The sequence below is a fragment of the Pararhizobium sp. PWRC1-1 genome, assembly GCF_049897905.1.
Classification (GTDB): Bacteria; Pseudomonadota; Alphaproteobacteria; order Rhizobiales; family Rhizobiaceae; genus Pararhizobium.
The window spans coordinates 1-56410 of sequence record NZ_JAFCXE010000025.1; the positions used below are offsets into that span (position 1 = coordinate 1).

The 56410-nt window shown below is 59.3% G+C and carries 50 protein-coding genes and 4 pseudogenes (1 of these 54 cut by a window edge); 24 read left to right on the plus strand and 30 right to left on the minus strand.

Translation table 11 applies throughout. The features are described from left to right. Nucleotides 1–85: 85 nt before the first annotated feature. The 5 genes and pseudogenes from ACP7E0_RS28445 to ACP7E0_RS28465 form a co-directional block, all read left to right on the plus strand. Nucleotides 86–598 (plus strand): annotated as a pseudogene (locus tag ACP7E0_RS28445) (helix-turn-helix domain-containing protein); the annotation flags it as partial. Between the two features lie 93 nt (nt 599–691). Then, a complete protein-coding gene (locus ACP7E0_RS28450; RefSeq protein WP_426129918.1) occupies nt 692–1771 on the plus strand; it encodes a nucleotidyltransferase family protein in 1080 nt (359 codons plus the stop codon). An 80-nt stretch (nt 1772–1851) separates the two neighbouring features. After that, a complete protein-coding gene (locus ACP7E0_RS28455) occupies nt 1852–2259 on the plus strand; it encodes a helix-turn-helix domain-containing protein (protein ID WP_426130053.1) in 408 nt (135 codons plus the stop codon). Between the two features lie 18 nt (nt 2260–2277). Then, complete coding sequence (locus tag ACP7E0_RS28460; RefSeq protein ID WP_426129920.1) at nt 2278–2529, plus strand: hypothetical protein; 252 nt, start codon at nt 2278–2280, stop codon at nt 2527–2529. A 230-nt stretch (nt 2530–2759) separates the two neighbouring features. Further along, nucleotides 2760–3668: an ABC transporter ATP-binding protein gene (locus tag ACP7E0_RS28465; RefSeq protein ID WP_426129921.1), complete on the plus strand. Its 909-nt coding sequence runs from the start codon at nt 2760–2762 to the stop codon at nt 3666–3668. Between the two features lie 701 nt (nt 3669–4369). Here ACP7E0_RS28465 and ACP7E0_RS28470 read toward each other — a convergent pair. After that, on the minus strand, nt 4370–5167 hold the full coding sequence (locus ACP7E0_RS28470; protein WP_426129922.1) for an SDR family NAD(P)-dependent oxidoreductase: 798 nt from the start codon (nt 5165–5167) through the stop codon (nt 4370–4372). 115 nt (nt 5168–5282) lie between these two features. On the opposite strand from ACP7E0_RS28470, the gene ACP7E0_RS28475 reads away from it, so the two are divergent. The 4 genes from ACP7E0_RS28475 to ACP7E0_RS28490 all read left to right on the plus strand — a co-directional run bounded on the left by ACP7E0_RS28475 (nt 5283) and on the right by ACP7E0_RS28490 (nt 9334). Next, nucleotides 5283–6230 (plus strand): GlxA family transcriptional regulator, encoded by a 948-nt coding sequence (locus ACP7E0_RS28475; protein ID WP_426130055.1) that lies wholly within the window; start codon nt 5283–5285, stop codon nt 6228–6230. A 263-nt stretch (nt 6231–6493) separates the two neighbouring features. After that, a complete protein-coding gene (locus tag ACP7E0_RS28480; protein WP_426129924.1) occupies nt 6494–6910 on the plus strand; it encodes a VOC family protein in 417 nt (138 codons plus the stop codon). 281 nt (nt 6911–7191) lie between these two features. Then, nucleotides 7192–7593, plus strand: coding sequence for a cupin domain-containing protein (locus tag ACP7E0_RS28485; RefSeq protein ID WP_426129926.1), 402 nt, complete (start codon nt 7192–7194; stop codon nt 7591–7593). A 439-nt stretch (nt 7594–8032) separates the two neighbouring features. Then, nucleotides 8033–9334 (plus strand): epoxide hydrolase family protein, encoded by a 1302-nt coding sequence (locus ACP7E0_RS28490; protein ID WP_426129928.1) that lies wholly within the window; start codon nt 8033–8035, stop codon nt 9332–9334. Nucleotides 9335–10217: 883 nt separating this feature from the next. On the opposite strand, the gene ACP7E0_RS28495 is transcribed toward ACP7E0_RS28490, so the two are convergent. Further along, nucleotides 10218–10934: an SMP-30/gluconolactonase/LRE family protein gene (locus ACP7E0_RS28495; protein WP_426129930.1), complete on the minus strand. Its 717-nt coding sequence runs from the start codon at nt 10932–10934 to the stop codon at nt 10218–10220. A 94-nt stretch (nt 10935–11028) separates the two neighbouring features. On the opposite strand from ACP7E0_RS28495, the gene ACP7E0_RS28500 reads away from it, so the two are divergent. Both ACP7E0_RS28500 and ACP7E0_RS28505 read left to right on the plus strand, forming a co-directional pair. Then, nucleotides 11029–11430: a cupin domain-containing protein gene (locus ACP7E0_RS28500; protein ID WP_426129932.1), complete on the plus strand. Its 402-nt coding sequence runs from the start codon at nt 11029–11031 to the stop codon at nt 11428–11430. A gap of 127 nt (nt 11431–11557) precedes the next feature. Further along, a complete protein-coding gene (locus ACP7E0_RS28505) occupies nt 11558–12784 on the plus strand; it encodes an epoxide hydrolase family protein (RefSeq protein ID WP_426130056.1) in 1227 nt (408 codons plus the stop codon). A gap of 328 nt (nt 12785–13112) precedes the next feature. On the opposite strand, the gene ACP7E0_RS28510 is transcribed toward ACP7E0_RS28505, so the two are convergent. Both ACP7E0_RS28510 and ACP7E0_RS28515 read right to left on the minus strand, forming a co-directional pair. Then, complete coding sequence (locus tag ACP7E0_RS28510; protein ID WP_426129934.1) at nt 13113–14180, minus strand: NAD(P)H-dependent flavin oxidoreductase; 1068 nt, start codon at nt 14178–14180, stop codon at nt 13113–13115. A 130-nt stretch (nt 14181–14310) separates the two neighbouring features. Beyond that, a complete protein-coding gene (locus tag ACP7E0_RS28515; protein WP_426129936.1) occupies nt 14311–14988 on the minus strand; it encodes a type 1 glutamine amidotransferase domain-containing protein in 678 nt (225 codons plus the stop codon). A gap of 343 nt (nt 14989–15331) precedes the next feature. On the opposite strand from ACP7E0_RS28515, the pseudogene ACP7E0_RS28520 reads away from it, so the two are divergent. Further along, nucleotides 15332–16293 (plus strand): annotated as a pseudogene (locus ACP7E0_RS28520) (enoyl-CoA hydratase/isomerase family protein). Nucleotides 16294–17300: 1007 nt separating this feature from the next. Here the strand turns inward: ACP7E0_RS28520 and ACP7E0_RS28525 are convergent. From ACP7E0_RS28525 to ACP7E0_RS28555, 7 genes are all read right to left on the minus strand, one after another. Beyond that, a complete protein-coding gene (locus tag ACP7E0_RS28525; RefSeq protein WP_426129937.1) occupies nt 17301–18353 on the minus strand; it encodes an alpha/beta fold hydrolase in 1053 nt (350 codons plus the stop codon). A gap of 724 nt (nt 18354–19077) precedes the next feature. Then, the gene (locus tag ACP7E0_RS28530; RefSeq protein WP_426129939.1) at nt 19078–20028 is read right to left on the minus strand and encodes an alpha/beta fold hydrolase; all 951 of its coding nucleotides are present in this window, start codon (nt 20026–20028) and stop codon (nt 19078–19080) included. Between the two features lie 30 nt (nt 20029–20058). Further along, nucleotides 20059–20238 (minus strand): DUF2798 domain-containing protein, encoded by a 180-nt coding sequence (locus tag ACP7E0_RS28535; RefSeq protein ID WP_426130057.1) that lies wholly within the window; start codon nt 20236–20238, stop codon nt 20059–20061. 267 nt (nt 20239–20505) lie between these two features. Beyond that, on the minus strand, nt 20506–20958 hold the full coding sequence (gene msrB / locus ACP7E0_RS28540; RefSeq protein ID WP_426129941.1) for a peptide-methionine (R)-S-oxide reductase MsrB: 453 nt from the start codon (nt 20956–20958) through the stop codon (nt 20506–20508). 541 nt (nt 20959–21499) lie between these two features. After that, a complete protein-coding gene (locus ACP7E0_RS28545) occupies nt 21500–21916 on the minus strand; it encodes an organic hydroperoxide resistance protein (protein WP_426129943.1) in 417 nt (138 codons plus the stop codon). Nucleotides 21917–22156: 240 nt separating this feature from the next. Next, entirely contained in the window at nt 22157–22894 is a 738-nt protein-coding gene (gene msrA, locus ACP7E0_RS28550) for a peptide-methionine (S)-S-oxide reductase MsrA (RefSeq protein WP_426129945.1), read from the minus strand. Nucleotides 22895–22903: 9 nt separating this feature from the next. Continuing rightward, complete coding sequence (locus tag ACP7E0_RS28555; protein ID WP_426130059.1) at nt 22904–24676, minus strand: cytochrome c biogenesis protein DipZ; 1773 nt, start codon at nt 24674–24676, stop codon at nt 22904–22906. Nucleotides 24677–25164: 488 nt separating this feature from the next. Here ACP7E0_RS28555 and ACP7E0_RS28560 point away from each other — a divergent pair, with 488 nt between their 5' ends. Together ACP7E0_RS28560 and ACP7E0_RS28565 are read left to right on the plus strand one after the other, a co-directional pair. Next, nucleotides 25165–25905 carry a response regulator gene (locus tag ACP7E0_RS28560; protein WP_426129946.1) on the plus strand — a complete coding sequence of 247 codons (741 nt, stop codon included), beginning with the start codon at nt 25165–25167 and terminating at the stop codon, nt 25903–25905. After that, nucleotides 25905–27215 carry an ATP-binding protein gene (locus tag ACP7E0_RS28565; protein WP_426129948.1) on the plus strand — a complete coding sequence of 437 codons (1311 nt, stop codon included), beginning with the start codon at nt 25905–25907 and terminating at the stop codon, nt 27213–27215. The genes ACP7E0_RS28560 and ACP7E0_RS28565 overlap by 1 nt, the downstream gene beginning before the upstream one ends. Here ACP7E0_RS28565 and ACP7E0_RS28570 read toward each other — a convergent pair. Both ACP7E0_RS28570 and ACP7E0_RS28575 read right to left on the minus strand, forming a co-directional pair. Continuing rightward, nucleotides 27160–27594 (minus strand): annotated as a pseudogene (locus ACP7E0_RS28570) (DUF3095 family protein); the annotation flags it as partial. The gene ACP7E0_RS28565 and the pseudogene ACP7E0_RS28570 sit on opposite strands and share 56 nt — an antisense overlap. Before the next feature lie 15 nt (nt 27595–27609). Then, nucleotides 27610–27909: a DUF3095 family protein gene (locus ACP7E0_RS28575; RefSeq protein ID WP_426129950.1), complete on the minus strand. Its 300-nt coding sequence runs from the start codon at nt 27907–27909 to the stop codon at nt 27610–27612. 328 nt (nt 27910–28237) lie between these two features. Between ACP7E0_RS28575 and ACP7E0_RS28580 the strand changes: the two genes are divergently transcribed. After that, nucleotides 28238–29341 carry a Fic family protein gene (locus ACP7E0_RS28580; protein ID WP_426129952.1) on the plus strand — a complete coding sequence of 368 codons (1104 nt, stop codon included), beginning with the start codon at nt 28238–28240 and terminating at the stop codon, nt 29339–29341. 263 nt (nt 29342–29604) lie between these two features. On the opposite strand, the pseudogene repC reads toward ACP7E0_RS28580, so the two are convergent. After that, nucleotides 29605–29872: pseudogene (gene repC, locus ACP7E0_RS28585) on the minus strand (replication initiation protein RepC); the annotation flags it as partial. Between the two features lie 141 nt (nt 29873–30013). Further along, nucleotides 30014–31051: an aldo/keto reductase gene (locus ACP7E0_RS28590; RefSeq protein WP_426130061.1), complete on the minus strand. Its 1038-nt coding sequence runs from the start codon at nt 31049–31051 to the stop codon at nt 30014–30016. A gap of 130 nt (nt 31052–31181) precedes the next feature. Here ACP7E0_RS28590 and ACP7E0_RS28595 point away from each other — a divergent pair, with 130 nt between their 5' ends. Further along, nucleotides 31182–31736 (plus strand): TetR/AcrR family transcriptional regulator, encoded by a 555-nt coding sequence (locus ACP7E0_RS28595; RefSeq protein WP_426129954.1) that lies wholly within the window; start codon nt 31182–31184, stop codon nt 31734–31736. 98 nt (nt 31737–31834) lie between these two features. Further along, entirely contained in the window at nt 31835–32068 is a 234-nt protein-coding gene (locus tag ACP7E0_RS28600; protein ID WP_426130063.1) for a hypothetical protein, read from the plus strand. 294 nt (nt 32069–32362) lie between these two features. Here the strand turns inward: ACP7E0_RS28600 and ACP7E0_RS28605 are convergent, their stop codons facing one another. From ACP7E0_RS28605 to ACP7E0_RS28650, 10 genes are all read right to left on the minus strand, one after another. Further along, nucleotides 32363–33133, minus strand: a complete 771-nt coding sequence (locus ACP7E0_RS28605; protein ID WP_426129956.1) for an enoyl-CoA hydratase — start codon at nt 33131–33133, stop codon at nt 32363–32365. Between the two features lie 34 nt (nt 33134–33167). Further along, nucleotides 33168–34058, minus strand: a complete 891-nt coding sequence (gene mmsB / locus ACP7E0_RS28610; protein ID WP_426129958.1) for a 3-hydroxyisobutyrate dehydrogenase — start codon at nt 34056–34058, stop codon at nt 33168–33170. Next, complete coding sequence (locus ACP7E0_RS28615; RefSeq protein WP_426129959.1) at nt 34055–35158, minus strand: enoyl-CoA hydratase/isomerase family protein; 1104 nt, start codon at nt 35156–35158, stop codon at nt 34055–34057. Before ACP7E0_RS28615 ends, mmsB begins: the two co-directional genes overlap by 4 nt. After that, nucleotides 35142–36533, minus strand: a complete 1392-nt coding sequence (gene lpdA / locus ACP7E0_RS28620; protein ID WP_426129961.1) for a dihydrolipoyl dehydrogenase — start codon at nt 36531–36533, stop codon at nt 35142–35144. The genes ACP7E0_RS28615 and lpdA overlap by 17 nt, the downstream gene beginning before the upstream one ends. Nucleotides 36534–36537: 4 nt before the next feature. After that, nucleotides 36538–37809: a dihydrolipoamide acetyltransferase family protein gene (locus ACP7E0_RS28625; RefSeq protein ID WP_426129963.1), complete on the minus strand. Its 1272-nt coding sequence runs from the start codon at nt 37807–37809 to the stop codon at nt 36538–36540. A gap of 2 nt (nt 37810–37811) precedes the next feature. Then, a complete protein-coding gene (locus ACP7E0_RS28630) occupies nt 37812–38825 on the minus strand; it encodes an alpha-ketoacid dehydrogenase subunit beta (protein WP_426129965.1) in 1014 nt (337 codons plus the stop codon). A 1-nt stretch (nt 38826) separates the two neighbouring features. Further along, complete coding sequence (locus ACP7E0_RS28635) at nt 38827–40059, minus strand: thiamine pyrophosphate-dependent enzyme (protein WP_426129967.1); 1233 nt, start codon at nt 40057–40059, stop codon at nt 38827–38829. A gap of 65 nt (nt 40060–40124) precedes the next feature. Continuing rightward, the gene (locus tag ACP7E0_RS28640) at nt 40125–41252 is read right to left on the minus strand and encodes an acyl-CoA dehydrogenase family protein (RefSeq protein WP_426129969.1); all 1128 of its coding nucleotides are present in this window, start codon (nt 41250–41252) and stop codon (nt 40125–40127) included. A gap of 24 nt (nt 41253–41276) precedes the next feature. Further along, nucleotides 41277–42464, minus strand: a complete 1188-nt coding sequence (locus ACP7E0_RS28645; protein WP_426129971.1) for an acetyl-CoA C-acyltransferase — start codon at nt 42462–42464, stop codon at nt 41277–41279. 21 nt (nt 42465–42485) lie between these two features. After that, nucleotides 42486–43253 (minus strand): 3-hydroxyacyl-CoA dehydrogenase, encoded by a 768-nt coding sequence (locus ACP7E0_RS28650; protein ID WP_426129973.1) that lies wholly within the window; start codon nt 43251–43253, stop codon nt 42486–42488. Nucleotides 43254–43448: 195 nt separating this feature from the next. Here ACP7E0_RS28650 and ACP7E0_RS28655 point away from each other — a divergent pair, with 195 nt between their 5' ends. Next, nucleotides 43449–44483, plus strand: coding sequence for an AraC family transcriptional regulator (locus ACP7E0_RS28655; RefSeq protein ID WP_426129974.1), 1035 nt, complete (start codon nt 43449–43451; stop codon nt 44481–44483). Between the two features lie 19 nt (nt 44484–44502). On the opposite strand, the gene ACP7E0_RS28660 is transcribed toward ACP7E0_RS28655, so the two are convergent. Continuing rightward, nucleotides 44503–45189 (minus strand): GntR family transcriptional regulator, encoded by a 687-nt coding sequence (locus ACP7E0_RS28660; RefSeq protein ID WP_426129976.1) that lies wholly within the window; start codon nt 45187–45189, stop codon nt 44503–44505. A gap of 180 nt (nt 45190–45369) precedes the next feature. Between ACP7E0_RS28660 and ACP7E0_RS28665 the strand changes: the two genes are divergently transcribed. From ACP7E0_RS28665 to ACP7E0_RS28690, 6 genes are all read left to right on the plus strand, one after another. Further along, the gene (locus ACP7E0_RS28665) at nt 45370–46404 is read left to right on the plus strand and encodes a 4-hydroxythreonine-4-phosphate dehydrogenase PdxA (RefSeq protein WP_426129978.1); all 1035 of its coding nucleotides are present in this window, start codon (nt 45370–45372) and stop codon (nt 46402–46404) included. 69 nt (nt 46405–46473) lie between these two features. Continuing rightward, the gene (locus ACP7E0_RS28670; protein WP_426129980.1) at nt 46474–47463 is read left to right on the plus strand and encodes a Bug family tripartite tricarboxylate transporter substrate binding protein; all 990 of its coding nucleotides are present in this window, start codon (nt 46474–46476) and stop codon (nt 47461–47463) included. 63 nt (nt 47464–47526) lie between these two features. Next, nucleotides 47527–48027, plus strand: a complete 501-nt coding sequence (locus tag ACP7E0_RS28675; protein ID WP_426129981.1) for a tripartite tricarboxylate transporter TctB family protein — start codon at nt 47527–47529, stop codon at nt 48025–48027. Nucleotides 48028–48060: 33 nt separating this feature from the next. After that, entirely contained in the window at nt 48061–49599 is a 1539-nt protein-coding gene (locus tag ACP7E0_RS28680; protein WP_426129983.1) for a tripartite tricarboxylate transporter permease, read from the plus strand. Between the two features lie 39 nt (nt 49600–49638). Next, nucleotides 49639–50592, plus strand: a complete 954-nt coding sequence (locus tag ACP7E0_RS28685) for a sugar phosphate isomerase/epimerase family protein (protein WP_426129985.1) — start codon at nt 49639–49641, stop codon at nt 50590–50592. Beyond that, nucleotides 50589–52307 carry a dihydroxyacetone kinase family protein gene (locus tag ACP7E0_RS28690; protein WP_426129987.1) on the plus strand — a complete coding sequence of 573 codons (1719 nt, stop codon included), beginning with the start codon at nt 50589–50591 and terminating at the stop codon, nt 52305–52307. Before ACP7E0_RS28685 ends, ACP7E0_RS28690 begins: the two co-directional genes overlap by 4 nt. Before the next feature lie 72 nt (nt 52308–52379). Here ACP7E0_RS28690 and ACP7E0_RS28695 read toward each other — a convergent pair whose 3' ends face one another. The 4 genes in view from ACP7E0_RS28695 to ACP7E0_RS28710 are tightly spaced (at most 59 nt apart) and all read right to left on the minus strand, a layout consistent with a single transcriptional unit that may run on beyond the window. Then, entirely contained in the window at nt 52380–52931 is a 552-nt protein-coding gene (locus ACP7E0_RS28695) for a glutathione peroxidase (protein ID WP_426129988.1), read from the minus strand. A gap of 59 nt (nt 52932–52990) precedes the next feature. After that, nucleotides 52991–55162: a tetratricopeptide repeat protein gene (locus ACP7E0_RS28700; protein WP_426129990.1), complete on the minus strand. Its 2172-nt coding sequence runs from the start codon at nt 55160–55162 to the stop codon at nt 52991–52993. Next, nucleotides 55159–56208 carry a glycosyl hydrolase family 8 gene (locus tag ACP7E0_RS28705; RefSeq protein WP_426130065.1) on the minus strand — a complete coding sequence of 350 codons (1050 nt, stop codon included), beginning with the start codon at nt 56206–56208 and terminating at the stop codon, nt 55159–55161. The genes ACP7E0_RS28700 and ACP7E0_RS28705 overlap by 4 nt, the downstream gene beginning before the upstream one ends. Next, on the minus strand, nt 56208–56410 hold the end of the coding sequence (locus tag ACP7E0_RS28710; RefSeq protein WP_426129991.1) for a cellulose biosynthesis cyclic di-GMP-binding regulatory protein BcsB. Its footprint extends 2146 nt past the window's final position; 203 of the gene's 2349 nt are visible here — the last part of the coding sequence; the start codon falls outside the window, past its right edge; its stop codon occupies nt 56208–56210. Before ACP7E0_RS28710 ends, ACP7E0_RS28705 begins: the two co-directional genes overlap by 1 nt.

Below are 56410 nucleotides of genomic sequence, written 5' to 3' on the forward strand. Positions count from 1 at the left end.
TGTAGCCGCAAAGTTAGAATGTCCTAATTCGGCAAAGTTAGAATGTCACACTCCCCGGGTCTGATTGACGTCTGGGAGATTGCAGATGGGATTGATTGCGATGAGCGAGCGTGATCTGCAGCGGATCGAAGTTCTGTCGAAGGTTGTTGATGGTCATATGACGCTGGTGACGGCGGCGCATGTTCTGGCCTTGAGCACGCGCCAAGTTAAGCGGCTGCTGGAGCGAATACGAACATCCGGTGCGGCGTCGATCCGCCACAAGGCGATTGGGCGGCCGTCGAACAACCGGATCAGTTCCGGGGTTCGGGATTATGCAGTAGCATTGGTACGTGAGTGCTACGCAGATTTCGGTCCGACGCTGGCGCGTGAGAAGCTGATCGAGCTGCACCGGATCTCTGTTGCCAAGGAGACGCTGCGACAATGGATGACCGAGGCTGGTATCTGGGTTTCACGCAGAGAACGCAAGAAACAGGTTTTCCAGCCACGCGGCCGACGTGATTGCTTTGGCGAACTGGTGCAGATCGATGGCTCGCATCACTGGTGGTTCGAGAACCGTGGGCCCAAATGCGCCCTGCTCGTCTATATCGATGACGCGACGCTTCTCGCTCGGTGCATTTCTCAAGCGGTTGCGAAAAGCAAGCGCGAGCGTTATAAGGAATTGACAAATCCCTTATAACGGAGCCTTGAAGCCATGAGACAGATCGACCTGGCATATCGGACCATGTTCGCAGAACTGGCGCAGCGGTCTTTCGACGCGCAGTTTCAGGCTGACTTTTCGTTTGATGGTCGGTTCGTCAACGTCCCCGTCAAGGGAAAGGGCTACTGGTATTTCGAATATCCGACACCCGAGGGCGACAAGCGGCGATATGTAGGACCGGAGGCCGACGAAGAAATCACGGTCCGGGTTAAGGCGCATCGGGAAATCAAAGATGATCTCCGTGAACGTCGGCGGCTTGTCGCGGCGCTCCTTCGCAGCGGCGGCATGGCCTCCCCTGACCGGTTCGCGGGTGACGTGACCAAAGCTCTGGCGGATGCGGGGCTCTTCCGCCTGCGGGCTGTCTTGATCGGCTCCGTGGCCTTCAGCTGCTATTCGGGCCTCCTCGGTGTTCGGCTTCCGAATGCCTCCCTGCAAACCGGGGATGCCGATTTCGCGCAGGACTACGCGATCTCGGCCGAGGTCGGGGATAGCCTCCCGCCCATTATGGAGGTTCTTCAATCGGTCGATCCGACATTCCGGGCGGTACCGCACCAGTCGGATAAAGCGAGGGTGGTCGCCTTTGTGAATTCCGCCAAATATCGCGTGGAATTCCTGACGGGAAATCGGGGATCGGATGATTACGCTGGCAAGCCGTCCCTTATGCCTGCCCTTGGCGGTGCCTCGGCGGAAAACCTACGGTTCCTGGATTACTTGATCTACGAGCCTGTGAGGACCGTGCTTTTGCACCGGGAAGGCGTGAACGTGCTTGTCCCGGCTCCCGAACGGTATGCCGTCCATAAGCTCATCGTGGCCTCCAGACGGCTTACTGACGCGCCGGGGCGGGCAAAGCGGGACAAAGACCTATTCCAAGCCTCGCTGCTCGCTGAGGCTCTGAATGAGACGCGACAGAGCGATGTTCTGGCCGATGCCTACCGTGAGGCATGGGAGCGCGGGCCATCGTGGCAAGAGGCGCTCATATCGGGGTTGTGGATGATGCCTGGCAACGGGAAGGCAGCACTGGCGGCCGCCGTGGGCGTATCGGTGAATGAACTCGGCAAGGGAACAGCACAATGATCGAGGGTCGAAGCTTGCGTTCAACATCTATATGTATCATTTATAAGACGTAACTAGCGGTTACGTTTCAGTTGAGCGACATGGGCGATGCAAAAATCAAAATGGCTAGAGGTGGCGTAGTTTATCCCACGGTCGATCGTGCCATGAAGAAGATTGGCGAAGACATCTCCCTTGCCCGCCGCGTCAGAAGGATTGCGGCCGACGACTTCGCAAGGCGTATCGGCATCTCTCGCGCTACCCTGCATCGACTGGAAAGCGGAGACCCAGGCATCGGGCTCAATACTCTGGCGATGGCACTACACGCGCTCGGCCGATTGGATGCCTTTACAAACATCGCGGACCCGGTGCACGATCATGTGACAATGATGCAGATGAGGGACCAAGCCCCCAAGCGGATCAGTAAGCCGCGCGGTGTGCGGGACAGCGAGATGTTAGAAGGCACGGTGCAAGAACCTCTCGAGGCCAAAAGCAAGTTCGTTGGATTTTGATGAAAAATGAATGCGCTGATGATCGTCCCGAATGAATACCCCAGTCTTGCGACCTTGTGCTGGAACAGAAACCCCGAGCAGGCTATCGATCGCGAAATCGCGTGGCTGCTCTACCGCGCCAAATGGCGGTTCATCTACCAAGACGTTCTAACGACCAACGAAATCGCCCTGATCGAAAGCCTGACGGCCGAATTTGGCAATGGTGAAATCTTGCTCGGAGCGGACGGCCCGCCGCCGCCATTCGCTGGTGGTCCCTCCGTTTCTAGTTGACTACCGATCCGCTGCCTACACTCGCATGCCCGGACATCTCGAGAAGCTTTTTGGGAAGCTTCTGGGAATAAGGAATACAATCCGACCCTACCGTAAAGGAAGTGCGACCGGACATATTGAGGGCTTTAGCTGGCGAACCGTTGGCCTTCGGCTGACATCCCCCTGAGCTTGTCCCAAATGGGATTCCGCATATTATGCGGCGCTTTCTTGGCAAAAGGAGCCCGTCCGTCGTGCGCGAGATCAATCTTGAGTTGCGGTCTGGCGAAGTGGTTGCACTCGTTGGCGAATCCGGCAGCGGCAAGTCGACGATCGCCCGAGCGATCAGCGGCCGCTTGCCGCCCCGCGCCGGCCTGATCAGCCTTGCGGGCGGCTTGCTCGCCCCGACACTGAGGAGCCGCTCGGTCGAACAGTTGCGGCAGATCCAGTATATTTTTCAGAATCCCGACGCCTCGCTCAATCCTCGCCGATGCATCCGGGCTATTCTCGCGCGCCCACTCGATCATTTCGGTATAGAAACGGATGAAAGGGCCCTCGAAGGCGTGTTGGAGAAAGTCGGCCTGCATGCGGGTTATCTAGACCGGTTCCCGGAACAGCTTTCCGGCGGCGAGCGCCAGCGGATCTGCGATGAGATCCTGTCGGCGCTCGATGTCTCGGTGCAGGCGCGGATCGTCGAACTGCTGCGGTCCCTCAAAGAAAAACACGCTGTCGCGATGCTGTTCATCTCGCATGACCTCGCCGTCGTGCAACAGCTCGCCGACCGGGTGGCGGTGCTTTACCGCGGCGAACTGATGCAATTTTTCGATACTGACGCGCTGCTGACCGCCCCTCTCCACCCCTATACCGAAATGCTGGTGGAGGCCGCACCCGGTCTCAGTAAGGACCACTATGTTTCCCGCCCGCCGGCCATGCCGGCGTCGAAGGCAGTGCCCGGAATCGGCTGCCCGCTCGCCGGCCGCTGTCCCCGCCAGCTTGGCAGCATCTGCGCCGAGACGCGGCCGCCCGTACAGCAAACGGGCAGCGGATTTGTCCGCTGTCACGTTCCCGCAGAGAGGCTCCCGATCCGGAAAATACCGATTGCCGCTGACCCACGCGAATCAATCTATGCTGTGGGACCGTCGCCCTCTTGTCGTGGAAAATAGAGATCCTGGCTGCCAGGAACACGAAATCGAACTGCGCCAAAGCTCCAGTGGCCATCCGCAGCCTTCAGTGGGCAGAAACCTGCGACAAGGTCCTTACGATCGGATTTCAGCTCTTAGCAAAGCTAGCGAACTTCGGTGAACTCCTTGAGATCTGAACAAAGACCGCCAAACCCGAGAGCCAATGTATGTGCGTCCGCCGATTACCGTGGCAGCTTATCACTCCGACCAGATACGCACGATAATGCAGAGTAGGGTGCATATCTTCCAACTTGCTTGGGTTCGTTATCAAGCCGCTGAGCGCCTACGGTTCAATACTGCGATCAAGCGGATCCTCTGACACCGTCGGGCGAAGACACCCAACTGCGCCGGTGATTGTGAAAAGAGTGGCGCCATCGCGTTGACCGGCGACGAGAGGGCAGCCATGGCGTAGCGTGACGCGGGATTTAGGAACTTTTATAGCTGGGATCTGCACGCGTCTGCCGACTATTGTGAGCGGCGACGCGCGCCTGCCCGTGCGAATGGTCAGATTGAGCGCGAGCACGGCAGATGCAACGCTAGCGGCGTGTATACCTCTTGGCGATTGAAGGGGTCCCGCGTCTTGTTTGCGCGGACCGATCCCATAGGAAAAATCGCCCGATGCGTCCGGAGTAGCAATGTCATGACTGCCTCTCGATCGGGGCAGCCATGCATTTACGAGACGCTTAAGCTGAGTAGCGAGCTGCGGGCGCCGCATGCGACAGATTAGGACCGAGTGCCAACCGCGCAGTATCGAAGGCATTCCAGTCGGCGATGTTCGGCAAGGCGGGAATCGTGACCAGTTCGCCCTGATCGAGCCCGGAAAGTGCTGCGTCGACCATGTCGGTTGCGGACATGACGATCTCGGAGGGCAGATGCCCCACTGGAAGCCCTGCAGCATCCCAGAAGTCGGTTGCGGTCGCGCCAGGAAGAACCGTCTGTATCCGGACGCCCTTGTCGGCGAGCTCGTGATGAAGGGATTGGCTGAAGGCCAGGATGAAAGCCTTGCTACCACCATAGACGCCGTTGAGAACCTCAGGTGCAATGGCGACGATAGAGGCGATGTTTATAATCGTACCGGTGCCGCGGGATACGAAGGCAGGAGCGACGGCATAGGTCAGCCGCATCGGTCCGGTAACATTCAACGCCACCATGGCTTCCATTTTCACGATGTCAGATTGCAGAAGCGGCGCAGTGGCTCCGACACCAGCGTTGTTGACGAGGAGCGTGATGCTTGCGTCGGTGCGCAGCACCTGCTCGACGCGCGACAAGTCGTCCATCTTTGTCAGATCGGCGGGCAGCGTTTCGACCGATCGTCCGGTTTCATCTGTGATACTGGCAGCCAGCGCCTTCAGTTTGTCTCCGCTACGTGCCACCAGAATGAGGTCGTAGCCCCGCCGGGCGAGACGGTCTGCATAGACCGCACCTATCCCGGAGGATGCGCCTGTGACGAATGCGGTTCCCCTGTGTACAGTGGTGTTCATGACGGTGATCCTTCTTTTGAAGCAAGCTTGAATGCTTGCCGTAAAGAGAACCTACGCTCTATCGAACCCGTCTCAAATGTCGTATATGCAACCTTTCAGGCCACAGGAACTTAGCATGCAGCGCATTGGATTTGTCCTCGTCCCAGGTTTTCAGCTGATGTACCTGGCGGCAATTTCGGTATTCGAGTTTGCCAATATCTCCGCTGGTGAGAATATCTATCAGATCGACGTTCTGTCAGAGGAGGGTGGCCCGGTCCGCAGCTCGCAGGGCCTCACGGCGGATTCCAAGGCTTTCGACAATCCCAATTTCGATACCGTCATCTTCGGTGGCAGCATGGGGACCTTCGAGGCATCGTCCGGAATGATAGACTTCGCCCGTCGGGCAAGTGTGGCGTCAAGAAGAACCGCTTCAATCTGCACCGGGGCGTTTGTACTTGCCCAGGCGGGCCTCCTCGACGGCAAGCGAGCGACCACTCACTGGTTGTCTGCCCGCGAGCTGCAGGAGCGCTATCCAAAGGTGAAGATGGAGGAGGATCGGATTTTCATCATCGACGGAGACATATGGACGTCAGCGGGCATGAGTGCTGGAATCGATCTAGCCCTCGGAATGGTCGAAAAGGATTACGGACAAGAACTCGCTCGCTCGGTTGCCCAGAAGCTTGTCCTCTATCACCGTCGCGCAGGTGGTCAGTCTCAGCATTCCGAACTACTCAAGATGGATGCCAAATCCGATCGCATCCAGAGCTCCCTCGACTACGCCAGGAAGAATCTCAAGTCGGCGCTGTCGGTCGAGCAACTAGCCGATGCAGCACATCTCAGTCCCCGTCAGTTCAGCCGTGCCTTTCGGTCAGAGACTGGACAGTCACCCGCCAAGGCCGTCGAGCATCTGCGTCTGGAAGCCGCCCGGCTAATGATGGAGCAAAGTCGTCACCCCATAGAGTACGTCGCGGCCGAAACCGGGTTTGCCGATAGGGAGCGCATGCGTCGGGCATTCCTGCGCGCGTTCGGACAGCCACCTCAGGCCATCCGCCGCAATGCACGGGCAGTTGATGAGGGCGAATGACGGAGAACAATATCGTCGCTGTCGGGCTTCAGCCATCGCTGGCGGACCAAGGATTGTAGATCACGAGCTTTCAGGTTCCGTCCGGCTAGCGGCGAAGAGCACGGCTCGGTTTGTAATGAAGTGTAACTGGCTTTGATTGCGCAACACTTCATTACTGTAGGGCATCGTCCAAGAAACATCCCAGACACATGCGGAGCGCCTATTCCCCGAGAACCGTGAGGCAATCCGGCTTTCGCGAGAACCGTGATAGGAAAGGAACAGTTATGACTGAAATGAAGAGTTTCCTCGGGCATACTACCGTTGGCACCAACAACCTCGATGCTGCGTCGGACTTCTACGACAAGATCTTTGCCGTTTTTGGGGCCGGACGAGTCCTCGTCCAGCCGGGTCGGGCAGTCTACTATGGACTGCGGGCACCTGAGTTCGGCGTTATCAATCCCTTCAATGGACAGCGGGCCAACGTCGGAAACGGCGGAATGGTCGCGCTCCAAGCTGGCTCCCGCGCCCAGGTCCGGTACATCCACGCCCTTGCACTGAAGTTAGGCGGAACGGACGAAGGTGCGCCAGGAATGAGAACCGACGACCCGGACGGATCCTACTGCGCCTATTTCCGCGATCCGGAGGGAAACAAGTTTTTGGTCTTCCGAGTTGGACCGGAAGATCCTTCGGTAGCGGCATAACCTCGGCTCGTAGTCGCGAGGTGGTTTGCTCGAACGCACTGTGGGCCGGTCAACCGGCTCACCCGATCTCTCGAGGCCCGCCGAATCCGCACCCCCAGCGCGATCCACATAACGTCTGTAGGCTTGGGTTGTCGTTCGTACAATGGCTTACAAAACTGCCACTCAGTGGACACACGCTCGATACACGTCAGGGCTCAAATGGTGGCTCCAATCAGATCCGCGCCCCCTGATATGGGCTTACGACGCGGCGGGCACGAAGCATCTCACAAAAGGATCAGGACATGAAATTCAATGGAAAAATAGCTGCCGTTCTTCTTATCGCAAGTGCCGGCTTATCTATGCATGCGGCGCACGCGCAGCAGAACGGAATTCAGCGCACCGACCTGGTGCAAAACGATATCAGCGCTCCGGGCCGCGAAGTCCTTCAGGTGCGTGTCGATTTTCAGCCTGGCGCAGTTTCGATCAAGCACTCCCATCCGGGCGAAGAAGTCGCGTATGTGCTAAAGGGTACGCTCGAATATCAGCTGGAGGGTGGGCAACCTGTCACGCTCAACGAAGGCGAATCGCTTTTCATTCCGGCGGGCGTTGCGCACGTTGCGAAAAACGTCGGCGACGGTGAAGCTTCGGAGCTAGCAACGTATGTTGTCGAAAAGGGATCGCCTCTCGTCGTTCCCGTAAAGTGAACAATCTTGATCATCAACTTGTCCTCGGGAAAGGGGTGCAATCTTGACCACTCATCAATCAAGTGGAAATTCATTCCTCTCCCGCAGAACTGCGGGGCAACAATCAAGGTGAGACTCAGCGTCAGTCAGGGTGAGACTCGGCGGCAGGGGTGTGACGAAGGGAGGGCGTAGCCAACCGGAGTTACACCCGCGTCGCGGCGCCATCTTCGGCTCTCATGATCGCGGTTAGCCCGGTTAGACAAGGCCTATCTTCTCTGTCGAGTGCCAGGGCCGCCAACTGGCGTTTTTAACACTTCAGAACGTTTCAGATTTCCTCACAGAGGTTAAGTGGCCTCTGAATTCGACTGCGCGTACCATGTTTTCGTGGGGCAGACCTGCCCCCCGCGAAAGTGCAAACCGGAACCGGCTGCGAATGTGCGGCTTGATACAGGAGGACGACATGTCTGCAATATCGCTAGCGCCAACCCGGCGCGAACTACTTACAACCGCCGCCGCCGCCGCCGCCCTCAGCGTGCTTCCCGGAGCGGTGCGCGCGGCGGCCGGAGGTGTTTCGATCCGCCCCTTTACCGTCAGTATCCCCCAGGAAGCACTCGACGAGCTACGCCGGCGCATTACTGCGACACGCTGGCCGGATCAGGAAACGGTCGATGACCAGTCGCAAGGCATACAGCTAGCGAAGCTCAAGCCGCTCATCGACTACTGGGGCATGGGTTACGATTGGCGAAAGGCGGAGGCCAAGCTCAACTCCCTGCCTCAATTCATAACCACGATCGACGGCGTGGACATTCACTTTATCCACGTGCGCTCGCGTCATCCAAACGCTATGCCGTTGATCATGACGCATGGTTGGCCCGGCTCGGTGTTTGAGCTGCTCAAGACGGTCGGGCCACTCACCGATCCCACCACCCATGGTGGAAGTGCAGAGGACGCATTCGACTTGATCCTGCCGTCGATCCCGGGCTTTGGCTTCTCCGGCAAGCCAAAGGACACCGGTTGGGGTCCTGAGCGCATCGCCCGGACTTGGGCGGAACTGATGAGTCGCCTCGGCTACACCCGCTACGTCGCTCAGGGCGGCGACTGGGGCTCCCCCATATCGAGCGCGATGGCGCGTCAGTCACCGGCGGGATTGCTTGGCATTCATATCAATTTGCCGGCGGCTATCCCGCCTGAGATTGCTGCTCTGCTGGCCGCCGGGGCGCCGGCGCCGGCGGGACTGTCCGAGAAGGAGCGCGCGGCGTTCGATGCGCTGAGCGCGGCCGCCAAAATGGGCAACAGGTCATACGCCGTGATGATGGGCGCCCGTCCGCAGACGATCGGTTACTCCATCTCGGACTCACCGGCCGGACTTGCAGCGTGGCTGCTCGGACATCCGGGGTTCTCACATTGGACGTTTGACAACAGCGATCCCGAAAAGTCGCCTGATGAAGTGCTCGATGACGTCACTCTGTACTGGCTGACCAACAGCGCGGCCTCATCGGCGCGGATTTACTGGGAATACAGCGGACGCAGTCCGGTTTTGTCGGCGCCGGAGATGACGGCAGAGATCTCGCTCCCGGTGGCCATCACCGTTTTCCCGGAGGAGATCTATCGGACCCCGGAGACATGGGCGCGACGGGCCTATCGCAACCTGGTCTACTTCCATGAGGTCGACAAAGGCGGACACTTCGCCGCTTGGGAACAGCCGCAGCTTTTCTCCGCCGAACTCAGAGCCGCGTTCCGATCTCTGCGGAAGGAAATCTGAGCGCGCGAAATCCGTCACTCACAACAATTCTGTTATCCCAAGGGGAAGCGAACATCAAATGGGATAAGACACCGCTCACAAGGCAGCCGCAGAAAGCACCGGCAACCGACGACAATCCGCCCTTCAACCTCTTTGGGCCGGAACGATACCGCAGCTCAACGCGGTCGTCGCAGCGGGCCATACGAGATATGTTGATACGCTTGACCCGCGCCCCGGTTGTGACATGCGGTTTGCAAGTCGAAAATTCGCAGTGGGAGATTGGCGCGACGCTTGTTCCGGGTGGAGGCCCCGATGGCTCGACTTCCACGGCCGATTGGCCGCTGTCGGCGCTCGAAACGCTACTGAGCGTAGCGACTATTAATGGCGAGATTGCCCAGCGGGTACGGCTATTTGAACCGGTCGTTGCCGGACACTGACCTCGACAGGCTCGGCGCTGCGGCGGCGCGCCGTCTCGTCCCGGAGGACTTGTAGAGCGCCGCTCCCGGCATCGCATCGCTGACTTCGAAAGATCAGCACGCGCATCTTTCTCCTCTGGCATCGCGTTCCTTCCCCTTAGCGCAACTGAAAGGGCGAGCATCTCACCAACCGACACCCGACAAACAACCCAATCAGGGGGCGGCATCATTTCTGAACGAGGGGCGGCTTGCCTTGGAATTTGCAGGCATCGCGCGGAGTGCGGTCATCCGTGTCTCTTGAGACGGAAAACCGTCAATTCGCCCAATCTCCGCAAAAAGCCGACTCTGCTGTGAATGACTATGCCGGCATGGCGCCTTGTCCATGAACTTGAAATTGCCGATCTTGGTCTCCCCGTCGGTCCCCGAGACAAAGGCGCATTCGCCTTTTGATCAGCGCGATTTGCTAAAGCTTTATGTCTGTGACTATCTCAACGAAGTTCGCTCGTCGTGCCGCCGAGAGGCTCTAAACCCGTTTGAACAAGTGGACGGAAGCGATGGCCGGGAAGCCCCACTACTTTGGAGGAGAACGACAGTAACTGACCTGTCTCGCTGCCTTTCGCAGTGTCGCGAGATAACGAGGTGACGAAGACTTGGTCGAGAAAAGGACCGCCAAAACACAACATAGAGGGCGCAGCGACGGGAAGGATTTGGCGCTCCAGCAACTGGCCTTCGGGAGAAAATCGGTTGAGGCAGCCTGCCCAAGCGCCGGCGGTCCAGTAGGAGCCCTCGCTATCGACCGTACCACCGTCCGGACGCCCTTCGGTCTCTGACGGCCGGGCCAGGACGCGACCAGAGGAGATTTCGCCCGTTTCGGGGTCGTAGTCGAATACCCGGATAATCTGGCCGCGGCTGTCGGAATGAAACATCCGACGCCCATCCGCTGACCACGCGAGGCCGTTCGAGGTAAAGAGCCCGTCGAGCATACGCATGCAGTGTCCGTCATGATCGATCCGGTACAGCGCGCCCTCAGGGCGGCGGGGGGTTGTCTCGCTTATGCTCCCGACCCAGAAGCGCCCCTCAGATATCTCGAGGCCAGCTGAATCCGCCTCCCAGCGGCGATCGACATAACGTCTGTAGGCTTGGCGTCGTCGTTCGTACAATGGCTTACAAAACTGCCACTCAGTGGACACACGCTCGATACACATCAGGGCTCAAATGGTGGCTCCAATCAGATCCGCGCCCCCTGATATGGGCTTTACGACGCGGCGGGCACGAAGCATCTCACAAAAGGATCAGGACATGAAATTCAATGGAAAAATAGCTGCCGTTCTTCTTATCGCAAGTGCCGGCTTATCTATGCATGCGGCGCACGCGCAGCAGAACGGAATTCAGCGCACCGACCTGGTGCAAAACGATATCAGCGCTCCGGGCCGCGAAGTCCTTCAGGTGCGTGTCGATTTTCAGCCTGGCGCAGTTTCGATCAAGCACTCCCATCCGGGCGAAGAAGTCGCGTATGTGCTAAAGGGTACGCTCGAATATCAGCTGGAGGGTGGGCAACCTGTCACGCTCAACGAAGGCGAATCGCTTTTCATTCCGGCGGGCGTTGCGCACCTTGCGAAAAACGTCGGCGACGGTGAAGCTTCGGAGCTAGCAACGTATGTTGTCGAAAAGGGATCGCCTCTCGTCGTTCCCGTAAAGTGAACAATCTTGATCATCAGCTTGTCCTCGGGAAAGGGGTGCAATCTTGACCACTCACCAATCAAGTGGAAATTCATCCCTCTCCCGCAGAGCACTGCTTCTTAGCGCGGCGGCGATTGGATCATCGGCCCTGCTACTTTCCGGAATGCCCGGGGTATCCGGTGCAAGGGCGCAAACTTCAAGCGTAGAAATCCGTCCTTTCCGGGCAGACGTCGCACAGTCATCCGTTGACGACCTACGCCGCCGGCTGGCGGAGGCGCGGTGGCCGGAAGAAGAAACGGTCGGGGATCGGTCTCAAGGCGTGCAACTCGCCAAATTGAAAGCGCTCATGCAATATTGGGAGACAGGCTACGATTGGCGCAGTGCGGAGGCAAGACTGAACGCCCTACCCCAGTTTCTGACGAACGTCGACGGCCTTGATATCCACTTCATCCACGTGCGCTCCCGTCATCCCAATGCGCTTCCACTCGTCATGACACACGGCTGGCCAGGTTCGGTCTTCGAGTTGCTGAAAGTGATCGGACCGTTAACAGATCCCACCGCCCACGGAGGGTCTGCTGATGACGCCTTCCATCTTGTGCTGCCTTCCATCCCCGGTTTTGGCTTTTCCGAAAAACCCAGCGGCACGGGCTGGAATCCCGGACGCGTAGCAACGGCATGGGATACTCTCATGAAGCGTTTGGGCTACACAAATTACGTGTCGCAAGGCGGTGACTGGGGGGCGATCATTTCCGACGCCATGGGCCGGCAGGCACATCAAGGGCTGCTGGGAATCCACGTCAACAGGATAGAACGCTCCACCACAATCCCACCGGAAATCGGCAAGGCGCTCAGGAACGGTGATCCCGCCCCAAAGGGATTGTCCACGGAAGAGCGAGCCTTGTTCGACGAGGCCCGCGAGTTCCTCACCAAAGGATTTGGTTATGCGGCGATAATGGGAACGCGTCCTCAAACGATCGGGTACGGGGTTTCCGATTCTCCGGTTGGGCTGGCGGCGTGGATTTATGACAAGCTCGCCGACTGGGTTTTCACCCGCGGGGATCCGGAGCGCTCGTTTACCAGAGACGAGATTCTCGACAACATATCCCTCTATTGGTTCACCAACACCGGGACCTCCAGCGGCCGAATATACTGGGAAAACAGCGCTGCAAACGCCAAACTTGTTCCAATCAGTATTCCCGCCGCGGTTACCGTGTTTCCGGGAGAGGTCTACAGGCCACCTAAAAAGTGGGTTCAGCGGGCCTATACCAATCTCATCTACTACAACAAAGTAGCCAAGGGTGGCCACTTCGCGGCGTGGGAGCAGCCAGACCTTTTCAGCCAAGAAGTAAGAGCGGCGTTTAGGACATTGCGGTAGGTTCAACCGCTGTCGTTTGACCCCTGCACTTTCCACGTCGCTGATAGGACCAGGGGGACACGAAACATGGTGCTTATGGTTTCACCCAAAAATGGCTGTCCCGATTAAGGGCAGCCCTGTCACGGCGCCGCGCCGCGGAGGAGCGGCATTTTGCCGAGCGCAGTGTGATCGGTCGAATTGCGCCGCTAATCGGCTCTGGGATTTTACAATTCGATCATTCTCTTCAGTCCCACGGTGACCCTGTGAGTACGGTCGCTGGCCCGGAGCTTGACGAGTATGTTTTCGGCATTAAGCCAGCGATAGAGCATGAATTGGCGTGCGATCAAGTCTATTCGTTGGTTCTATTGGCTGTTGCAGCGACGGCCAAATTCCGGACAAGCTGGGCCGCTGACATCGGCTTCGCGAGAGGGTAGGCCTGCCCAGCCCACAAGGGAGAGAAATCAGCCCGGCCGTGTGCCTCGGCAGCGCTGCGCAGTGGGCCCAATGCCGTTCCAGCCGTCGGAAACACCGGAGCAAGTTCTGAGACAGGGCCAATCTCCGAGATCAGGCGGTTTACTATCCCCCTTGCCGGGCGTCCTGTGAATAGGTTTGTAATTACCGTGGCACTGTCGTGCGAGGCTAATGCTGAGCGACAGACCGCGTGGATTCGAGCTTCGGATGTCACAAGAAAAGCCGTGCCGACCTGAACTGCGACCGCACCAAGCGCAAATGCCGCTGCTACTCCCCTTCGATCCGCTATACCGCCGGCCGCGATGACCGGAACCGTCACCGCGTCAACAACTTGAGGCACGAGCGCCATCGTCCCAACCTGGCTTGCCATATCGTCAGTGAGAAAGTTGCCTCGATGCCCCCCGGCCTCCCATCCCATCGCAATGATCGCGTCGACGCCGCGGGCATCCAGCCACCGCGCCTCGGCGACGGTGGTGGCCGAAGAAAGCACTTTTGCGCCAGATTTCTTGACCCTCTCGAGGAGCGGTGGTGATGGCAGACCGAAGTGGAAGCTCACCACCTCCGGACGGTACTCCTCCACGATGGTACAAAATGCGTCATCAAAGGGCGCTCGTCCAACTTCGGGAATAGGAATGTCGGCATCAAGGCCCTCTTCGAGGTAGTATTTTGCAAGCCGCCTTCGCCACGCAGACTGCTGCCCTGTGTCATGACTTGCACCCGCGTGGCAGAAGAAGTTCAAGTTGATTGCTTTGCTTGTACCGGCGCGCACCTGGTTCAGTGCCTCCCTGAGATGGGCCTCCGTATAAAGGGCACTCGGAAGAGAACCAAGCCCACCCGCGTTGCTCACGGCGACAACCATTTCCGGCGTCGTCGATCCGGCCATCGGGGCCTGAATGATCGGGAGTTCGATCCCGAGAAGATCAAGCAGTCGATTGTCATGTCGCATTGGAAAAAACCGCTCCACTTCGGTGCCACCCCAGGGAAGGATGAGAACGAGCTCGTGTCCCCAAGAAAAAAGCCTTACACTTTATCTCCGTGTTCGCCTTCACGGAGACAGGGCTTGTACCCCGACGGCGTCAGACGCTCAGCATCTTGACCAGTTCCTTCGCGGCCGAGGCCGACGAGGCAGGATTCTGACCCGTGATCAGCAGGCCGTCCACGACCGTGAAATCCGCCCAGTCCGCGGCCTTTTCGTAGCTGCCACCCAAACGCTTGAGGTCGTCTTCGACAAGGAAAGGCACCACATCGGTCAACCCGACGGCGTCCTCCTCCGAGTTGGTGAAGCCAGTGACCCGCTTGCCCTTGACAAGCGGCTGCCCGTTAGCGACGACTTTGCTGAGAGCCGCGGGGGCATGACAGACCGCTGCGACTGGCTTACCAGAATTGTAGAATGCCTCGATCAGGGCGATGGATGCAGGATCGTTCGAAAGATCCCACATTGGACCGTGGCCGCCCGGGTAGAAAACCGCGTCATAGTCCTCGGAGTGGACGCCCACAAGTTTCACGGTGGTGGCCAGAACCTTCTGAGCGGCCTCGTCCTCTTTGAAGCGGGTCATTGCGTCCGTCTGGTTGCCCGGCTCGTCGCTCTTTGGGTCGACGGGTGGTTGGCCACCCTTCGGCGAAGCCAGGGTTACATCCGCTCCGGCGTCCTTGAAAACATAATATGGCGCAACAAACTCTTCCAGCCAAAAACCAGTGGGCTTTCCAGTATCGCCAAGCTGATCATGTGAGGTCAGCACCATCAAGATCTTCATTGTCGGTCTCCCAAATCGTGCGCGGAGTGCCCGCAGTGCCAGCGGCCGGTTGACGCGCCGCACGAATACAATGGTCGATTACCAGGCGAGGCGGAATGCATCCGTTGCGACATTCAGTCTTCCGCAAAACGGCAGACTTGCTTTGCTCGGTCGTTACACCAAGACCCGGCCATACTGTTTATATCACGTTCCCTCCAAAGCGTTCACTCTTCCACTTCCGGCATCTCTATCTTCCGGCGAGTAGGTGTTCATCGGATTGGCTTGTTGCTGTACAAGTGATTGTCTGACCGGAGAGGCCCGCCGGGGGGTGATAACGCTCACCGGAACAGGAGTGAGGCAGATCATGAGCAACAATCTTTTCGTCGCAGCGATCCTGGCGGCCACCGCGTTTGCAGGACCCGTTCTTGCGGACTCGTCCTCGTCGGCGGACGTAAAAAGCACCGACCAGGCGAACGCAGAAAAAGTCGATGGCACGAAATCTGCGCAACAACAGATAAGGCTTGAACAACGCAGTCCGTCATACTGGCGGGTCACGCTGGACAACCCACCATTCAACATTTTTGGCCCCGAGACCATTCCGCAGCTCGAGGCCGTGATAAAGGCGATCGAGACTGATGATCATGTTAAGGTAGTCGTGTTCGACAGTGCCGTGCCGGGCTTTTTTCTCACTCACTACAATTTCGTGCCTCCGCTGGAACAGTCGACCAGTCTGCCTGCGGGGCCGACTGGACTGCATCCCCTACCCGATATGCTGATACGCTTGAGCCGCGCCCCAGTGGTTTCCATTGTATCGATCCGCGGCCGGGCGACAGGCGTGGGCAGCGAGCTTGCGCTCGCTAGCGATATGCGGTTTGCAAGTCGAGAAAAAGCAATCCTTTCGCAGTGGGAGATTGGCGCGGCGCTTGTTCCGGGCGGTGGCCGATGGCTCGTCTTCCACGGCTGATTGGCCGCGGCCGAGCGCTCGAAGTGCTATTGAGCGGTAGCGACATCAATGGCGAGATTGCCGAGCGGTACGGTTATGTGAACAGGTCGTTGCCGGACACTGAGCTCGACGCCTTCGTGGATTCGCTAGCCACCCGCATCTCAATGTTCGACAAACATGCCATTGCGGAAATCAAACGCCTTGTAAACGGTGCAAGCCTGCCTCCGAACGAGGCCATCGGTGAGGAATGGAATGCATTTATCGCGTCCGTGCAGCGCCCTCAGGCGCAAGAAAAAATCAAACGCCTTATGGAACTCGGACTGCAAACGAACCCCGACGTGGAGCTCAGACTTGGCGATTATACGGGCGAACTTACAAAGTGAATGCGCGGTTGCCTGAGCGCGCCTTGAACGACCAGGTACGCTTCGGCCATCGGATCGACACGTTCGGCCAGGGTGGTCTCAGCGTACCCAAGCAGAACTGGCGAGAGTAGTCTTCTGACATCATCCCAGTCTGTCGGATCGCAGATACCTTCCAGCCATCGTCTTGTTAAGTTTAGAATCCAGCCCAGGAGGAGGTAGGTCCTATGCAGAAATTCTCAGTGACTATCACGGAGACGATCGATGCTGACAAATCCGACGACGCAGCCTTACTTCCTTATCAGAAGCTATTTAAGGGGCCAGACCTATTCTGTTCACGGACGAGCAGCCCGCACAACCGACATCACCTGGACCAGGCAGATGCGCGTGAATTTGCAGTTGCCGACCACACTGCAGAACCTGGGAACAGGTAAGGCGCCCTCTCGAACGTCGCGTCGTCGAACGTCCAATTCGGCGACCATTGCTCCCAAAGGATGCGCGCGATTTCCCGGCGATATTTTGTAAGCCCTGCGCGACCGCGCTCCTGGTGGAAGTAGTACTGGTACCGGCGGCGCGGGTTCCCTGAGATTTGGAGATGTTTTGGATAAGGTAGCTGTTTATGCAGACAAGCCCGATGACGCGCTCGGCAAGGATGGGAGCGATGTCCACGTAGCTGTGAATGTCGTAGGGAAATCCGTGCATGAGCATTGCGACGGGACCATCGGTTGGTCCTGCCTCATAATATGCGATGTTCGATACGCCCGCATCGACGTACTTCAGTGGCTCAAGACGTTTCAGCGGCGGCGATGAACGCGACATTTCTTTCCCACCGATTGCCTTCGGCGGATTGACGTCGACTGCCAGAGCCGCGGTCACGTCTACCACAATGGCGCGGTGACGCCCAAAGCGACGTTGCTTAGAAAACGGCGTCTGTTCTGATCCATACCGTCTAACATTGAGAGAGCCCCTCTTCGCCGCAAAGTCTTATTGCGATCTTGGTCATGGCCAGGCTAGCACAGGTCACCTTTCGATCAGTAGGTGTCGACGTCCACGATCGCCCTGGCAAACTCATGGGGTGCCTCCAGCGGCAAATTATGACCAGCACCCGCGATCACCCGGTGAGTCCGCTTCCCCGTGAATTTCTTTGCGTAAGATGTTCCGTCGGAGGCCGGGACGACGCCGTCCGAGTCACCATCCACTGTGATTGTCGGGACATCGATCGTCGGCCCAGCAGCAAGTCGCGCTTCCAGATCGTCGTACTTTGGCTCGCCTGGGGCGAGGCTCAAACGCCAACGGTAGTTGTGAATTACGATGCTGATATAGTCCGGATTGTCGAAGGATGCCGCAGAGCGGTCAAATGTCGTCTCGTCAAAATGCCAGTTGGGCGAGTTGTATTTCCAGATCAGCTTGGCAAATTCTCGTCTATTGGCGTCATATCCAGCCCGCCCACGTTCGGTGGCGAAGTAATACTGATACCACCATCCATGTTCGGCCTTCGGCGGCAGCGGAAGCTTGTTGCGCTCAAGGTTGTTGATCAGGTAACCGTTGACGGAGACCATGGCCTTGCACCGCTCTGGCCACAGAGCAGCGACAATGTTGGCCGTTCTCGCGCCCCAATCGAAGCCTGCGATTATCGCCTTCTCTATCTTCAAGGCGTCCATCAACGCAACCACATCCAAAGCGACCACAGATTGCTGTGCGTTGCGGGCGGATTCTGCGGACAGGAACCGCGTGGGTCCGTGGCCTCGCAAATGCGGTACGATTACTCGATATCCCGCGGAAGCGAGAAGCAATGTCACGTCTACAAAGCTGTGAACATCGTAGGGCCAGCCGTGCAGAAGGAGCACCGGAGGCCCGTCAGACGGCCCGTCTTCAGCGTAGGCCACATTGAGCAAGCCTGCCTCGATATGCTTTAAGGGACCAAACGATGTATGCGAACGTGGGGAAAGCGAGGCGGGAACGATCAGACCTTGCGAAGTAGTCTCAGCGCGACTGATAGCTGCAAATCCGATCTGACCTGCTGCCACGGTCATCGCGGCTGCTCCAAAAAAGCGGCGGCGGGGCATGTTTACTTCGTCTGACATTTTGGCGCTCCAAACTGGTTCCCTACTGTCAGAAGAAAACGCCTCCAGTGTATCTAGTTTGTTTCGGTTTCGTCCTGTTTTGAAAGCTCATGTAGCTTTCGCGTGGTTTGATACATTCGATTACATTGTGGGCGCCGGTGTCAACACGGCGCGTTCCGGGCGTTGCGTAAGTCAACGTTGGTAGGAACGGTTCCTGAAAGTGCTCCAGGTCTTCAGCAGAGGCATCCCCGCGCTGATGCGGTCGGCATATCTCAGCTGAAAATCGCTATCGACCCAAGTTGTCCCGCACGGTTCACGCACGCATCCCGACATCCATCCGTGAGGCGAGAAGAAGCCATGACAACGTGCACTCCCAACACTTCGCTAGCCGACAGCGCCTTCGCAAAAGAGCGTCTGCAGCATCCAAATCCAGATTCTCTCTTGATTTTCAACCAAAGCGAGGCCCGAGACCAGCGGGATCAGGCGGTTTGCCTATTCGTACCGAGAGGGCGTAGCGTCTGCGCTGCAGGCCGCGCCGGGAGCCAGTGTCTCGGTTACCGAACTTCAAGTTCTAACAACCGAGAACAACTGCGTTCCCCAGAAGCATCTAGTTATCGCCCTCGTGGGCGTAGCAGAAATCAACACGGAGACAACGCATCGTGGAAAAAGCTCAGGACGCGGTTAGCGGGCGCGGCGGAAGGTTTCCACCTTCGTCATCCGCTCAGAGCGCCGGCCGGTACGGGCTTCATCGAAATGACGCGCGGATCTCCTCAACGGTCTGCTCAGGATCCTGGAGATGAGGGTAGTGTCCGATGTCAGGCAGGAGATTCAGTTCGGCGTTGACCTTTTCGGCGAACTCAACTCCCATCTCCTTCTTGATGTAAATATCTTTTTCACCCCAAACGACTTTCACGCGTGTCTTGAGGCGGGCCAAGTTCGACTCGAAATAATCCTGGTCTCGCGTAAAGTTGGAGTAGTAGTGGTAGAAGGCGTCGGCGGACGTCATTCCGCCTTGATTCCATCCGCGGTACATGTCTGCCTTGAACCCAGGGGAAACGTCGAACTGCGCCTCTTTGGACAGACCTCGCCTGTAGGCGTTCTCAAGAATGTCGTCACGGTTTTTGTTCATGTAAACGTGGGTCTGATCCGCTGAAGCTGGCGACTTCAGATTTTGCAGACTCTCGTACATATATTCCGGCTTGTTGAAAGGCGCGAAGTCCCCAACGATGATCGTCCGCGCAAGCCCCGGATTTTCGAGAGCCAGAAGCAGTGCTGGCAGGGCTCCAATGTCTGTCGCGTAGATCGTGAGCTCGTCCGTGCGGATTTGCGCCGTATCGATATAGTCTTTCAGAACTCGAGCGTACTCTTTTGGCGCGTAAGAGAATTTCTCGACCGGAGGTCTCGTTGAAAGACCGTAACCGGGCCAGTCGATCGCATGGACTTCATAGTCTTCGCCGAGCTTCAACGAAATATCCTTCCAGGCACACATGGTCTCGGGAAAGCCATGCAGCAAGAGCACGGTTCCCTTCGGTTTGGAGTTGTGGACGATCATTCTTCTAAGGGTGATGTCTGGATCGACGGCCGTGTATCCAACGTCCACTTTTTGAACGTGGTCCGCAGGGATGTCCGTGCACCCCCAGGCGATGGAAGTGCTCAGCACGAAGGCAACCGATGCGGCCAGCGATTGTTTTGACATGGGAGTATACCTCGGTAACGTGTTGGTGGCTCACTTGATTAGGCGATCGACCTGGGCTTGCAAGCGTGGACCGATCAGCAGGATCGCGGGGATGACGATCAGGTAGCCAATGCCCCATGAACGCAGCCACGCGAGGGCAAATTTTTCAGAGAAACCCAGATTTAGTGCGAGAATAACGAACGAGATGATCCCCGTCGTCACGACGCCCATCAAAAGCGCGAAGGCAATTTTCCGTTTCAATTGTATGCTCACGGAATTCTCCAAGGGATAGACCCAGTTGAAATGACTAGCATTGACATTGCTCACGTTAGGACGAGGTGGGTTGCACCTCTGGCGCGATGGGATCGAGGCGGTCCGGCCGCGCTGGCAATCTCCAGCCCGGGGGGACGAAATGGAAAGAGTATCCGTTCGGATAACGTTCAAGGTATGAGGTGCTGCATTCCCCAGAAACATCCACCCGCGAAAACTGCGCGGTCCTCAGTCATCGTTTTTCTCCAGATACGCGACGTAGGCCGCGTAGCCTTCGGTCTCCATTTCGCCGCGATGAACAAAACGGAGGGCGGCCGAATTTATACAATACCGAAGCCCGCCATCGAGCGGCGGGCCGTCCGGAAAGACATGGCCGAGATGACTGTCTGCCGTCGTGGATCGCACCTCTGTGCTCTCCCGCCCGTATTTTCCGTCGGGTTTTTCAGTCACGAGTTCCGGGTCGAGCGGTCGGGTAAAACTTGGCCAGCCTGATCCGGCGTCGTACTTGTCGCTTGAGGCGAAAAGCGGTTCACCTGAAACGACATCGACATAGATTCCGGGCTGTTCGTTGGCGAGATACTCGCCAGTCCCCGGCATCTCGGTAGCGCCGAGCTGGGTCACCCGATATTGCTCCGAGGACAAGCCCGAAATCACCTCGGTATTTTTTCGGTATTTCGACATTCCAAAGCTCCTTCGGGCAATACAAAGCCCGATCTGGTTCGTCAGATGTTGTAGACTTCTGACGAAGCCCCCGATGCGTTTCTCATCAAGGCGTTTGATCGGGACACGCAACGTGACGCCCCCCCGGGGGTGATGCCAGAGCCCAATCTATTGGGCTCTGGAGTTGGAAGGACTTGGTTTCAATGCCCTCCCTGGCCTTTAGAAAGCCGCTTCGAAACCGTCATCATCGTGGAACAACTCAGTCTCAGTATCCGCGGTTGCCTGAAAATAATCAGGCGTTGGGGCAGAAAGAGATCCCACGAATTGCCCTTCCCCCTGAATGGCGGCGATGGCGGACGCCTCACGCGGATCGGAGTCCCAAGCGCAAGGCGATGCCAAGATCGACAAGGCCGCGATACATTTGACCGCTAGGTACACGGAAACTCTCCTCGAACATTCACTCAGGACAGTTGCCATCACTGACTGGCATGCATTTGTTCAATAACGTCCCCCTCACGAACCGCGGAGTTTCACCGTGTGAGGAGGACCCTTCGACGCAAGATCAGACCAGATTGATCTCGGCGCTGATGTTGCCACGCGACATCTTGGAATAAGGGCAGGTCTGGTGCGCGGCGTCGACGATCTCCCGGGCGACGTCCTCAGGGATGCCCGGCAGGCTCACGTTGAGGCGCGCCGCGAGAGAATACTCGCCGTCCGTACTGATGAGATCCACTTCAGCATCGACGGCCACGTCGGCCGGAAGCGCGATTTTCATTTTCCGTGCAGCGGAGCCCATTGCGCCGATGAAGCAGGCCGACCATCCGGCCGCAAACAGCTGCTCCGGATTCGTCCCTGTTCCAGGTCCACCCGGCGACGAAAGTTTGACTTCCAGTCGATGGTCGGAGCTGCGCGAGTTGCCTTCCCGGCCACCAGTGGTATGTGTTTTGCCCGTGTAAAGCACCTTTTCATTCGCAGTCATGTTCACTTTCCTTAACCTGTTGACGAATGACCAATGTCGATATCGGTCGATAGCCGCATTAAGCTGGTGTGACGTATCCCGGATGTGTCAGAATTTGCCGATTGTGTAACACATTGTAGGCCCGCCAAGACCCGGGCGAGTCCGAGAACGGCAAGTCTCGGGCGCGACGGCCCGAGGCAATTTTCGTTGAGGGTGAGTGCGGAGGGGTGGCTTGGGATCAAGTGTCTCCCAACGTTTCGCCTAACCCCGGGCGTCTGAGACCAGCACGGCCTTCTCGCGGTAAAGTTCCGGGAAGAACGCTTTCAGGGTTTGGACCTTCGGCTCCTCGTAGTAGGCGATATAAGGATGCGACGGATTGTTTGCCATGAAATCCTGATGGTAGCTTTCGGCCCTGTAGAATGGCTTCGCGACCTCGATCGTCGTCGTAATCTCGGGTCCAAAGACGTCTGCTGCTTCGAGCTGCTCGATGTAGGCCGCGGCTACCCTTTCCTGTTCGTCGTCTATCGGGAAAATCGCCGAACGATACTGGGAGCCAATGTCCGGTCCTTGGCGGTTCAACTGGGTCGGATCGTGGGCGGCCGAGAAATAGATGCGCAGAAGCTTTCCGTAGCTGATTTTTTGGGGGTCGAAAACAACCCGGACCGCCTCGGCATGGCCTGTGTTGCCAGTCTCGGTCAGCTCGTATGTCGCCGTTTCAGCACTCCCTCCGGCGTAGCCGGAGGTTGCGTTGATAACGCCCTCAACGTGCTGGAACACGCCCTGGACACCCCAGAAACACCCCCCCGCGAAGACCGCCGTCTGAATGCCATTGACGGGTTTTGTGAGGGCGTAGAGAGGCGGAGGCACCAGGCGGGGCTCTTCGGCGGCCGAGCTGGTGTTGCCAAGGACCGAAGCCCCAAGCAGGACGAACAGGCCGCCGACGATCATCGCGCCGCGGACGCCACCGATGCCCTTGAAAGGATTTGATGTCGCGTTCATGACGTTCCCTCAACCAAATGTGAATACGAAAGCTTGAACGCCGGGATCCAGGAACCGAACCTCAAATGTCCGTTCCGCGACATTTCCCGTCTGTCGAACCAACTGGTAAAGACGTGTTTCTTTCACGGTTCCGATGCCGTTCTCATCGACATCAGCGCCATGGTTTTTGCCCGGTGGCTTGCCGTCGACAGTGACCTGAAACCTTACCGGACCACGCTTTTCGTCAGGACCAAGAACAAGGTGAAGATCTCGGGCACTGAACCTGTAGGCAATGGTGCCGCCTGACTGGTTGAGGGTGCCGCGTTCAGCGCCGACGGTCCACATTCCTGTCAGACCCCATTCGTTGAGATTTGGCTCCGCCATCGTATAGTTCTGTGCCACGTCGGCGTTGAGGCCCTCGGGGGATATGAAGTTCGACGCACGCTGGTATCCGATGTACGTCTCCGATGACCGGATATTGCGTAGATCGGGAGCAATCTCTGCCCCGGCCGAGTCCGGTTTCACCATCGCAGCCGTCGATTTAAGCGCGCCTGCCTCAGCAAGAAGGTCCTGGATCACCTTCTCCGACTGCGCGTAGTCGCCCTCGCCGAAGTGATGGTGCCTCACCTGCCCCTTGGCATCGATGAAGTAGTGAGCTGGCCAGTAGCTATTCTGGAAGGCGCGCCAGATCTTGAAGTCATTGTCGATCGCGACTGGGTAACCGATCTTGAAATCGTCAATTGCTTCCTTGACGTTGTCGATCTTCTTTTCGAACGCAAACTCGGGCGAGTGGACACCGATCACCACCAGGCCTTGGTCCTTGTATTTCTCGGCCCAGGCCCGGACATAAGGTACCGTCCGAATACAGTTGATGCAGGAGTAGGTCCAGAAATCGACCAGCACGACTTTGCCGCGCAGCTGTTCGCTTGACAGCGGTGGCGAGTTTAGCCATTCGACAGCGCCATCCAGAGAGGGGAACTGGCCTTCAACGGGCAACCCGCTCGAGAACCCTTGACGAGCGTCGTCGGCCGCAAGGGACATGCTGTTGCCCGCCACTTCAACCGAGGATGTTGTCGTCCTGGCCTTGAACCTGTCGAGGAGTGACTGCTCGATCGTGGTCGTGCCCGAAATGGACAGCCGGGCAAGGACTCCGGTGTCCAGACCGAGCGCGATGGCCGTCACACCTGTCAGGACCGCAGCCCCGAGCCCGCGTCGGACCCATTCGCCCGAACCGAGCGACTGTTTCATCAAGGCGAAAACACGCCCGCCGACAAGTAACGCGACTGCAAGCGAAGTTGCGGCACCTGCGGAATAGGCCAGCAGAAGCAGGGTCGTTTCGACGTTGGCACCCTGAAGCGCCGCGCCCGTGAGCACCAGGCCAAGGATAGGCCCGGCGCACGGTGCCCAAAGGAGCCCCGTCGCGACCCCGAGGACAAATGATTTACCGCTGGACTCCCCCTCGCCTGGTTTGCCGCTGCGGCTCAGAAGTCTGTTGCCCAACGCGACGATCGGGCCGGTCAAAATGGCGGCGGCCCGTGACGAAATAAGCGTCACGCCGAACAACGCCAGAAGGGCAATAGCGGCGTACCGGCCATACTCATTGACGTGAACCGCCCAGCTTCCGCCGACAGCCGCCAGTGTTGCAACGGAAGCGAACGTGATCGCCATGCCGCCTAGCATCGGCAGCGTGCTGCTCACAAAGGGTCGCCCCGCGCGGGCGAAAACAAAGGGAAGAACCGGAAGGATGCACGGACTGAGTATGGTCAGCACGCCTCCGAAATAGGCAACAATAAGAAGGGACATCATTCTCTCCGTTGAGCATCGATTACTTTGTCCATGGAAGCTGACGAACAGCCGGACGCGTCGATAATGCCTTCCGGTACGTATCTGCCGTGTGTGCTAATCTTGCAAAATTGTAACCAAGTGTAGGATGGAAATTCAGCAACACATTGCGTTACAAAACAAAAATAGGGTGCCGATCACCCTGGCTCGAAGCCATGCAATTTCGCGGTCATGACAAGAGCCGTATCCATGAGGACTCAAATCGGAGAACGACAAGCGAGTTCTCCCGGAAACAGGATCGTTGGAGCAGCGAGCCGGACCACCAGGCTGACCCATGATACGCCACCTCAGCAAAACGGCCCACGTTCGGCAGTCACACGCCTTTTTGGTTGAAAAGTGTATCTCATGGCGTGCCCGGTACACTGACATACAATTCTCCAGGGACGCCTGCGCGCCTTGATGTACAATTGCTGCTAAATGGCATGGGGATCAACGTGAAGGCAGCGCAGATGGACCACATCGATCATATACTCGTCGTTGATGACGACCGCGAAATACGCGAACTGGTTTCGACCTATTTGAAGAAAAACGGGTTCCGCGCATCTGTCGCGGCAGACGGTCGTCAAATGCGTTCGTTCCTGGACACGGAATCTGTCGATCTCATCGTTCTGGATGTCATGATGCCAGGTGACGACGGTCTGGTTCTGTGCCGCGAACTACGCTCTGGTAAACACAAGGCCACGCCTGTTTTGATGCTGACCGCCCGGACCGACGAAACTGATAGGATCATCGGCTTGGAAATGGGGGCTGACGACTATCTGGCGAAGCCGTTTGCGGCCCGAGAGCTCCTCGCACGTATCAATGCGGTTCTGCGACGCACGCGGATGCTGCCTCCGAACCTGCAGATCAGTGAGGTCGGACAGCTTCTAAGTTTCGGGGAATGGAAGTTGGACACCTCCGCCCGCCATCTCCTCGACCAGGAAGGCACGACTGTCGCCCTCAGCGGTGCCGAGTATCGGCTCCTTCGTGTCTTTGTCGATCATCCTCAAAGGGTGTTGAACCGCGATCAGCTTTTAAGTCTCACGCAAGGCCGCGACGCGGATCTGTTTGACCGCTCGATCGACCTGCTGGTGAGCCGACTGCGGCAGCGTCTTCGAGACGACGCGCGCGAGCCAGCCTATATCAAGACCGTCAGAAGCGAGGGCTACGTCTTTTCGATGGCGGTCCAGATAATGGAGGTCCGTGCGTAATGACGCTATCCGGACGATTCCCCATTTGGCCACGCACCCTTGGCTCAAGACTGTTCCTGATTTTTCTGGCGGGCCTGGTGATAACGCAGGCACTTTCCTTTGCCGTCCTTTTTTCGGAAAGGTACGGTATGGTCGAAGCAATGCTTCTGGGAAATCTCGATAAGGACGTGACGACGGCGGTCGCGCTGATGGATCGTCTTCCAGCGAGCGAGAGGCCGGATTGGGTCGCACAGCTCGACCGCAGGACTTATCGCTACATTCTCGGACCGGGCGATCCAGGCGTTCCTGACTTATCGGGATTGGGTGCCGAAATGGGGCGGACGATTCGTGAAGCGATCGGCGAGCGATTTCCGCTCACGGTGCAATCTGTCCCGGGCGACGGCCAGCGTCTCCAGGCGCACATTACACTAAGCGACGGCCAGCCTTTGACCATTGATGTCTACCCTTCAATCATGCCGCTGGCGAAGTGGTTGCCCTATGTGCTTGTCGCTCAGCTCTCGCTCCTTGTGTTGTGCAGTTGGTTCGCGGTCCGCGTCGCCATCCGGCCACTTGTTGTTCTTGCGCAAGCTGCGGACGCATTGAACCCGAATACGATCACTCCCCGACTGAGCGAAAGCGGCCCGAAAGAGGTCGCTTATGCAGCTGTGGCGTTTAATGCGATGCGGGACCGCATTTCGCATTATCTCGAGGAACGGGTACAGATTCTCGCCGCCATCTCGCATGACCTCCAGACGCCTATCACTCGTATGAAGCTGCGGGCCGAGTTTTCAGAGGACTCGCCGGAAAAGGACAAACTGGTCCAGGATCTGGCGGAAATCCAGAGCCTGGTTCATGAAGGGATTGCCTACGCGCGCAGTAGCCATGGCAATGTGGAAAAATCATCCCGCATCGAAATCGGCTCTTTCGTCGACAGTCTGGCCTATGATTACGAGGATACCGGCAAGGCAGTATCCGTGACTGAACGCATAGATGAGGTGATTGTCACCCGACCCCACGCTCTACGCCGTATCCTCACCAACCTCATTGATAATGCGCTCAAATTCGGCGGCGGTGCGGAAATCTGCGTGCACAAGGAATTAGACGGCCGCGTGGTCATCGACGTTTTGGACAGAGGAAGCGGCATTCCCGATGACCAGTTGGAGGCGGTTCTTCAACCGTTCTTCAGGCTCGAACAGTCACGCAATCGTGGAACCGGGGGAACGGGTCTCGGTCTCGCTATAGCACAGCAGCTCGCCATCGCAATCGGTGGCTCGCTCAAGCTATCCAACCGCGAGGGCGGAGGCCTTTCTGCCCGTGTTTCTGTCGGTTAAGTGTGGGGCACCGAGATGCCACGGACTGCTGATCGTGTGACGGGCATTTAACGTCCAAACGAGTTGGAAGAAGATGTCGGTCGCAGTGGCGGCCGCGTCGCGAAATATTCAACCCACGACCAGCACCGCAATTGGGCCGATTCTCATCGGCGGCAATCAACCAGATGACTGTCCCCTGGCGTTCGCCCGCAACAATTTTTGCGGCCTTGGTGTATCCGCCGTCCATCCCATCCAGAAAATGCAGATGCGCGTCGGGGTCTGCCGATGGTACCAGGCAGGTCATGATCGCGTGTGACTGCCGATGCAGACCGTAATCGATTTCGCCGCGTGCCGCAGCTGGTTTGAGTATCGTCTCCACGGCCATGACCTGGGGCTCGGAGCAATCGACCGTCGGTCAGAGAAGATCGTCGAATTTCCTAAAGTCCGAATTCGCGGCAGCTACGGACCCGCTTGCGGGATCGACCCTCTTTTCCGGACGTCTTGCGATTGGAACCAAATCAGGAACGGGGTTCGAACCGCGCGGGCTAAAATCCAAAACTGACACCACGCTGCGAGCCAAAGCCGTGAACAATGCGATCTCAGAGCTCTTCCGGGGTTCGACCAAAAGCGACAGTATCGTGCCGTGCCTGCTTGGAAAGGGGGTCCAGTCGCATGAAAGCCCTCCGATCGGGGGCAGCGAAGTGGCCGCCGCCACCGCCTAGCGACCCTCTTTAACCTGCCCTTCGCCCACCGGATACCAGCCCGCAGCCAGCTCGACTACCGCCGGCCCCGCTAACGATCTCTCGCCATTCGAACGACGAGGTGCGCGGCCGCGGTTTATTTTCCTTCAACAAGGAAAAACGGTGGCGCTGGCCTTTGTCCTCTGCAAGTACCAGGCCGCCCGGCTTCAAGTCCTCCGCTGAGGCATCGCCCGCGCCAACTCGCCGTTATACCCACCTCTTGAACAATCTGATCGATAGGCAAGATTGCTATCGATCACAGTTCCAGATAATCCTGAGTTATAGCGGAGATTTCTATAACTCATGACTTGGAATTGGACACAAAAAAGCTGGCCGCAGTTTACCTATGACGCCGCTCAAATTGCGCACCTCGAAGACCGATTTCTTTCTTCTTCCGGCGAAGTAATCGGGGCGGTTCGTCACTTCACCGATGAGGAACGCGATCTTTTGCGTATCGAGTTCCTAAGCGACGAAGCGGTGACGACGTCAGAGATCGAGGGCGAGATGCTAGATCGTCTGAGCGTGCAGTCCTCCTTGCGTCGCCAACTCGGGCTCGATGCGGACAGTCGGCCGGTCAAGCCGCAGGAGCACGGCATCGCTGAGATGATGATCGATGTCTATAATTCCTGGCCTCTCCCCCTCGATCATACAACGATGTTTCGTTGGCATGGCATGCTCATAAGCGGAAACCGCCACATCGGAACGATCGGCGGGTACCGGACCCATGACGATGCGATGCAGATTGTCTCCGGCCGGCACGACAAACCAACCATTCATTACGAGGCTCCACCGTCCAGGCAGGTGCCCCAGGAGATGGAGGCTTACGTCGGGTGGTTCAACAGATCAGCCTCCAATGGTGGTTCTCCCCTGCCCGCTTTGACCCGCGCCGGTCTGGGCCATCTCTATTTCGAGAGCATCCACCCGTTTGAAGATGGCAACGGAAGGATTGGCCGAGCGCTTGCGGAAAAGTCGCTGGCACAGAGTCTCGAGCGACCAAGCCTCATTGCCCTTGCTCACACCATCGAAAATGGCCGCAAGGCCTACTACGACCAGTTAGAACGCAATCAACGCACACTCAATGTTACCGAATGGCTCGTTTACTTCGCCGAAACTGTTCTCGAGGCGCAGCAAACCACCCTTAAGCGGGTCGCATTTTATATTGCCAAGGCGCATTTTTACGACCGGTTCCGAGGTCAATTCAATGAACGCCAGGAGAAAACCATCGCCCGCATGTTCAGGGAAGGCCCCGCTGGATTCCGGGGCGGTTTGAGCGCTGAGAATTACATTGCGATTACACAAACCTCACGAGCGACGACGACGCGCGACCTTCTCGACCTGGTGGTGAAGGGTGCGCTGACGCGAACCGGAGAACGCCGACACGCCCGATACACCCTGAACTTGCGTTAGCGCCCCTACGATCTAACGACGCAAAGATGATGATCCATTCAATTGGTTCTGCCATCCCAGGTCGAGCTGGGCCAATGCCCCTCCTGTGGCCGCCTGTCATCGCTCACCAATCCAATTTCTCAACGGATTAGCTTTTCCCTATCGCCCGCTGCGGGTAGCTTCCAGGTATCTGAAGATACTTGTGGGTCTTGAACTGTTTGAAACATGCTAATCCGGGCGTCAACGAAGGCCAATCTCAATTTCCCCAGCCATCCCCCCCTCTCTCAGCCCGTCTTCTGTTCAGCGCCACCATTGGCTCGGACCAGGGCCATCAGCATCGGTCCGAACGAAAACTCGCCCTCCTGGCTCGCCTCGTCCAATCCCGCAAATACCTTCCGGCCGAATTGATGTGCCCACCCCGCTCAAAAATGTAGGCCATCGCCGCGGCCGCCATTTCGGGGCCCAGGGCGTCGCAGGCGTCCTGATACGCCGACGGGCTGACCCGAGCATTGACCGAACGGTAATCGCGGCCGACATCAAATCACGCCAACTCATCCTCAACAGGTGTTTCTTTTACATTCAAATCCGGAAAGCGCTCATCCCCGGCTGTTGAGCCGAGGATTCACGCTGCGAAAAAGGAGGTCTCGCTCAAGGCCGGGCATGACAGATTATAAATTCGGCCGGTCAACGTCCTCACTTCACCGCTGAGGCGGGCCAGTCCATCACATCCGCCTTTCCGCCCGCCAGACGATCGCGGCTGCCCGTAACGATGTCATAGGGGAAGCCGAGCGGGATGGCGCTGGCGGTCTCGAGGCGGGCGATCTGCTCTTCGGTCAGGCGAACACTGAGTGCCGACAGATTGTCATCGAGCTGCTCCTTGGTGCGCGGACCGATGATTGGCAGCGTCGTGCCCTTGGCAAGTACCCAGGCGATAGCGATCTGACCGGCAGGCAGTCCGGTTTCCTCGGCAATCGCCAGAACCGCGTCAACGGTTGCCGTCTTGCGATCGTCGCTTTCGCCGTGGATGACCGCGCCGAGCCCTTGCGCCCTGCCCGTCTCGCCCTTGCGATATTTTCCGGTGAGCAGGCCACCCCCAAGCGGCGACCAGCTAACGGTGCCAAGACCGAAAGCATTGGCCATGGGGATCAGCTCACGCTCGACCGTGCGCTCCACGAGGCTGTACTCAATCTGCAGCGCAGAGATCGGCGACCAGCCGCGCAGGTCGGCGAGCGTGGCAGCGGTCGCGACGCGCCAGGCCGGGAAATCTGACAGGCCGGAATAGAGGATCTTGCCGGAACGGGCGAGATCGTCGAGACCCCGGACGATCTCATCGATTGGGGTGACGGCATCCGGCATATGGACCCAGAGCAGGTCGATGCGATCAGTGTTCAGCCGCTTCAAACTTGCTTCGACAGACTGGATCATCGCCTTGCGGCTGTTACCGGTGTGCTGTAGGCCGCTGTTCGGCGCGCCGCCCAACGAAAACTTGGTGGCAAGCACGATATCGTCGCGGTCGCTGGCAATGAACTCGCCGGTCAACGTTTCCGACTGGCCGAACTGATACTGGTCGGCCGTATCGATGAAATTGCCTCCGGCGGCGCGGTAAACGTCGAAGATCCGCTTTGCAGACTCTCGGTCTGCGCCGTAGCCCCAGCCGGTCCCGAAATTGCCGGTGCCCAGCGCAAACGACGAAACGCGAAGGCCGGTGCGGCCGAAAACTCTATATCGCATGCCCATGTGCTTCATCCTTCTAAGGGCGTTTCTGCCCGGTTTATGATTTAAATGACGATCGTCATGTATTGCATTTAAATTACGATCGTCATATATTTTGTCAAGAGCATTTTCAAAAAAGGATCTGCGGATGCGTCCGAGTAAGGAACAGGCGAAGGATAACCGGCAGCGCATTCTCGATACGGCGGCAAAGCTGTTTCGCGAGAATGGCATCCATGCTGTCGGTGTCGATGCCGTCATGAAAGGGGCTGGCCTCACCCATGGCGGCTTCTACGGCCACTTCAAATCCAAGAGCGATCTTGCAGAACAGGCGCTGGCCCATGCAATGCAGAACATGCTAGGGGCCGATGCCCTCAGTGGTTCGTTGGACGACTTCGCAAAATCCTATCTTTCACCAGAGCATCGCGCCGCCGCCGGAGGGGGATGCACCGTGGCCGCTCTTGGGCCGGAACTCGCACGACTGCCGGAGGCGGAGCGAGGTCCGGTGACAGATCATATCCGGGGATTGATTGCCTATATGGAAAATTTGCAGACGGAGAATGGTTCCAAGGCTGACCGCAGCAAAGCGATCGCGGATGTTGCAAGCTTCGTCGGCTCTCTCGTCATGTCCCGGGCGGTGAACGATCCCGCCTTGTCAGACGAGATTCTGGAGCGCGTGCGCAACCGGGTGACCGGAAAGGCATAGTGTCATCCGATTTCGCCTTAAACATGAAGAAGATCGCGTAGATCCATTATGTGATCGAACGTAATCGTGATGATCACAGTAAGAACCATGCGTTTCTCATGGACGCAAGCGGTGGGTGGACCCTGTCTCCAGCATACGACCTGACATACTCCGACGGCCCCGGCGGCGAGCATAGTGCCGCAATCGCTGGAGAGAGAAGAATCCAGGCAGGGAGCATCTGCTCGCGTTGGCGAAAGCTGCGTCGATCGTGGAGCGGGAGGCCTTGCAGGTCATTGAGGAGGTGCGCGCCGCCCTTGATCAATGGCCGCGATATGCGGATGGAGCTGGCCTAGGCAAAGCGCACGCCTCCGAACTCGACCAAACGTTGAATGGCCCACGGCGACCGCAGGCGAAGCGCCGACCAGGACCGGAGTCCGAAGCCTCCCGGCCAGCTGCGCGTCCCACCCCAAAAAAGAAGCCATCAGGATACGATCCAGGTGTCGGCTCCGGCTTCAAGAGGTGAGCTTCTGCTGAAGCTGATTAAAAGGACGAGGTTTTCGATTGCGCGTGACGATCGATGCGACCGCTGCCGCCACCTGTCATTCGGTGATGTCGGACGCGGGGTGTCGGGCGGCTTAGATCGCCTTCTACTTGCCCTGGAATTGCGGGGCGCGTTTTTCGATGAACGCCGCCATGCCTTCCTTCTGGTCGTGGGTGGCAAACAGCGCGTGAAAAATGCGGCGTTCGAACAGGATGCCTTCCCGCAGGCCGCCTTCGAGGGCGCGATCAACAGCCTCGCGGGCTGCCATGGTGGCGGCCTTGCCGTAGCCGGCGATTGTCTGGGCAGCGGTCAGCGTTTCCTCGATCAGCTTCTCGGCGGGCAGGACGCGGGCGACAAGGCCGCAGCGTTCGGCCTCGGTTGCATCCATCATCCGCCCGGTCAGGATCATGTCCATCGCCTTTGCCTTGCCAACCAGCTTCGTCAGCCGCTGCGAGCCGCCCATGCCGGGGATGACGCCGAGCTTGATTTCCGGCTGGCCGAACATGGCCGTATCAGCGGCAAAGATCATGTCGCACATCATCGCCAGTTCGCAGCCACCGCCAAGTGCATAGCCCGAAACCGCGGCGATCTTCGGTGTGCGGAACGATGCGAACCGATCCCAGGCGGCAAAGAAGTCTTCGCCGAACATGTCCGGAAACGACTTGTCGGCCATCTCCTTGATATCGGCGCCTGCGGCAAAGGCCTTAGCCGAACCTTTCAGCACGAAACAGCCGACGCCGGGATCGCGATCCAGCGGCGCAAGCTCGGTCGCCAGCGCGTTCATGATCTCGGAATTGAGCGCGTTGCGCGCGGCAGGGCGGTTCAGCGTGACGATGACGACCCGGTCTTGCTGCTCAATGATGATCGGTTTTTCCATGGGCGTGATCCTCTTGCGGACGCTTCGGGCTTTGTCAGGCGGTCTCGCCGGATTGTTGCCGTAACATGTTGATGATGCCGGAAAAATCCTTGTCGGAGTTTCCAAGCTCGTTGAACAGCGCGTAGAGCTCGGCGGCTTTGGCGCCAAGCGGTGTTGTCGCGCCAGCGGACTGCGCCGCCTCCTGCGAAAGTTTCAGGTCTTTCAGCATCAGGGCTCCTGCAAAGCCGGGCTTATAGTCGTTGTTGGCCGGTGATGTTGGGACAGGGCCAGGGACCGGACAATAGGTGGTCAGCGACCAGCACTGGCCCGATGATACCGAGGCGACATCAAACAGCGCCTGATGCGAGAGGCCGAGCTTTTCGCCGAGCACGAAGGCTTCGCCGACGGCGATCATGCTGATGCCGAGGATCATGTTGTTGCAGATCTTTGCCGCCTGCCCTGCTGCCGGTCCGCCGCAATGGATGATCTTTTTGCCCATCGCTTCGAAGATCGGCTGAGACTTCGAGAACACGTCCTCTCCCCCGCCGATCATAAAGGTCAGCGTCCCCGCCGCAGCGCCACCGGTGCCGCCCGATACTGGCGCATCGAGCGAGTGGCAGCCCTTTCCGGCGGCCATGTCATGCGCCATGCGGGCGCTGTCGATGTCGATGGTCGAGCAGTCGATCAAGAGCGTGCCGGATGGAACAGTGGCGACCAGTTCCTGCCAGACCGACAAAACATGCTTGCCGGCGGGAAGCATGGTGATGACGGTACTGGCGCCCGCGACTGCGTCGGCAAGTGATGCGCAGGCGGTCACGCCCTTGCTTCGCGCTTCGTCCAGCAAGGGCTGTGAAAGATCGAAGGCCCTCACCGTATGGCCTGCCTTGACGAGATTGGCAGCCATCGGGCCGCCCATGTGACCGAGACCGATAAAGCCGATCGTCATGCTGGTGATCCTTCCTTGATCTTATCCGCAAAGAGCGGATGGGCAGAGGACTGGAAATAGGCATCGACATCGGCTGCAGAGACATCGGCAAGCCGCGGCGGCAGCCATTTCGGATTGCGGTCCTTGTCGATCACGGCCGCACGCACGCCCTCGTAGAAATCATGGCTGCGCAGAACTGCGGCCGTCGCCGAAAATTCCCGTTCGAGGCATTCTTCCAGCCTTTTGGTTTTGCGCCCAAGCCGCAGCAGCCGCAACGTGACGGTGAGGCTGAGCGGCGATTTGGCGGAGAAAACGGTGAGGAGCCTTTCGGCGAACGGGCTGCCATCCGCACGCAGGGCTGCGAGAATGGCTGCGATGGTGTCGAAGGCGAAGAGGCGATCGATGATCTGCTGCTGCGGCTCCAGAACGCCGGCCGGCGGCGCGTCTGAAAAGCCTGCGATCGTGGTTGAAATTTCCTCACCTGGGCTGTCCGCCGGCAACGATGCCAGTGCCGCGATCAACGCGTCGAGCCTTTCGGATCTGACAAAAACATCTGCAAGGCCAACGAGAATGGCATCGGCGGCGCCCAGCGGTTCACCGGTCAGGCCGACATAGGTGCCGAGTTCATTGGCTTGGCGTGTCAGGAACCACGATGCGCCGACATCCGGGAAAAAGCCGATGCCGGTCTCGGGCATGGCGAAGCGGGTGCGTTCGGTGACGACCCGGTGGCTGCCATACACGGAGATCCCAACGCCGCCGCCCATGACGATGCCGTCCATGATGACGATGTAGGGCTTCGGGTAGCGGCCGATGCGGGCGTTGAGCGTGTATTCTTCGCGCCAGAACGTCGTTGGCGCGTCCGATCCGGCTTTCCCGCCATCATAAATGGCGCGGATATCGCCGCCGGCACACAGCCCACGCTCCCCCTCGCCCGTGACAAGCACGGCGGCGATGAACGGATCACGTTCGAAATTGTCGAGCGCCGCCTCAATGTCGCGCACCATGCGCAGCGTCAGGCTGTTGAGTGCCTTCGGACGGTTGAGCCGGATGCGGCCGAGGGCGCCCTGGCGCTCGACCAGCGTTTCGGCTTCTGCTGCGCGGGTTTCAGATGTGGAGGGCATGGCCAAGCGCTTTCAAGGCGGCTTCCTGGAAGCCTTCGCTGCGGGTTGGATGGGCGTGGATCGTCGCGGCGATGTCTTCCAGACGGGCGCCCATTTCGATCGCCAGCGCAAAGGCGCTCGACAGTTCGGAAACGCCAGAACCGACGGCCTGGATACCGAGAACGAGGTTGCTGTCCGCACGTGCCACGATGCGCACGATGCCTTCCTCCGAAAGCATGGTCATGGCACGGCCGTTGGCATTGAACGGGAATTGCCCGACACGGACCTCGTATCCCTGCGCCCTCGCCTCATCCGGTGACAGGCCGGCTGTAACGATTTCCGGATCGGTGAAACAGACGGCCGGAATGCAGCGCTTGTCCCATGTGCGCTTTTTCCCTGCGACGATTTCGGCAACCATCTCGCCCTGTGCCATCGCCCGGTGGGCCAGCATCGGCTCGCCGGTGATGTCGCCGATGGCATGGATGCCGCGCATCGATGTCCGGCAGCGGTCGTCGATGCGCAGGAATTGTCCGGCGCGATCAAGATCGAGCTCGTCCAGCCCCCAGCCTTCCGTACGCGGTTTGCGGCCGACGGTCACGAGGATCCTGTCGGCGGCAAGCTGTTCTTCCGCGCCTTCGGCGGTTTCGATCAGCAATGCGTTGCCGGAAAGGCCCTTGGCCTTGGCACCTGTCAGGACGCGGATACCGAGATCGGCAAGGCGCTTGGCCACCGGCTTGACCAGTTCGGCATCATATTGCGGCAGGATCTGCGATGTCGCTTCGACCACGGTGACTTTGGATCCTAATTTGGCAAAGGCTGTGCCCAGCTCAAGCCCGATATAGCCGCCGCCGACCACCACCAGCTTTTGCGGCACGGTTTTCAGGGACAGGGCTTCGGTCGAAGAAATTACCGGCCCGCCAAAGGGCAGGAACGGCAGTTCCACCGGTTCGGAGCCGGTGGCGATGACGATCGTTTCGGCGCGGATGACCTGCATTCCGGTTTCGGTCTCAACCTCGACGGTCTTGCCGTCGCGGAACTTTGCCCGGCCGTGGACGATCTTAACGCGCGCCTTGCGGAGCAGGCCGAGCACGCCGCTGTTCAGACGCCCGACAATGCCGTCCTTCCAGGCAATGGTCTTGGCGAGGTCGAGTTTTGGCGTCGCCACCGAGATGCCGAGCGGGCTTTTGGTGCCCGCAAAATGGCTGACCTTCTCGAACTCCTCGGCAGCATGGATCAGCGCCTTGGAGGGGATGCACCCGATGTTGAGGCAGGTGCCGCCGGCTTTGACAGCCTCGACGATGACGGTATCGACGCCGAGCTGACCGGCCCGGATGGCGCAGATATAGCCACCTGGACCGGCGCCGATGACGAGAAGTTTGCAGACGATCTCTTTCATGGGCTCAGCTTTCGATGAAAATCAGTGCAGGGGTTTCGATCAGGGCCTTGATCCGCTGGACGAAAGTTGCGGCATCCCATCCGTCCACGACGCGGTGATCGAAACTTGACGACAGGTTCATCATCTTGCGCGGGATGAACTGGCTGCCATCCCAGACCGGCCGGGTCATGATCTTGTTGACGCCGACGATCGCCACTTCCGGGTGGTTGATGATCGGCGTCGTCGCGATACCGCCCATTGCGCCAAGCGACGTGATGGTGATGGTCGAGCCGGAGAGTTCTTCACGTAGCGCCGAGCCCGTGCGGGCGGCTTCCGCCAGCCGCACCACTTCGGCCGCGCAATCCCAGATGCCCCGCGCTTCGGCATGGCGAACGACAGGCACGGTCAGGCCCGCCGGGGTCTGGGTGGCGATGCCGATATGTACGGCTGCGTGGCGGCTGATGATGCCAGCGTCGTCGTCGAAGGTGGCGTTGACGACGGGCTGTTCATCGATCGTCTTCACCATGGCCCGCATCAGAAAGGGCAGGATCGTCAGCTTCGTCTGCTCCGGCTTGCGTCCGGCGTTCATCGTCGCGCGCAGGTCTTCCAGATCGGTGACGTCGATTTCCTCGACATAGGTGATATGGGGAATGCGTGAGGTGGCCAGCACCATCTTTTCCGAGATGCGTCGGCGCAGGCCGGTGACCTTGATTTCCTCGACGGCGGTTTTCTTGGCAAGGCCGGTCGGCGCCGGTTGCGGTTGCGCACCACGGGCAAGGAACTGGTCGAGGTCGTCATGGGTGATACGTCCGGCCGGGCCAGTGCCTGTCACCTGACGCAGGTCGATACCGCCATCCTGTGCCCGAAGACGGACGGCAGGCGATGCGAGTGGCTTGTCCGCATGGATTTGCGCTGGCGCTTTTGTGACCGGAGCGAACTGATTGGGTTTCTTCGTTTCTAAGGCAGGCGGATTTGCCGCCTTTTCCACAATTTGTTCGGCAGGCTCGATGGTTACTGTTTCCGCCATCGGAACCGCATCCGCCTCGCCGCCCTCACCCGCGACCTGAATGCGCACCAGTGGCGCCTTGACGGCAACGATGTCGCCGATTTCGGCGCCCAGCCACAAAACGGTACCGGTGACTGGCGAGGGGATTTCGACCGTCGCCTTGTCGGTCATGACGGCGGCAAGCACCATGTCTTCGCGGACTGGATCGCCGACCTTGCAATGCCATTCGACAAGTTCGGCTTCCGCCACGCCTTCGCCGACATCCGGCATCTTGATGATGAATTCACCCATGCTCACGCCTCCATCACTTCGGCAAGCGCGCGGCCGACGCGGCCGGGTCCGGGGAAATAATCCCATTCCTGCGCATGTGGATAGGGCGTATCCCAGCCCGTGACGCGAACGACCGGTGCTTCCAGATGATAGAAGCAATGTTCCTGCACGAGTGCCGTGAGCTCGGCGCCGTAGCCCGAGGTCAGTGTCGCCTCATGGACGACGACGCAGCGGCCAGTCTTGGTGACCGATTGCACGATCGTGTCGAGATCGAGCGGCAGCAGGCTGCGCAGGTCGATCACCTCGGCATCGATGCCCATTTCTTCGGCGGCGGCCAGCGCCACATGCACCATGGTGCCATAGGCGATCACGGTGACCGCAGACCCCTGCCGGCGGATCTCGGCCTTGCCGATCGGAATGCTGTAATGGCCTTCCGGCACCTCACCCAGCTCATGCTTCGACCATGGCGTGACCGGCCTGTCGTGATGGCCGTCGAAGGGGCCGTTATAGAGGCGCTTCGGTTCGAGGAACATCACCGGGTCGGGGTCTTCGATCGAGGTGATCAGTAGGCCCTTGGCATCATAGGGATTGGAGGGCACGACGACTTTCAGGCCGCAGACATGGGTAAACAGCGCCTCGGGGCTCTGGCTGTGCGTCTGGCCGCCAAAAATACCGCCGCCGGTCGGCATTCTGAGCACGATCGGGCAGGTGAAGTCGCCGTTTGAACGGTAGCGGATGCGGGCGGCTTCCTGGGTGATCTGGTCGTAGGCTGGGTACATGTAATCGGCGAACTGGATCTCGACGCAGGGTTTCAGGCCATAGGCGGCCATGCCGATCGCCGTGCCGACAATTCCGCTCTCGCTGATCGGTGCATCGAAGCAGCGGGTCTTGCCGTATTTCGCCTGAAGCCCCTGTGTGCAGCGGAAGACGCCGCCGAAATAGCCGACATCCTCGCCGAACACCACGACGTCATCGTCACGTTCCATCGAGACGTCCATGGCGCTGCGCACGGCCTCGATCATCGTCATTCTGGCCATGTCAGTATCCTGCCTTCTGCCGCTGGCGGCGAATATGGGGCGGCATCTCGGCATAGACGCCTTCGAAGATATCACGCACCGAGGGTTTTCCGCCGGCATGCAGGGTGCCGTGGGTCTCGGCCTGCTTCTGCGCCTGGATCACTTCGTCAAGAATTTCCGCCTCTGCCTGCACATGCCGCTCCTCGGACCAGACGCCACGGACGATCAGATGCTTCTTCAAGCGCAGGACAGGATCGCCGAGCGGCCAGGCTTCGGACTCGGTCTTCGGGCGGTAAGCGCTCGGATCGTCGGAGGAGGAATGCCCCCCAACCCGGTAGGTCACATATTCGATCAGGGTTGGCCCGAGATTGCGCCGGGCGCGCTCGGCTGCCCAGAGGGACACGGCATAGACGGCGAGATAATCGTTGCCATCGACGCGCAGCGCCGGGATTCCGAAGCCCAGGCCGCGGGCGGCAAAGGTGCCGGAACCGCCGCGGGCAATGCCCTGGAAGGTCGAGATCGCCCACTGGTTATTGACGATGTTGAGGATGACCGGCGCCTTGTAGGTCGAGGCGAAGACCAGCGCCGAATGAAAATCCGATTCCGCCGTCGAGCCATCACCGATCCAGGCGGCGGCGATCTTGGTGTCGTTCTTGATGGCCGACGCCATGGCCCAACCGACGGCCTGGACATATTGCGTGGCAAGATTGCCGGAAATGGTGAAGAAGCCATGTTCCTTGGACGAATACATGATCGGCAGTTGCCGGCCGCGCAGCGGGTCTTTTTCGTTGGAGAAGATTTGGTTCATCATCTCGACCATTGGATAATCGTCGGCAATGAGAAGACCCGCCTGACGATAGGTCGGAAAATTCATGTCGCCCTTCTTTAGCGCCTTGCGGAAGGCGCAGCTGACGGCTTCCTCGCCCAGATGCTGCATATAGAAGGATGTCTTGCCCTGCCGCTGCGCCATCAACATGCGGGCGTCGAAGGCCCTGAGCTTCATCATGTGCTTGAGCCCGGCCAGCAATTCCTCATCCGACAAAAGCCCGGCCCAGGGACCAACCGCTTCGCCGTCACGGTTCAGCACACGGATGATAGAATAGGCGAGATCGCGGATGTCTTCCGATGCTGCATCGACTTCGGGGCGTGGCACGGAGCCGGCTTTCGCGATGTTGACGTTGGAAAAATCCGGCATGCCGCCGGGCCGGACGGCCGGTTCGGGAACATGCAGGCTCAATTGCGTGAACTCGGTCATGCCTCGTTCTTCCTCCCATTTTAGCCCTGATTTCCAGTCTCCTCCCGGAAGTAGGACTTTTTCTCCTATAGACTACGTGCAATGACGATGCGTTGCACGTCGCTTGTTCCTTCGTAGATCTGGCAGATTCGGACGTCGCGATAGATGCGCTCGACGGGGTAGTCCGACATATAGCCATAGCCGCCAAGGATCTGGATCGCGTCCGAACAGACCTTTTCGGCCATTTCCGAGGCAAATAGTTTGGCCATCGATGCCTCTGTCAGGCATGGCTCTCCGGCTTCCTTCAGTTCGGCCGCATGCAGCACCATCTGCCGCGCTGCCGTAATCTGCGTCGCCATGTCGGCAAGGCGGAAGGCAACAGCTTGATGCTCGATTATAGGCTTGCCGAACGCGATGCGTTCGCGGGCATAGTCGCGGGCCGCCTCGAACGCCGCCCGCGCCATGCCGACCGACTGCGAGGCAATGCCGATCCGGCCGCCTTCGAGATTGGCCAGCGCGATCCTGTAGCCCTCGCCCTCGGCACCCAGTCGCAGGTCGGCCGGGATGCGCATATTGGTGAAAGCGATCTGGCAGGTGTCCGAGGAATGGAGGCCAAGCTTCTTTTCCACCCGCACGACCTCATAACCGGGCGTGTCTGTCGGCACGATGAAGGCGGTGATGCCCTTCTTGCCGGCATCCGGATCGGTGACAGCGAAGACGATGATGACATTGCCGTTCTTGCCGGATGTGATGAATTGCTTGGTACCGTCGAGCACATAGTGATCGCCGTCGCGGCGGGCACGGGTGCGCAGGTTGGACGCATCGGATCCGGCCTGCGGTTCCGTCAGCGCAAAGCCGCCAATCCATTCGCCAGCGGCCAGTTTGGGCAGGAAACGCTGCTTCTGCTCTTCCGTGCCGAATTTCAGGATCGGCACGCAGCCGACCGAACTGTGCACGCTCATGATGGTCGAGCACGGACCATCGCCGGCGGCAATCTCCTCGAGCGCAACGGCGTAGGCGACCGTACCCGTTTCGGAACCGCCATAGGTTTCCGGCACCAGCATGCCGAGAAAGCCAAGTTCGCCCATCTCTTTCAGCTCGTCCTTCGGAAACGCATGCGACACGTCGCGTTCGGCAGCGCCCGGCGCCAGCCGTTCGCGGGCGAAATCGCGGGCCATGTCGCGAATCTGGATCTGTTGTTCAGACAGGATCATGTGTGGGTCTCCTCCCCTGCCCGCTCAATGCCGCTCGACGGCGATCGCCGTCGCTTCGCCGCCGCCGATGCAGAGCGAGGCCATGCCGCGCTTCAGATCGTAGTGTTTAAGGGCTGCCAGCAGTGTAACGATGACACGGGCGCCGGATGCGCCGATGGGGTGACCAAGCGCGCAGGCGCCGCCGTGAACGTTGACCTTGTCATGCGGCAGGTTGAGATCGCGCATCGCCGCCATGGCGACGACGGCGAAGGCCTCATTGATCTCGAACAGATCGACATCCTTGAGGTCCCATCCCGTGCGTTCACTGAGCCTTTTCAGCGCACCGACTGGTGCCGTCGCAAACAGGTTCGGTGCCTGTGCATGGGTCGCGTGGCCGACGATGGTGGCAAGCGGCATCAAGCCCCTGCGTTCCGCCTCGGAGCGGCGCATCAGCACCAGTGCGGCAGCGCCGTCGGAGATCGAGCTGGCATTGGCCGCCGTCACCGTGCCGTTTTCGCGGAAAGCGGGCTTCAGCGTCGGAATCTTCTCAAGCCTTGCCTTGCCCGGCTGCTCGTCGAGGCTGACGACCTGTTCGGTCTTTCCGGACTTGAGAGTCACCGGCGTGATTTCGGCTTGAAAAAGGCCCTCGCGGATCGCTTTCTGCGCACGGTTCAGCGAGGTCACGGCAAAATCGTCCTGGGCGGGACGGGTGAACTGGTAGGCCTCGGCGCAGTCTTCGGCGAATGTTCCCATTAGCCGTCCCTTGTCATAGGCGTCCTCCAGCCCGTCGAGGAACATGTGGTCGATGACGCGGCCGTGGCCGAGCCTGTAACCACCGCGGGCACGATCCAGAAGATAGGGCGCGTTGCTCATGCTTTCCATGCCCCCGGCAACGGCAATGTTGGCGCTACCCGCCAGGATCAGGTCGTGGGCCAGCATCGTCGCCTTCATGCCCGAACCGCACATCTTGTTGACGGTAGTGGCGCCGGTTGCGAACGGAAGGCCAGCGCCGATGGCAGCCTGCCGGGCTGGCGCCTGCCCCTGCCCTGCCGGCAGAACGCAGCCGAACACGACTTCATCCACCAATTCCCGCGCAACCTCACTGCGCTCAAGGGCGGCGCGGATCGCTGCTGCCCCGAGTTCGGGCGCGGTAGCGCCCTGCAGGTCGCCTTGAAATCCGCCGATCGCGGTGCGGGCGGAGCCGACGATGACGATGGGATCATGTACTGTCATTTGAAACCTCCCGTAACCGTCTCAACGCGGCCCCATGCGTAGGGCGCCGTCCAGACGGATCACCTCGCCGTTTAGCATGCTGTTTTCACAGATATGGCGCACCAGAGCGGCAAATTCATCAGGCCGACCAAGACGCGGCGGAAACGGCACGCTCTTGCCAAGCGCTTCCTGCGTTTCGGGCGGCATTCCTGCCATCATTGGGGTTTCGAATATGCCCGGTGCGATGGTGACGACGCGGATACCGAAGCGGGCAAGCTCGCGGGCAATCGGTAGGGTCATGCCGACGACGCCGCCCTTGGAAGCCGAATAGGCGGCTTGGCCGATCTGTCCGTCGAAAGCGGCGACAGAGGCGGTGTTGACGATGACGCCGCGCTCGCCTTCGTCGTCCGGTTCCTGTGTCTGGATGGCGGCAGCGGCAAGTCGGATCATGTTGAATGTGCCGACCAGGTTGATGCCGATCGCGTGCGCAAAACTCTCAAGACGATGCGGGCCGTCGCGGCCAAGGACCTTTTCGCCTGGCGCAACGCCGGCGCAATTCACCAGGCCATGCAGATGGCCGAAGGTCTCAAGGGCTGCCTGGACCGCGGCCTGCCCGTCGGCCTCGCTGGTGACGTCGGTGCGGATGAACCGCGCGCTCGGCCCGAGGCTGGCAGCGGTCTGCGCACCAGCACCCTGATTGATATCGGCGACGACGACGCGGGCGCCGGCCTCAGCCAGCAGCCGCGTGACGGCGGCACCGAGACCTGAACCGCCGCCGGTCACCACAAACACTTTACCGGAAATCTTCATAGCGCTGCCCTTCTCGTGCGAAGGCGTGCGGCAGTCATTGCTTGATCCGTCATGCAGCCTCCCCGCCGCGTTCCGTCCATCATGCCTGATTTCAATCATAGCATCTTGCCGAACTCTACGCTCGCGCGATATTGCAAGCGATGACAGAACTGTCCTTCATTTTTCGGCCAGTTTTGCCATATGGGAGTAGAGTGTATGGTAGAAGCGGACCGGCGAATGATCTCGCCCTCGTTTGTCGAGGAGGCGCTCGATTGCCTGCGCCGGGCGGGCAAGCCGACGGCGCCGCTTCTGGCTTCGCTTGGATTGCCGGCCATTGTCGAAAACCCAATTTCCGCCGAAAGCTACGGTGCCCTGTGGCTGGCGGTTGCGGCAGAAGTGGACGACGAATTCTTCGGCATGGGCGAGCGGCCGATGCGGCGCGGCAGCTTTACGCTTCTGTGTCATTGCGTGTTGCATGCAAAGACTTTGGATCAGGCCCTTCGCCGGGCGTTGCGTTTTCTCAGCGTGGTGCTTGAGGACCCAAGCGGCGAACTGGTGATCCGCGACGGGATGGCTGAAATCGTGCTGACGGACAAGGGCAAGGCCCGCTCGGCCTTTGCCTATCGGACCTACTGGATCCTGCTGCATGGCATCACCTGCTGGCTGGTCGGCCGCCGCATCCCGATCCGCCGGGTGGACTTTCGTTGCGCCGAGCCGCTGGAGGGCGCTGACTACCGCCTCTTCTTCGGTGCGCCGGTACAGTTCTCACAACCCGTCAGCCGTCTTGCCTTCGATCGTGCCGTGCTGAAACTGCCGATCGCTCGTACCGAGCAGGCGTTGAAACAGTTTCTCCGGGGAGCACCCGCCAATATTCTGGTGCGTTACCGCTACGATGCCGGTCTGGCCGCCGCTGTCCGCAAGCGGCTGCGCCAAAAGGCGCCGGCGGCGTGGTCCGGGTTTGACGGTTTGGCCGCGCAGATGCACATGTCCCCATCGACGCTGCGTCATCGGCTGCAGGCGGAAGGCCAAAGCTATGCCGGGATCAAGGACGAAATCCGTCGCGACCGCGCCATCGAAATGCTGCTGAGCAGTGCAACAAGCGTCGGCGAGATAGCCGCGCAGCTTGGCTATTCCGAACCAAGCGCCTTCCACCGCGCGTTCCGGAAATGGACCACGAAAAGCCCGGCGGCTTTTAGGCGGCAGACCGCAGCGCCTGCGAGTGAACAGGATCGCAAGTCTGGTTCGGGCTGATGGCTCCAATGATAGGAAGTCAGAGCGAATCGCGCACCCGGTCCCAAGCGTTGAACAGGTGCCGGCCGAGGACTTCGGAGAGCCCTGCTTTGTCACGGGCTTCGAGCGCTTTGATCATTTCCTCGTGCTCACTGACAGCGGCGGCCCATTTTTCCGGGCCTTCATGACCGATGAAGCGGATACGCTTCAGCCGGGTTTGCAGCATGGCATGGATGTCGATCAACGAGCTGTTTTGCGCAAGCCGAACGATCGCAGTGTGAATGTCCTGGTTGAGCTTGTAATATTGCAGGCGGTCGGCAGCCTTGTACCGGTTTATCATCTCGTCATGCAGTGCCCGCACATGCGCGATTTCCGCGTCGGTCGCCGTTTCGCAGGCGAGACGGCCTGCGAGTTCTTCGAGCGTACGCAACACCGTCAGCATGTCGTGGACATCCTTTTGGCTGAAGCGCTTCACCACGGCGCCCCTGCTCGGCACCAGTTCCACCAGACCTTCGCTGGCCAAATACTTGATCGCTTCGCGCAGCGGCGTGCGTGACACGCCGAGCTGTTCGCCAAGCTGGCCTTCATGCAGGCGTGTGCCGGGCTCCAGGTCGCCCTCGATGATCATGTCGCGCAGGTGATTGACCAGTGTGTCATGCAGCGCGGTGCGCCGGATTGGTCCGGCGCTCCCATCGGCGCGGCGTTGCAGTGAGGATGTCTCGTCCATGTTGATGCCTGTTCCGCTCGGGCGCTTGCGTTTCTGAATCGTTTTTTAGCGCATTGCGAACATGAAGATTGCCTGATCTCGCGTCAACAAAAAATGCTGCATACAGAATACAAAAGACTTGATGCAGAATTATGAATGACGTATGACGGCTTCAACAGCATAAAGCGGAGGACTTTCATCATGACCCTGAGCGCCAACGATGCGCGTCCTGTCATTGCGCTCGCCATGGGCGATCCGGCAGGCATCAGCCCCGAGCTGACCGCCAAGCTCCTTTCGATGGACGATATTCGCGATGCATCCCATCTGGTCGTCATCGGCGATCGGCGTATTCTGGATGAGGGTGCGCAATGCGCCGGGCTGACGCTCGATCTTGCCTCCGCGTCGCTTGAGAATTTCGAGAGTGCTGGCACTGACCGGCATGTTTTCATCGACCTCGCCCATCTCGATCCGGCTGATGTCGATCGCGGCGAGGCAACGCTTGCCGGCGGCACATTCGCCACTACCAATTTCCGTACTGCGCTGGAATTGGCTGACAAGGGCCGGGTGCAAGCCGTCTGCTTCACGCCCTTCAACAAGAAGGCGATGCGCTTTGCCTATCCGGGCTATGACGATGAAATCCGTTTCGTTGCCGACGTCATCGGCTTTACCGGCAAGGTGCGGGAGTTCAATGTTCTGGAAAAGGTCTGGAATGCGCGCGTTACCTCGCACATTCCGCTGTCCGCCGTTGCGTCCAGTCTGTCGGTCGACGGCATTCTCGCCGAAATCGAACTGACGCGGCAGTGCCTCAAGGCGGCCGGTTATGACAATCCGCGCATTGCGGTTGCAGGTCTGAACCCACATGCGGGTGACGGCGGCAGCTTCGGCATGGAAGAAATCGACATCATCGAGCCGGCCGTGCAGTTTGCCCGCCAGCGTGGATGGGATGTCGAAGGCCCCTTTCCGGCCGACACGGTCTTCCTGCGGGCGCTAAAGGAAAGTTTTCAGGCGGTTTTGACCATGTATCACGATCAGGGTCAGATCGCGATGAAGATGATGGGCTTCGACAAGGGCGTGACGATGATGGGCGGACTGCCATTCGCTCTGTGCACACCCGCTCACGGCACTGCCTACGACATTGCCGGCAAGGGTATTGCCGATGTTGGCGCGAGCCGTGAGGCCATTCTTCTGGCAGCACGCATGGCGAAACGAACTGCGGCACAGGCCCCTGCCGCCTGAATTCGACCTGTTTTGGTTTCTACCGGCGTGGAGGAGGTCCACGCTGTTCATTCAACGGAGGAGTTTTTTATGAAAAAATCAGTCTCAATCGCGTGCATCATGGTTGCCGCATTCGGCGTGGCAGCCCCGGCAATGGCTTTCGAGCCGAACCGTCCGGTCGAGTTCGTCGTCACGGCCGGCCCCGGCGGCGGCACGGACATCTTCGCGCGCACCATCCAGTCGATCATCGCCAAGTATGAGCTGATGAAGGCGCCTGTCGTCGTCACCAACAAGGGCAGCGCCGGTGGCGCGGAGGGCTTCGTTTATGCGGCTGGCTACAAGGGCGATGCCTACAAGCTCGCCTTCGGCACCAACAATGCCTATCTGCTGCCGGTTCGTGCCAAGGTTCCCTACAAGTCGGAAGACCTGACGCCTGTCGCCGCACTTGCCGCCGATGAGTTCATACTCTGGGTCAACGGCAAGGCCGACATCAAGACGGCCGCTGATTTCGTCGCCAAGGCCAAGGAATCCGGCAACTACAAGGTTGGCGGCAGCCAGTCCAAAGATGTCGACCAGATCCTGACTTCGATGATCAACGATGCGGCGGGTACCAAGCTCGGCTACATCCCGTTCAAGAGCGGCGGCGAAGCAGCCGTTCAGCTGGCCGGCGAGCACATCGCCGCTAACGTCAACAATCCCAGTGAAAACCTCGGCCAGTGGCAGGCAGGCATGGTCAAGCCGGTCTGTGTGTTCAAGTCCGAAAAGCTGAAGAGCGACGGCAAGGTTGCTGGCGAACAAGGCTGGGGCGATATCCCGACCTGCAAGGAGAGCGGCATCGCGATCGACAGCTATTCCATGCCTCGCACCGTCTGGCTGCCGGCTGGCGTGGAACAAGACGTTGTTGATTTTTACGCCGGCGTGTTGAAGAAGGTGTCCGAAACACCAGAATGGGCCAAGTATCTTGCTGATACATCGCAGTCTGCTGATTACATGAGCGGCGCCCAATTCGCCGATTTCATCAAGACCAACGAGGCTTCGGTGACGCAAGTGCTGAAGCGCGAAGGCTGGCTGGCGAACTGAACCCCTTGAGGTTCCCTGCGGACGCTTTGACAGCGTCCGCATCCACCGGAAAGGTTTTGAACGATGAGCGAGAACACCGCCAAGGGACTGTCCCGTTTCGCGATGGAAGCCGGCGTCGCCCTGTTGACCGGGGCCTTTGGTGCGGCCGTCTGTTACGGATCGGTCGAGGCCGGAACGGGCTGGACCGACATGGGGCCAGATGCCGGGTATTTCCCCTTTTACATCGGTCTGCTGATCATCCTGGGCAGTGCCGCCAATCTCGTCGGTGCGGTGGTCAAGCATCGCGGCAGCGGCGAGATCTTCTTCGAGGCTTCGCGGTTCAAGGTCGTGCTGTCGTTCCTGCTGCCGCTTATAGCCTTTGCCGCAGTCTCCACCTTTCTCGGTCTCTATGTCGGAACCGCGCTCTATATCGCCGGCGCCATGACATTCCAGGGCCGCTATAAATGGTGGATCGGCCTGCCTTCGGGCATCACGGTCTCGCTTCTCTTCTTCGTCATCTTCGAAATCGGCTTCAAGGTTCCGCTCCTGAAAGGTCCGGTCGAGGCGTGGTTCGGGATCTATTGATCCCGCCGCCTTGTTGTCTTTAGGAGGAAAGACATGGAAAATATCGGTCTGCTGATCGATGGCTTTGGCCATATCCTGAGCTTCAACCATATCCTGCTGATGATGCTGGGCGTGACGCTCGGCATCCTCGTCGGCGTGCTTCCCGGGTTGGGGGCTCCCAACGGTGTGTCGCTGCTTTTGCCGCTGACATTCTCGATGGACCCGATCTCGGCGATCATCCTGTTGTCGTGCATGTACTGGGGCGCGCTGTTCGGCGGCTCAACGACATCCATCCTGTTTAATATCCCGGGCGAACCCTCGTCTGTCGCAACGACCTTCGACGGCTACCCGATGGCAAAATCCGGCCAGGCGAGCCGGGCGTTGACGCTTGCCTTCGTGTCCGCCGGTATCGGCGCGCTCGCTGGCGTCGTGATGATCACGCTCTTGTCGGGCTGGGTTGCCAATTTCGCGCTGCGCTTCTCGTCGCCCGAATACTTCGCCGTCTATTTCCTCGCCTTTGCCAGCTTCATCTCGATGGGCGCGCAATCGCCGTTCAAGACGCTGGTCTCGATGATGCTCGGCTTCGCGCTGGCGTCTGTCGGCATGGACACGATTTCCGGCAACCTGCGCCTCACCTTCGATATTCCCGAGCTGATCAAGGGCGTTTCCTTCCTGATCGCCGTCATGGGCCTGTTCGGTATCGGCGAACTGCTGTTGACCACCGAAGAAGGACTGCGTTTCGAAGGCATCAAGGCCCGCGTCAAGCTTTCCGAGATCGGCCGTACGCTGATGGAAATGCCGCGTTACTGGTTCACCATCCTGCGCTCCACCATCATCGGCATCTGGATGGGCATCACGCCCGCTGGCCCGACGGCTGCGTCCTTCATGAGCTACGGCGTTGCCCGTCGTTCTGCCCGGGACAAATCGATGTTCGGCAAGGGTGATCCGCGCGGTATCGTGGCACCGGAAACGGCTGACCATTCGGCTGGTACCTCGGCGCTGCTGCCGATGCTGGCGCTCGGCGTGCCTGGCTCGGCAACTGCCGCCGTCATGATGGGCGGACTGATGATCTGGGGCCTGACGCCTGGCCCAACACTGTTCACCGACCGGCCGGACTTCGTCTGGGGCCTGATCGCCTCGATGTATCTCGGCAATATCGTCGCTGTCGTCCTGGTCCTTGCCACCGTGCCGCTCTATGCGTCGATCCTGCGTGTACCCTTTGCCATCATCGGCCCGATCATCGTCGCCGTCATCTTCTCCGGCGCCTATCAGGTGGCGAATTCGGTGATGGATATCTGGTTGGTCATCGCCTTCGGTCTGCTCGGCTACATTTTCAAGAAGCTCGACTATCCGCTGGCACCGCTGGTGCTCGCCATGGTTCTCGGCGACAAGGCCGAGGATGCTTTCCGTCAGTCGATGCTGATGTCGAATGGTGAGCTCTCGATCTTCTGGTCGAATAGCCTTGTCTCCGGCCTGATGGCACTGGGTCTGGCGCTGCTTTTCTCGCCGCTGGTGTTCTGGCTGATCGGTCTTGTCCGTGGTTCCAAAAATGAAACCCCAGCATCAGCCAATGATGGAAAAACGGCGGTCTGACCGGCCGCCGCATGTCCCGGAAATTTCAAGGATGGAACCATGACTGCTGAACCGTGCCGATGGAATAGAGAGACTTGGCCGATCGCCGCCGCGATGATCCAGTATCCGAACGCCCTGCCCGAAGCGCGTTCGGTTCAGGACCAGTCCGTCGAGGAATGGGCAGAGACCCTGGCTGATGTCGTCGACGCCGGCTTCACCGAACTCGACCCGACTGACAGCTGGATCCGGCTTGCGGATCTTTCGCCAGCGCGGCTCGATGCTTTCGTCGCGTTGACGCAGTCGCTGGGGCTGACGATGCCGGCAATCTCGACGGCGCGCCGCAGCGTTATCGATGAAAAGCACGGCGACGACTATCTTGCCTATGGCCACCGGGTCATCGAGACGGCGAAGGCGATCGGTGCCGGTTCCGTATCCTTCGGCCTGTTCGAGGCACTGACCGATGCGCAGAAAAAGGCACTGTGGTTCTGGACTGTCGATGGCGCGAAAAATCCGGATGACGCGGCGACATGGGGCAAGGCCGTGGCGCGCATCCGCGAACTGGGACGTCACGCCGAGGCGCTCGGGATCGAACTGGCGCTGGAGATGTACGAGGACACCTATCTCGGCACGGCTGAAAGCTCGGTTCGTTTTGTCGAGGATATCGGCCTTGCCAATGTCGGCATCAATGCGGATCTGGGTAATCTCATCCGGCTGCACCGCCCGGTCGAGCACTGGCAGGACATGATGGCCAAGGTCGCTCCCCATGCGAAATACTGGCATGTGAAGAACTACACCCGCACGGAGGACCCGACATCGGGTGTCATTGTCACGCATCCGGCCCCACTTGAATCAGGTATCATCAATTATCGCGCCGCCATTCGCATGGCGCTGGCCCATGGGTTTTCGAGCCCCTTCCTTTGTGAACATTATGGCGGCGACGGGCTTTCCGTGAGCGCCGCGAACCGCAATTATCTGAGGCGTATTCTGCCTCGCGATCAAGGACAGACGTCATGACGACTATTTTCGATGAACCCGAGGATTTCGCAACCACCGCTCTTGCTGGCTTTGCCGCGATCTATAGCCGTTATGTCCGTCACGTGAAGGGCGGCGTCGTCCGCTCGACGAAGGTGCCGAAGGGCAAGGTATCGGTGGTGATTGGCGGCGGCTCGGGCCATTACCCGGCTTTCGCCGGTTACGTCGGCCCTGGCCTTGCCGATGCGGCGGTGGCTGGCGATGTGTTCGCCTCACCGTCGACTGCCGCCGTAGCGCGCGTCTGCCGTCATGCCGATCAGGGCGGCGGTATCCTGCTCGGTTTCGGAAACTATGCCGGTGACGTGCTGAATTTCGGCGTCGCGGCAGAGCGTCTGCGGGCCGAGGGCATCGATGTGCGCATCGTGCCGGTGACCGATGATGTGGCCAGTGCCCCAGCGGATGCAGCCGCAAGACGCCGTGGTATCGCTGGCGATCTCGTCGTCTTCAAGATCGCTGGCGCGGCTGCTGAAGCAGGCATGAACCTTGACGAGGTCGAGCGCGTGACGCGCCATGCCAATGACCGCACTGTTTCCTTCGGCGTCGCCTTCAAGGGCTGCACGCTACCGGGTGCCAACGGTCCGTTGTTTACTGTCCCGCACGGGCAGATGGCGCTGGGTCTCGGCATTCATGGCGAGCCGGGCATCAAGGACGAAGCGATTCTTCCCGCCAAGGATCTCGCCAAATTGCTGACCGAAAAACTGCTTGCCGAGCGTCCGGCCGGGACAACGAGGGTTGGCGTTATCCTCAACGGGTTGGGCGCGACGAAATATGAAGAGCTGTTCGTGCTCTGGACGTCGGTTTCGACGCTGTTGAAGGACGCCGGGCTGGATGTCGTAGCGCCGGAAGCTGGTGAATTTGTCACCAGCCTCGACATGCAGGGTTGCTCCCTGACGCTTCTCTGGCTCGATGACGGGTTGGAAACGCTTTGGTCGGCAGCCTGCGATACGCCGGTCCTGCGCCGTGGTGCGACGTTCACGACGGAACCTGCTACCGATGTGTTTGATGACGTCGAAGGAAAGATGGTGTTTGCCCCGTCATCCGACGCATCGAAGGAAGCCGGAAAATGCGTTGCTGGTCTGCTCTTGTGCATTGCAGCAGCGCTGAAGGATGCGGAAGACGAACTTGGCCGGATCGACGCCCATGCGGGCGACGGCGATCATGGTCAGGGCATGCGCCGGGGTTCGGCTGCAGCACTTGACGCTGGCAATGCTGCAGTTGCCGCAGGTGCGGGAGCAGCCAGCGTTCTGGCTGTTGCCGGTGATGCCTGGGCTGACCGTGCCGGCGGAACATCGGGCGCGATCTGGGGCCTGCTGCTACGCTCCTGGAGCAATGCGCTGAGCGACAGTGATGCAATCGAGAAAGATGCGGCCGTCAAGGGCGCCCGGCTTGCGCTCGAAGGCGTCACCCGGCTCGGCCGGGCGCAGCTTGGCGACAAAACCCTGGTCGATGCGCTGATCCCGTTTGTGGACACGCTGGAGCGAGAGGCTGCTTCCGGAAAATCCCTAACGGCAGCCTGGTCGCTAGCAGCAGACGCTGCAAAATCCGCTGCCGATGCGACCTCGGCCCTGACCCCGAAATTGGGCCGCGCCCGGCCACTGGCCGAAAAGAGCATCGGCCATCCCGACGCCGGGGCCGTTTCTCTGGCGCTCGTCGCGCGAGTGGCGGCCGATTACATGTCGAAGAACGTTTCGAAATAAATCGTACCGCACCTCTCCCGACCGGTCATGTACGTTTATGGCCGGCCGGTTTTGTTTCAAGGTGGCGCGTATTCAGCCCCGCTGAGCCAGTTCTCTATCGATCGCCGAAACAAGTCGCCCGTCCTCGGCGGTGACATCCGGTGAAAAACGGGCAGTGACCTTGCCGTCGCGGCCGATCAGGAATTTTTCGAAATTCCACAGTACGTCGGCCTTGTTCTCCGGCTCGACACCATAGCCCTTCAACCGGTCGCGCATCGGACCTTCACCGATGGCGTGCGGCGCAATCGTAGTCAGGCTGCGATAGAGCGGGTGAACCGCCTCCCCCTTGACGGAAATCTTCGAAAAGATCGGGAATTGCACGTCGTAGGTGCTGGTGCAGAATTCGACAATCTCGGCTTCGGTTCCGGGCTCTTGTCCCATGAAGTTGTTGGCCGGGAAGGCGAGGACAACCAGTCCCGCGTCGCGCTTGGCCTCATATAGCTTTTCAAGGCCTTCATACTGCACAGTCAGGCCGCATTTCGACGCGACGTTGACGACCAGCATCACACGTCCGCGAAATTCGGCAAGCGTCGTCTGGCGTCCGTCCGCTGTCTTGACCGGGATATCCAGTGGGGTAGATGTCACGTTGTCCACTCCGCTCCCGATGGCAAAACCGGAAAGCCGGGGGGAGCTCTGCGTCCCGATCAATCCTTGTCGTTGAATATCTGGTAGAGAATGCCAAGTCCACGCTGACCGTCACGATTGCCGATGGCAGCCAACGCCTCGAACACCCGTCGCGCGTCGGCGTAGCGTTTCAGCTTGAGATAGGCATAGCCGCGCAGCGAGAGAAGGTCCGTGCGTTCGGGACCGAGCTGCTTCAGCTGGTCCAGCACAAGGATTGCTTCGCGCGGACGGCCGCCGTCGAAGGCTGCGACGGCTTTGTCGGCCAGAATGGACTGCTGCAGCTCCAAAGCCCGTTTACGGTTCTGCGGTGCCTTGACGGCAGCCACCGCCGCCTTGCCTGCCAGGCCTGCACGAAGATAGGCAAGGCTCTGGCCGTAGGCAGCGTCTTCGCGTGTTTTCGCTGACGATCCGAGCAGTCCAACCTCGAAGGACGCCGCGGCTTCCATCGGCCTGTTCATGTCCATCAGGCACCAGCCGCGCGTCAGCGCTGCCTCCGGTGCGAGGGTCTGCGGGTTGATCGTGGATTTGCAGCCGCGACTGACCGGGGCCGCCGCCCGCGGGCGGGCAACCATATCGACTGCTGGGCGCTCGCCGATTTCATCCACGACGGCTGCAGGCCGGGCCTGGCGGCTGACGGCCACTGTTCCGTCGGGTACCGGCAACTGCCTCCCGTTGGTTTTGACCGGTTCATCGACCTCGCCAACCTTGGCTATGCGTTCCGAGCGGCCAGCCCAGAGCCGTTGGATTTCGGCAAGGCTCTTCATGTCTTCCAGCTGCAGGTAGGTCACTGCCAGTCCGTAGGCAGAAGGCTCGTCGTCAAGCTTCCAGTTGAGCGCGGTCTTGAACCATTGCAGAGCAGTCTGCGGCTGATTGAGCGCACGGGCATACCAGCCGAACTGCTGCGCGGTCGATGCATCACGCGATTTTATCGCTTCGGCGGCAATGCGCTTCAGTACGTCTGCCGAAATCGGGACGGGTGGCTCAAGCGCAAGAAGGTTCGCCGTGGCGGCAAGATAGACCGCCTTCGCATCCTTGGAATCGTCGCGCCACCGATACATCGTATCCTCGGCGGCAAGCTGGTCATTGCGATCGATCATTGTCAGCGCCAAGCCTTGCGACGCAGACGCTGTATCTTCTTTGTCACGAGCTTTGCGGAACCATTTCTCCGCGTTCTCCATATTTCCACGCGGCAGGTAGTACCAGCCGAGCAGCAAGGCGTCGGCGGCCAATCCGCGGGTCTCGGCAAGTTGCTCGACGCGTGACAGATATTGCGGCGAAACGACAATCTTTCCGTCGGCATTGGCTTCAGCGATAAAGCGGCGCGCGAGATCGTCGCGGATGCTATCGAACTCCATCGTGCCGTCTGGCGCGGTCTTTTCCTTGGCGAGAAGATCCTCGACGTTTCTGGAGGGAAGAAGTGCTGCTGCCTTCTGAACTGTCGCAAGGCGCTCGGCGGTGTTGTCGCAATTGGTGAGGATATAGCCGTAGGCGTCGGTGGCGCGCTGTACCTTGTCCGTCTGGGAGAAAGCTTCAGCCACCCGCCAGAGGACATCGACTTCGCTGCAAGTCAGCAGGCTCGGCGTCTCCGAACCGAGCCGCACGACGGTGTCATATTGTTTCAGGTCCGAGGCGTTGATCAGGCGCATGCGGGCTTCCGCTACGTTGAGCCGGTCGATCAGGTCTGCAGGCGGCTTCCACGCCGGTTCCGAAACCTGCCGTTCCGCAATCGCCTTGCGAACTTCGGCGTAGCGCGCCTGGGAATAGAGCTGCCACATCGCCTCCAGTTGTGTGTCTGCATTCTGAGGCACAGCCAGCGGGTCCTTCGGCGGCACCCAATCGGGATAGAGGGCCTTGAGACGGGAGATTTCCGCCTGCAGCCTTGCCGTATCGCCACGGCTTGCGAAGTAACGCAACGCGCTTTCATCGACACCGGAGGCCGTGGCAGCCGTTACCACGGTGTCGAGCATGGGCTGGGCCGAACGCTTGATCTCCTGGAAAACCGGCGGCTTTGCATCATTGACAGTCACCGCCTGCTGCTGCGGCACCAGCCTCGATGTTGGCGGCGTGCGCTCTTCTTCGCCTGCCGGAAGGAATGTCTCCATCGCATTTTTCACATAGTCTGGCTTTTTCATCCCGACGATGCTGACGGCCACTATGACCGCTGCTGACAAAGCGATGAAGGACGACTTCATAAACACTCCGGCTGTTTCGCGGCCGCAAACGATAACCCCAGCAAGTGGAGCGTCGAAGGATAATACTGTGTCGGCACAAACTGTTTCACATCGACCGGCAGAGCGGTCTTATCCAACACACAGGCCAGAAGATGGTTAACAATTCGATAACCGGGGTCTGAAAGGTTGTCCTTGGTCTCCCCTGATTGTATATCTATGGTTGCTGAATTGCCGTTCTCACCCGTCATGCCTTGCGTCAGTCTTGTCAGCAGTTGGCGATCGGTACTGCCGTCGCGCATCAGATAAAGCGGGATGCGCAGTGCGTTGTAACCAAACTCTTCCGGAAATCCGGCTGCGGGTTTGGGAGACGATTTGAGTGAAACCCAATCCGAGGGCAATTGCTTCGGACCGAAGCGCAAATCCCTCAGGATTGCTATGCCGTCATCGTGCAGTTTTGCCCAAACCGGTGACGGAGCCAGCTGATCGAGCATGGGAAAGGCTTCGAATATCCAATAGGATGGATTGATGACCGGCCCATCTTCCCTGTCAGCCGCAGAAAATCCACTCGCGGCCGGCAGAAGCAAAGTCCGGCCAGCGTTCGAAATGACGGTTTTTTCCAGTATCGCGCGCGCTATGGCCGCACCGGCTGCCGTAAAGTCTGGCCGTTTCCATTGTTTTCCGGCAAGACCCAGGGCATAGGCGATCAGAATATCGCCGTCTGTTGCATTGTTGATGTCGGTGACATGTGGCTTGGCACCGGGAACCCATTTCCATGCGGCCAGGCCGTCGCTGCGCAAGAGAAGCTCGGTGCGCGTAAACGACCAGATCAGTGTGAAATCCGGAGGGCTGTTGGCAAGAACTGACAGCAGCAACCCATAGCCCTGCCCCTCGCTGTGGCTGATATTGCCGTTGGCATCGTCGATGATACGGCCCCCGGGATCAAGAAACTTAGCCTTATAGGCCTGCCAGGCCTCCGCTGAGATCGACGGTTGCTGTGCAGCCGCCGAAGCGTTTGCCAGGCACAGGCTGAACAATCCGGCAAGGAAGGCCGCAAGCAGCTTTTCCATCATTGCCGTCGCCCCAGATTGCCGAGCAGGCTAGCAGTCGCCAGCCCCAAAATGAGAACCAGGATCACGAGCAGAACGGCATAGGACAGAATATTGGTCGATAACCAGTTGGCGGCGATAAGCCGGTAATTAGATAAAGAAGCAGGTTGCGTAGGCAAGAACGAAAATGTGGTGACCGGGACGGTTTGAACGGACTTCGTCC

What these genes read in the sequence shown, in the direction of transcription:
- ACP7E0_RS28450 (WP_426129918.1), top strand. Translation starts at nt 692, where the DNA reads ATGAGACAGATCGACCTGGCATATCGGACCATGTTCGCAGAACTGGCG.
- ACP7E0_RS28455 (WP_426130053.1), top strand. Translation starts at nt 1,852, where the DNA reads ATGGGCGATGCAAAAATCAAAATGGCTAGAGGTGGCGTAGTTTATCCC.
- ACP7E0_RS28460 (WP_426129920.1), top strand. Translation starts at nt 2,278, where the DNA reads ATGATCGTCCCGAATGAATACCCCAGTCTTGCGACCTTGTGCTGGAAC.
- ACP7E0_RS28470 (WP_426129922.1), bottom strand. Translation starts at nt 5,167, where the DNA reads ATGAACACCACTGTACACAGGGGAACCGCATTCGTCACAGGCGCATCC.
- ACP7E0_RS28475 (WP_426130055.1), top strand. Translation starts at nt 5,283, where the DNA reads ATGCAGCGCATTGGATTTGTCCTCGTCCCAGGTTTTCAGCTGATGTAC.
- ACP7E0_RS28480 (WP_426129924.1), top strand. Translation starts at nt 6,494, where the DNA reads ATGACTGAAATGAAGAGTTTCCTCGGGCATACTACCGTTGGCACCAAC.
- ACP7E0_RS28485 (WP_426129926.1), top strand. Translation starts at nt 7,192, where the DNA reads ATGAAATTCAATGGAAAAATAGCTGCCGTTCTTCTTATCGCAAGTGCC.
- ACP7E0_RS28490 (WP_426129928.1), top strand. Translation starts at nt 8,033, where the DNA reads ATGTCTGCAATATCGCTAGCGCCAACCCGGCGCGAACTACTTACAACC.
- ACP7E0_RS28495 (WP_426129930.1), bottom strand. Translation starts at nt 10,934, where the DNA reads ATGTGTATCGAGCGTGTGTCCACTGAGTGGCAGTTTTGTAAGCCATTG.
- ACP7E0_RS28500 (WP_426129932.1), top strand. Translation starts at nt 11,029, where the DNA reads ATGAAATTCAATGGAAAAATAGCTGCCGTTCTTCTTATCGCAAGTGCC.
- ACP7E0_RS28510 (WP_426129934.1), bottom strand. Translation starts at nt 14,180, where the DNA reads ATGCGACATGACAATCGACTGCTTGATCTTCTCGGGATCGAACTCCCG.
- ACP7E0_RS28515 (WP_426129936.1), bottom strand. Translation starts at nt 14,988, where the DNA reads ATGAAGATCTTGATGGTGCTGACCTCACATGATCAGCTTGGCGATACT.
- ACP7E0_RS28525 (WP_426129937.1), bottom strand. Translation starts at nt 18,353, where the DNA reads ATGTCAGACGAAGTAAACATGCCCCGCCGCCGCTTTTTTGGAGCAGCC.
- ACP7E0_RS28530 (WP_426129939.1), bottom strand. Translation starts at nt 20,028, where the DNA reads ATGTCAAAACAATCGCTGGCCGCATCGGTTGCCTTCGTGCTGAGCACT.
- ACP7E0_RS28535 (WP_426130057.1), bottom strand. Translation starts at nt 20,238, where the DNA reads ATGGGCGTCGTGACGACGGGGATCATCTCGTTCGTTATTCTCGCACTA.
- msrB (WP_426129941.1), bottom strand. Translation starts at nt 20,958, where the DNA reads ATGTCGAAATACCGAAAAAATACCGAGGTGATTTCGGGCTTGTCCTCG.
- ACP7E0_RS28545 (WP_426129943.1), bottom strand. Translation starts at nt 21,916, where the DNA reads ATGACTGCGAATGAAAAGGTGCTTTACACGGGCAAAACACATACCACT.
- msrA (WP_426129945.1), bottom strand. Translation starts at nt 22,894, where the DNA reads ATGAACGCGACATCAAATCCTTTCAAGGGCATCGGTGGCGTCCGCGGC.
- ACP7E0_RS28555 (WP_426130059.1), bottom strand. Translation starts at nt 24,676, where the DNA reads ATGTCCCTTCTTATTGTTGCCTATTTCGGAGGCGTGCTGACCATACTC.
- ACP7E0_RS28560 (WP_426129946.1), top strand. Translation starts at nt 25,165, where the DNA reads ATGGACCACATCGATCATATACTCGTCGTTGATGACGACCGCGAAATA.
- ACP7E0_RS28565 (WP_426129948.1), top strand. Translation starts at nt 25,905, where the DNA reads ATGACGCTATCCGGACGATTCCCCATTTGGCCACGCACCCTTGGCTCA.
- ACP7E0_RS28580 (WP_426129952.1), top strand. Translation starts at nt 28,238, where the DNA reads ATGACTTGGAATTGGACACAAAAAAGCTGGCCGCAGTTTACCTATGAC.
- ACP7E0_RS28590 (WP_426130061.1), bottom strand. Translation starts at nt 31,051, where the DNA reads ATGCGATATAGAGTTTTCGGCCGCACCGGCCTTCGCGTTTCGTCGTTT.
- ACP7E0_RS28595 (WP_426129954.1), top strand. Translation starts at nt 31,182, where the DNA reads ATGCGTCCGAGTAAGGAACAGGCGAAGGATAACCGGCAGCGCATTCTC.
- ACP7E0_RS28600 (WP_426130063.1), top strand. Translation starts at nt 31,835, where the DNA reads ATGGACGCAAGCGGTGGGTGGACCCTGTCTCCAGCATACGACCTGACA.
- ACP7E0_RS28605 (WP_426129956.1), bottom strand. Translation starts at nt 33,133, where the DNA reads ATGGAAAAACCGATCATCATTGAGCAGCAAGACCGGGTCGTCATCGTC.
- mmsB (WP_426129958.1), bottom strand. Translation starts at nt 34,058, where the DNA reads ATGACGATCGGCTTTATCGGTCTCGGTCACATGGGCGGCCCGATGGCT.
- ACP7E0_RS28615 (WP_426129959.1), bottom strand. Translation starts at nt 35,158, where the DNA reads ATGCCCTCCACATCTGAAACCCGCGCAGCAGAAGCCGAAACGCTGGTC.
- lpdA (WP_426129961.1), bottom strand. Translation starts at nt 36,533, where the DNA reads ATGAAAGAGATCGTCTGCAAACTTCTCGTCATCGGCGCCGGTCCAGGT.
- ACP7E0_RS28625 (WP_426129963.1), bottom strand. Translation starts at nt 37,809, where the DNA reads ATGGGTGAATTCATCATCAAGATGCCGGATGTCGGCGAAGGCGTGGCG.
- ACP7E0_RS28630 (WP_426129965.1), bottom strand. Translation starts at nt 38,825, where the DNA reads ATGGCCAGAATGACGATGATCGAGGCCGTGCGCAGCGCCATGGACGTC.
- ACP7E0_RS28635 (WP_426129967.1), bottom strand. Translation starts at nt 40,059, where the DNA reads ATGACCGAGTTCACGCAATTGAGCCTGCATGTTCCCGAACCGGCCGTC.
- ACP7E0_RS28640 (WP_426129969.1), bottom strand. Translation starts at nt 41,252, where the DNA reads ATGATCCTGTCTGAACAACAGATCCAGATTCGCGACATGGCCCGCGAT.
- ACP7E0_RS28645 (WP_426129971.1), bottom strand. Translation starts at nt 42,464, where the DNA reads ATGACAGTACATGATCCCATCGTCATCGTCGGCTCCGCCCGCACCGCG.
- ACP7E0_RS28650 (WP_426129973.1), bottom strand. Translation starts at nt 43,253, where the DNA reads ATGAAGATTTCCGGTAAAGTGTTTGTGGTGACCGGCGGCGGTTCAGGT.
- ACP7E0_RS28655 (WP_426129974.1), top strand. Translation starts at nt 43,449, where the DNA reads ATGGTAGAAGCGGACCGGCGAATGATCTCGCCCTCGTTTGTCGAGGAG.
- ACP7E0_RS28660 (WP_426129976.1), bottom strand. Translation starts at nt 45,189, where the DNA reads ATGGACGAGACATCCTCACTGCAACGCCGCGCCGATGGGAGCGCCGGA.
- ACP7E0_RS28665 (WP_426129978.1), top strand. Translation starts at nt 45,370, where the DNA reads ATGACCCTGAGCGCCAACGATGCGCGTCCTGTCATTGCGCTCGCCATG.
- ACP7E0_RS28670 (WP_426129980.1), top strand. Translation starts at nt 46,474, where the DNA reads ATGAAAAAATCAGTCTCAATCGCGTGCATCATGGTTGCCGCATTCGGC.
- ACP7E0_RS28675 (WP_426129981.1), top strand. Translation starts at nt 47,527, where the DNA reads ATGAGCGAGAACACCGCCAAGGGACTGTCCCGTTTCGCGATGGAAGCC.
- ACP7E0_RS28680 (WP_426129983.1), top strand. Translation starts at nt 48,061, where the DNA reads ATGGAAAATATCGGTCTGCTGATCGATGGCTTTGGCCATATCCTGAGC.
- ACP7E0_RS28685 (WP_426129985.1), top strand. Translation starts at nt 49,639, where the DNA reads ATGACTGCTGAACCGTGCCGATGGAATAGAGAGACTTGGCCGATCGCC.
- ACP7E0_RS28690 (WP_426129987.1), top strand. Translation starts at nt 50,589, where the DNA reads ATGACGACTATTTTCGATGAACCCGAGGATTTCGCAACCACCGCTCTT.
- ACP7E0_RS28700 (WP_426129990.1), bottom strand. Translation starts at nt 55,162, where the DNA reads ATGAAGTCGTCCTTCATCGCTTTGTCAGCAGCGGTCATAGTGGCCGTC.
- ACP7E0_RS28705 (WP_426130065.1), bottom strand. Translation starts at nt 56,208, where the DNA reads ATGGAAAAGCTGCTTGCGGCCTTCCTTGCCGGATTGTTCAGCCTGTGC.